Source organism: Burkholderia sp. Bp8963, from assembly GCF_003854275.1.
Lineage (GTDB): Bacteria > Pseudomonadota > Gammaproteobacteria > Burkholderiales > Burkholderiaceae > Burkholderia.
Map to the genome: position 1 here is coordinate 115,343 of NZ_QTQP01000008.1, position 54,950 is coordinate 170,292.

Genomic DNA, 54,950 nt, shown 5'->3' on the forward strand with positions numbered 1-54,950 from the left:
ATGCAGGAAAAAACCGATGCGGTTCTTCACGCCGGCCGCACGCAGCGCGCGGGCGAACGGGATCAGGTGGTAGTCGTGCACCCAGATCACGTCGTCGTCCTGCAGCAACGGCACGAGCTGCTGCGCGAGCCACACGTTCACGCGCGCGTAGCCTTCGAACTCGTGGCGGTCGTACTGGATCAGGTCTGCGCGGTAGTGGAACGCGGGCCACAGCGTCGCGTTCGAGAACCCGCGGTAATACTGCTCGTAGTCGCGCCGCGACAGGCCGATGGTCGCGAACGTGACGGGCCCGTGCTCCTCGACGCGGATCTGCGGCGCGCCGGACGCGACCACCTCGCCACTCCAGCCGAACCACATGCCGCCGGTTTCCTTCAGCGCGTCGTACACGCCGATCGCAAGCCCCCCCGCCGCCGGCTCGCCTTCGGAAATCGGCGCGACGCGGTTCGAAACGATGATCAGACGACTCATGCGGGCTGCGTTCCCGTGCCGAGCCATTGCGCGATCTGCGCGTGCAGCGTATCGACCGAGTCGAGCCGCGTACGCGCGGACGTCTCGCCCGCGCCGACCTTGATCGACAGGCCGCCGCGCGCGTTGACGACCGCGAAGCCCTTCTCGTCGGTCAGGTCGTCGCCGGCGAACACCGGCCTGCGACCGGCGAACGGCGGCTCGTCGAGGAACGCGGCAAGCGCGCGCCCCTTGTCGACGCCCTTCGGCTTGATCTCGAACACCATCTTGCCCGGCTGCAGCACGTACGCATCCGCGTAGTCGGCCACGAGCCGCTCGGTGGCCGCGCGCGCGACCGGCTCGCGCTCGGGCGCGTTACGGAAATGCAGCGCGACCGCCGCACCCTTGATTTCGAGCAGCATCCCCGGATTGCGGTCGACGACGGCCGCGAGCTCGCGCTCGATGCGCAACAGGCGCGCGTCGTTGAAGCCGATACGCTGCGTGTCGCCGTTTGCATCGCGCCGCTCCGCACCGTGCAGGCCCGCGACCGGCAGGTCGGGCATCTTCAGGAACTGGTCGATGCTGTCGATGCCGCGCCCGGACAGGATCGCGACCGCGCCGTGCGAACGACGCCGCAGTTCGTCGAGGAGCGTGAGCAGGGACGGCGGGACGTGAATGCTGTCGGGCGTCGGCGCCAGCTCGACGAGCGTGCCGTCGAAGTCGAAGAAGAACGCGGTATCGGTCAGAGACAGGGAAGCCGGAATGGATTGCATCGATTCGATAGTCCGGGCGGAGGCCCAAAGGCCCACCGCTACGCGTAAGGAATTGTGCGCATCTTACCGCGCCTTGGGCCCGAGATGGTCGAAACTGATGCGCGGCGCACTGTTCGCCGCGTGGCGCGGCATCTGCGACATTTTGCCCCGATCGCATGGCCCGGACAGGTTTCGAACGAACGCTGCTGTGCGAATTGCGCTACATTCGGCGCTGCATTCGCAACTGCCGGCCGCGCGATATACCGCGACACACCCGCGCCGCACCGGCCGTGCGACCGTTCTGTCCGTCCGATCGAGCCCCTGGATGTCGCCTGCCCGTCCCGCGCCGCACCGGCGCCTCTCACGCCTCGTCCGCACCGGCGCGGCCCTCGCCGCCACCGTGGCGCTTGCCGCCTGCACGCGCGGCGAGCCGCCGTGGCGCCTGACCGACGTGACCGGCCACCTGCCCGACCTGTCGTTCACGCTGACAGGCGGCGACGGCAGGCCGGTCGACGCGTCCGCGTACCGCGGCCAGGTCGCGCTCGTCTATTTCGGCTACACGCATTGCCCGGACGTCTGTCCGGAAACGATGGCGCGGCTGATGGAAGTCCTCGCGCAGCTCGGCCCGCAGGCACGCGACGTGCGCATCCTGTTCGTATCGGTCGACCCCGCGCGCGACACGCCGCAGCTGATGCAGTCGTATGTCGCCGCATTCGACGCCGGGCACGCGCGCGGCCTGACCGGCACCGACCGCCAGATCGAGTCGCTCGCGAAACGCTATCGCGTCGCCTACCAGATGGAAAAACGCGACCCGTCCGGCGGCTACGAGGTGACGCACAGCTCGGCCGTCTACATTTTCGATGCCAACGGCCGCGCGCGCCTGCTCGCGACCGACCGCGACAAGCCCGACGCCATCGCCGCCGATGTGCGCCGGATCCTCGACAACGCCCCATCAACCTGATCCACCTGAGCCCCCAAGAAATGACGACGAAACTCAAGACGCTCGCCTTCCTCGCCGCGCTGTCCGTCGGCGCACACGCGTTTGCCGCCGGCGCGATCACCGCGCAGAACGCATGGGTGCGCTGGCTGCCGAACAAGCTGCCCGCGGGCGGCTACGTGACGCTCGTCAACGCGAGCGACAAGCCGGTCGATCTCGTCGACGTCGACAGCCCCGACTACGGAATGGCCATGCTGCACCAGACGGTGTCGAACGGCTCGACGCAGAAGATGGAAATGGTCGACAAGCTGACGATCCCCGCTCGCGGCAAGGTCGACATCGCGCCAGGCGGCTACCACTTCATGCTCGAGGAGCCGAAGCACGCGATCAAGCCGGGCGACACCGTCCGCCTGCGCCTGAAGTTCTCCGACGGCGAAACGCTCGACGCGCCGTTCGCGGTCAAGTCGCCGGCGCAGGCGAAGTAACGCCGCACGATGAACCTCCTGTACTGGCTCGATCCGTGGGAGCCGTCGCCGACCGTGGTGATCGCGGTGCTGGCGGCCGCGGTGCTGTTCGCGCGCGGCGTGAAGAAGGCGAAGGTGTCGCCGCTGCGGCAGTTCTCGTTCTGGCTCGGGCTGACCGCGCTGTACGTCGCGCTGCACACGCGGCTCGACTACTTCTTCGAGCACGAGTTCTTCCTGCACCGCGCGCAGCACCTCGTGCTGCACCACCTCGGGCCGTTCTTCATCGCGCTCGCGTATCCGGGCGCGGCGATCCGCGCGGGCATCCCGTTCCGCTGGCGGCAGCGCTTCGTGCGGCCCGCGCTCGCGTGGGTGCCGGTGCGCGCGACGCTCGACGTCGTGTTCAACCCGGTCGTCGCGGTCGTGCTGTTCGTCGGGCTGATCTATTTCTGGCTGCTGTCGCCGATCCACTTCGTCGCGATGCTCGACTGGCGGCTCTATCGCGTGATGAACTGGAGCATGGTGATCGACGGCCTGCTGTTCTGGTGGCTCGTCGTGGATCCGCGCCCGGCGCCGCCCGCGCGGCTGTCGCCGGGCCGCCGGATCCTGGTCGTCGTCGCGGCGATCCCGCCGCAGCTCGTGCTCGGCGCGCTGATCTTCTTCACGCCGCACGAGCTATATCCGATCTATTCGATCTGCGGACGTGCGTTCACGTGGCTGAGCCCGCTGCGCGACCAGCAGATCGGCGGGCTGCTGCTGTGGATTCCCGGCTCGATGATGAGCGTGATCGGGGCATTGATCGCGCTGCGGCACTGGCTGCGGCTGTCGGCGCGCGGGCGCCTGCTGGACGAACGCGCGGCGAAGCGCGAGGCGCCCGGCCCGGCGGTCGCGCGCACCGTGCCCACCGCGCCCACCGCGCACTGACGCGGCGCGCGCCGCGGCCGCAGCGACGTCATGCGCGCGCGCTGCGCATCCACACGTGCGGGATGCCATCCTCGTCATGCACGTCGGAACTCGGCGCAAAGCCGAATGCGCCGTAGAAGCGCTGCAGATGGGCCTGCGCATGCAGGCTCACCGGAGTCTCGGGCCATTGCGCGCGGATATGCTCGAGCGCGCGCGACAGCAACGCATTGCCGAGGCCCGCGCCGCGGAACGCGGCGGTCGTCAGCACGCGGCCGATCCGGACATCGGGATCCTGCGCGTCGGGCAGCAGCACGCGCAGGTAGCCGGCGAGCCGCCCGGCGTCGTCATAGGCAGCCAGATGCCATGCCGCCTGGTCCGCATCGTCGATATCGCGGTACACGCAGTTCTGTTCGACGACGAACACCGCGCTGCGCGCCTCGAGGATCGTGTAGACCTCGCGCGCCGACAGCGCGTCGAAGGATGTCCAGCGCCACTCGAGCGCATCGGTAGCGGGCGGGTTTGCGGCAGAGACGGGAGCATTCATGTGCGATCCTGATTCGGGGCGCGCCGGCCGGCGCGCGGCAATCGACGATTATGCCCCGAAGCACACGCGACGCGCGACCGCCGTGCCGATGCGGCAACGGGCCCCGCATTGCGCGGAGCCCGTCCGTCACGCCGGCATCCTGCCGAAGCGCCCGCCGTTGAAGTCGTCGATTGCGGCGCGGATTTCCTCTTGCGAGTTCATCACGAACGGCCCGTAACCGACGATCGGCTCGTCGATCGGTTCACCGCTCAGGATCAGCAGCTTCGCGTCGCCATTCGCTTCGATCTCGACGTCACGACCGTCGCGGCTCAACTGCACGAACTGCGCTTCGCGCGCGACCGTTTCGCCGTTCACGAGCACCGTGCCGCTCAGCACGACCACCGCGAGCGTGCGCCCTTCCGCGATCGGAAACCGCGCACGACCGCCGGCCGCGAGCCGCACGTCCCACACGTCGATCGGCGTGTGCGTGCGGGCCGGACCGCGCCGCCCGTCGAGTTCGCCCGCGATGATCCGCGCACGACCTGCATTTTCCGGCAATTCGACCACCGGGATGTCCGCGTTCAGCAGCGTCTGATAGCCGGGCGCCCCCATCTTGTCCGCCGCGGGCAGGTTCACCCACAGCTGCACCATTTCGAGCGGCCCGCCACGCTTCGTGAACGCCTCCGAGTGAAATTCCTCGTGCAGGATCCCGCTCGCAGCCGTCATCCACTGGACGTCGCCGGGGCCGATCACGCCGCCCGCGCCCGTCGAGTCACGATGCGCGACCTCGCCGTCGTAGACGATCGTGACCGTCTCGAACCCGCGGTGCGGATGCTGGCCGACGCCGCGCGGCGCCGCGCCCGACGCCGGCTCGAACGTTGCCGGCCCCGCGTAATCGAGCAGCAGGAACGGGCTCAGATGCGCGCCATGCGACTGATAGCTGAACATCGAGCGCACCGGAAACCCGTCGCCGACCCAATGGCCGCGCGGCGCACTGTACACACCCTCGATCTTCTTCATCTTCCTCTCCGAATTGCGGCGAAACCCGTGTTTCGCATCCTGGAAAGGAATATAGAGTCGGCACGATCGATTTGGTAGACCGCGAAAATCGCACTCAGCGTTCCATTTGGTGAACGATAACCAGCGGGATCTGAACGATCTCTACTCGGGCCCGGCGGTACGCGCGCTGCACGTCGTCGACATGTGCCGTAGACTGCCACATACGCGCATCGCGCAATTTCGACAACCATTCCCGCATTCCTGCCATGTTCACGCTGTCCAACGACCCGCACGCGTCGAAGGCCGACCAATACGCGACGCTCGTCGAGCAGGCCCGCTCGCTCGTCGAGTCGGAACGCGACCTGATCGCCAACGCCGCGAACTTCGCTGCGCTCGTCTATCACTCGCTCGACCGGCTCAACTGGGCCGGCTTCTATTTCTTCGACGGCACCGAGCTCGTGGTCGGCCCGTTCCAGGGCAAGCCCGCGTGCGTGCGCATCGCGCTCGGCAAGGGCGTGTGCGGCACGGCCGCGCAGACGCGCGACACGCAGGTGGTGCGCGACGTGCACGCATTCCCCGGCCACATCGCGTGCGATACGGCGTCCGAATCGGAGATCGTCGTGCCGCTCGTCGCGAACGACGGCACGCTGATCGGCGTATGGGATGTCGACAGCCCGGTTGCCGCGCGCTTCGACGACGACGACCGGCAAGGAATGGAAGCGCTGTGCCGCGTGTTCGTGGAACACGCATGGGAGAAGGCGCGCCGCTGAGCGGTGCGCGACGATCGCGATCGCAGGTGGACGAACGCCGCCGCGATCGCGGCATGATGCCTGGTGAGCAATGGATAAAAGAAAAGCCCCGCTTTTGCGGGGCTTTTTCTCTTCGTACCTGGAGGCGCGAGCCGGAGTCGAACCGGCCTAAACGGCTTTGCAGGCCGCTGCATAACCGCTTTGCTATCGCGCCGTAAGCGGACTGTTCACTCACCATGCCGGCAAGCAACAGATTTTATTGATGACCGTCGGTCCATCAAATAAAAAGGGAAGCTTTGCTTCCCCAGTACCTGGAGCGGGAGACGAGTCTCGAACTCGCGACCTCAACCTTGGCAAGGTTGCGCTCTACCAACTGAGCTACTCCCGCATTGTCCTGCATGTGCAGCGCCTTGCCGTACAACGCGCCGCCAGAAAACCTGGAGCGGGAGACGAGTCTCGAACTCGCGACCTCAACCTTGGCAAGGTTGCGCTCTACCAACTGAGCTACTCCCGCATTGTCCTGCATATGCAGCGCTTTGCCGTACAACACGCCGCCAGAAATCTGGAGCGGGAGACGAGTCTCGAACTCGCGACCTCAACCTTGGCAAGGTTGCGCTCTACCAACTGAGCTACTCCCGCATACCGCCTGACTTCTGCTCCACCGCACTTGCTTTGCAGTGCAGCGGAGAAGCGAGATTATGTCGAAGGCACATTCCGGTGTCAAGCGTTTTTCGCGCCCTTTTTCCAAAAAGGTTCTCGCGCACCCAACGCAGCTCGCATCACACGCGGCTACGCTCGCGAATCTGCGGCCATGCGAGCTTCATGTAGTACAGCATCGACCAGATCGTCAGCACCGCCGCGAGATACATCAGCCACTCGCCCCACACGCGCGTGTCGATCGTCGCGAAGCCGAGCGGCAGCGGCCCGTAGTACAGCAGCATCGGGATCGCGACCATCTGGCATGCCGTCTTGAACTTGCCGAGCTGATTCACCGCGACGCTCTTCGACGCGCCGATCTGTGCCATCCATTCGCGCAGCGCGGAGATCGCGATCTCGCGGCCGACGATCACGAGCGCGATCGCCGCGTCGACCCGCGTGATCTGCACGAGGATCAGCAGCGCAGCCGTCACCATCAGCTTGTCCGCGACCGGATCGAGGAACGCGCCGAACGACGACGTCTGATTCCACTTGCGCGCGAGGTAGCCGTCGAACCAGTCGGTCAGCGCGGCGAGCACGAAGATCAGCGCAGCCGCGAGATTGCGGTGCCCGGGCGCCATCACCGTGTCCGGCAGATAGAACACGCCGACGACGAGCGGGATCAGCACGATCCGCACCCACGTCAGGAAAATCGGAAAATTGAACGGCATGGCATCCGGGACAGTAAAGGATTCGCAATTGTGCCGCGTCGACCGCCCTGCCACAAGCGAAGCGGCCGGCCACGCGGCGCGGGTCAGTGCAGCTGCCGGTAGATCTGTTCGGCGAGCGCGCGCGAGATGCCCTCGACGCTCGCGAGTTCGTCGACACTCGCCGCGACGACGCCACGCAGCCCGCCGAATCGCGCCAGCAGCCGCTGCCGGCGTTTCGCGCCGACCCCTTCGAGCTCTTCGAGCCGCGACGTCTGGCGGGCCTTCGCGCGCTTCGCACGCATGCCGGTGATCGCGAAGCGGTGCGCCTCGTCGCGGATCTGCGCGACGAGCATCAGCGCGGCGCTCTCCTTGCCGAGTTCGAGCGGCGTGCGGCCGTCGGCGAACACGAGCGTCTCGAGCCCGACCTTCCGCCCCTCGCCCTTCGCGACGCCGACCAGCATCGACGTATCGAGACCCAGCTCGGTGAACACCTGCCGCGCGATCTCGACCTGGCCCTTGCCGCCGTCGATCAGCACGATGTTCGGCAGCAGGCTCGCGGCCTCGGCCTTGTGCGTCGATTCGGCGTCGATGCCGGCCGCTTCGTCGGCCGCCGCGGCCTGCGCCGCCTGCTCGACCATCTTCTCGTAGCGGCGTGTCAGCACCTGGCGCATCGCCGCGTAGTCGTCGCCGGGCGTGATGCCGGTGATGTTGTAGCGCCGGTATTCGCCGGACTGCATCTTGTGATGGTGATAGACGACGCACGACGCCTGGGTCGCCTCGCCCATCGTGTGGCTGATGTCGAAGCACTCGATCCGCAACTGCGCGAGATCGTCGCTTTCGAACGCGAGCGTATCGGCCAGCGCACGCGTGCGCGCCTGCTGCGAGCCCTGCTCCGACAGCAGCCGCGCGAGTGCGAGGCTCGCGTTCTGCTCGGCCATCGACAGCCACGCACGCCGCTGCCCCTGCGGCTGCCGCACCAGCGACACCTTGTGGCCGGCCTGCTCGGACAGCAGTTCGAGCAGGTCGCGGCTTGCGGGCGCGTGGCTCACGACGAGCACGGGTGGCACGCGGTTGCCGAGATAGTGCTGCGCGATGAACGCGTCGAGCACCTCGGCCTCGACCGATACCGGCGCACTGCGCATACCGCCCGCTTCATCGACCGCTTCATCGACCGCTTCGGCGGCCGGCTGGTCGGCCGGCTGGTCGGCCAGCGCGTCGCCGGCCGGCTCGGCGGCGTCTTCGAGACCGCCTTCCGCAAGCGTCAGCGCGCTCTCGACGTGCGTCGGGAAGTACGCCTTGTCGCCGAGATGCCGGCCGCCGCGCACCATCGCGAGGTTCACGCACACCCGGCCGCCCTGCGCGACCACCGCGAGGATGTCGACGTCGCTGTCGCTGCCGACCTCGATCGCCTGCTGGTGCAGCACGGTCGCAAGCGAGCTCATCTGGTTGCGCACGGCCGCCGCCTGCTCGAACTTCAGCTCGGCTGCGAAGCCGTGCATCTTCTGTTCGAGCTCCTTCATCACTTCGGACTGCCGGCCGAGCAGGAAACGCGCGGCATTCGACACGTCGCGCGCGTAGTCCTCGTCGGAGATCGCGCCGACGCACGGCGCGGTGCAGCGCCCGATCTGGTGCAGCAGGCACGGCCGCGTGCGGTTGTTGAACACCGAATCCTCGCAGGTGCGCAGCTGGAACACGCGCTGCAGGATCTGGATGCTCTCGCGCACGGCCCACGCGCTCGGGAACGGCCCGAAATACTGGTTCTGCTTGTCGACCGCGCCGCGGTAATACGCCATCCGCGGAAAGCGATGCGCGGTGAGCTTCAGGTACGGGTACGACTTGTCGTCGCGAAACAGGATGTTGTAACGCGGCGCGAGCGCCTTGATCAGGTTGTTCTCGAGCAGCAGCGCTTCCGCTTCCGAACGCGTGACGGTCGTTTCGACACGCGCGATGCGCGTGACCATCATCGCGATGCGCGGCGACAACTGCGTCTTCGTGAAATAGCTCGACACGCGCTTTTTCAGATCGCGCGCCTTGCCGACGTAGAGCACGGTGCCCGCCGTGTCGTAATAGCGGTACACGCCGGGCAGGTGCGGCAATTGCGCGAGGATCTTCTTCGGTTCGAACGAGGCTTCGGGGGCGTCTGGGGATGTCATGCGTGATCCGGGCGCTGCATGGCGCTAAACGGGTCTATTAGAATCGCCAGTTTAGAGCATTCCACCCGCCCGCTTCGATGCCCCGCACCGCCTCCCGTCCCCCAATCCCGTCCCCGTCCACGCCGGACGAGCCGCTCGCCTGCGACATCTTCTGTACCGTCGTCGACAACTTCGGCGACATCGGCGTGTGCTGGCGCCTCGCGCGCCAGCTCGCGCACGAGCATGGCTGGCAGGTGCGCCTGTTCATCGACGACCTGCACACGTTCGCGCGCCTGCTGCCCGGCGTCGAGCCCGACGCGCGGCGGCAGACCGCCGACGGGGTCGTGATCGAACACTGGCACGCCGAGGTCGGCGACGCGCTCGAGATCGCCGACGTCGTGATCGAGGCGTTCGCGTGCGAGCTGCCGGGCGCGTATCTGGCGGCGATGGCGCGCCGCGAGCGCCGGCCCGTGTGGATCAATCTCGAATACCTGAGCGCCGAGGACTGGGTCGCGGATTTCCACCTGCGGCCGTCGCCGCACCCGCGCTACCCGCTCGTCAAGACGTTCTTCTTCCCCGGCCTGTCGGCCGGCACCGGCGGCGTGCTGAAGGAGCGCGACCTCGATGCGCGCCGCGCGGCGTTCGACGCGCACGCGCAAGCCCAGGCCGAATGGTGGTGGCGCGCGACCGGCGGCGCGCCGCCCGCGCCCGGCACGACGGTCGTGAGCCTGTTCGCGTACGAGAATCCCGCCGTCGACGCGCTGCTCGCGCAGTGGCGCGACGGCGCGTCGCCCGTCGTCGCGCTCGTGCCGGAGGGGCGCGTGTCGCCGCACGTCGCGCGCTTTTTCGGGGTTGAGTCCGGGGTTGGGTCATTCGGCGCCGGCGCGCAGGCGCGCGCCGGCAACCTGACCGCGTACGGGCTCGCGTTCGTCCCGCAGGCCGACTACGATCCGTTGCTGTGGGTCAGCGACCTGAATTTCGTGCGCGGCGAGGATTCGTTCGTCCGCGCGCAATGGGCGCGCCGGCCGTTCGTCTGGCACATCTATCCGCAGGCCGACGACGCGCACCTGCCGAAGCTCGATGCTGCGCTTGCGCACGTCGGCGCCGGCCTCGCCGCTGCGCCGCGCGACGCACTCGCGCGCTTCTGGCATGCGTGGAACGGCGCCGGCACGCCTGACTGGGCCGATTTCTGGCAGCACCGCGCGGCGCTGCAGGCGAACGCGGCCGGCTGGGCCGACGCGCTGGCCGCCGTCGGCGATCTCGCTGGAAAGCTGGCGGAATACGCAAAATCTCAGTTAAAATAAGCGGTTATCCGACGGCTGACCACGCAAGCGCTCGCTTTTGGGGCCTCCCGGAACGTACGCTTGCGCCGTCCGCCGTTGCGCAACGCTCAGGCACCCTTTATTTGATTTGATCAGGACAGTTTTTTTATGAAGACCGCACAGGAACTCCGCGTAGGCAACGTCGTGCAGATCGGCAGCGACGCATGGGTCATCTCGAAGACGGAATACAACAAGTCGGGCCGTAACGCCGCTGTCGTCAAGATGAAGATGAAGAACCTGCTGACCAACGCAGGCCAGGAATCGGTCTACAAGGCCGACGACAAGTTCGACGTCGTCGTGCTCGACCGCAAGGAAGTGACGTACTCGTACTTCGCCGACCCGATGTACGTGTTCATGGACGCCGACTACAACCAGTACGAAGTCGAAGCGGAAATGATGGGCGAAGCGCTCAACTACCTCGAAGACGGCATGGCGTGCGAAGTCGTGTTCTACAACGAGAAGGCGATCTCGGTCGAACTGCCGACGGTTCTCGTGCGCGAAATCACCTACACCGAGCCGGCCGTCAAGGGCGACACGTCGTCGGGCAAGGTGCTGAAGAACGCAAAGCTCGCAACCGGTTTCGAACTGCAGGTTCCGCTGTTCTGCAACACCGGCGACAAGATCGAAATCGACACGCGCACGCACGAATACCGCAGCCGCGCATAATCGCCGAGCGATTAATATGTCGAACAAAGCGCCCTTCGGGGCGCTTTTTGTTTGTCCGGGCCCAACAGCACGCCGCCGGCCGGTAGAGAGAAGCACAACAAAATCCACCGGTAAAGATATTCAATTTGTATCATCTGTAACTGTTTTATAGCGACCGAGAAATAATGTACGTCACGCGTGCAGTGGGGCATAAAATCAGTTTTTAATCTGGATATGCGGCTGCGGCATTAATGCCGACGGCCCGCCTCTTTTGACACGACACGCGTCCTCCATGCCACACGCCCTGATTGTCGAAGACGATCCCAATAGTCTGTCCGGACTCACCGCGCTGCTCGCCGCGGACGGCTTCTCGGTCGACACGGCAACGTCGCTCGCCGAAGCGCGCACCGCGCTCGGCCGCTCGATTCCCGATGTCGTCCTCGTCGACCTGAATCTGCCGGACGGCAGCGGGTTCGACCTGCTTCAGCACCTGCCGCAGCAACAGCCGAACGGTTCGCTGCCCGTCATCGTACTGACCGGCAACGCGACCGTCGAAAGCGCGATCGAAGGCCTGCGTCACGGTATCTGGGACTACCTGCTCAAGCCGATCAACATTCCGCGCCTGCGCAGCCTGCTCGCACGCATTCCCCGCCCGTACGAACTGATCGACGAAGTGCAGTCGCTGCGCGCGTCGCTGCGGCATCTCGGCCGCTTCGGCGCGCTGGTCGGCCGCAGCGAGCCGATGCAGCACGTGTACGACATGATCGAGCACAACGCGCGCACCGAGACAGCCGTGCTGTTCTCGGGAGAAGCCGGTACCGGCAAGAAGCTGGCCGCGCGCACGCTGCATGACCTGAGCCGCCGCCGCAAGGGGCCGTTCGTCGCGTTCGACTGCCGCTCGCTCGCGCATGCGGGGCGTCACGGCGCTGCGCTCGACAGCGTGCTGTTCGGCCACGAGCGCGGTGCGTTCGACGGCGCCGAGCGGCGCGAGTCGGGCCTGTTCGAACAGGCCGGCGGCGGCACGCTGTTCCTCGACGAGGTCACCGCACTGCCGCTCGCGCTTCAGGAAGCGCTGCTGCAGGCGCTCGATTCGCAGAACTTCATGCGCATCGGTGGCACGAGCGCGGTTGCGAGCGACTTCCGGCTGATCGCCACCACGCGCCGCCCGGCACGCGAGGCGGTTGCGAACGGCACGCTGCGCGAGGATCTGTGGCTGCGTCTCGACGCGGCATCGATCACGATGCCGCCTCTGCGCGAACGCGACGGCGATGCGCTGTCGATCGCCGACGCGCTGATCGACGATCTGAACCGCGATGCGCGCGCGACCGGCCGCAGCACGACCGACAAGCGTGCGGCACCGGGCTTCGTGCGCGAGTGCCTGTCCTACGAATGGCCGGGCAACGTGCGCGAACTGCAGGAGCGCGTGCGCTTCGCATACGACGCATCCGGCGACTTCATCGATACGCTGCGCGCCGGCGAAGCGAGCTTTTCGGCCGGCGCCGCGCTGAACGGCAGCAGCGTGCAGATCAAGGTCGGCACGCCACTGTCGGACGTCGAAGACCTGCTGATCCGCGCGACGCTCGACGCGGTCGGCGGCACGCGCCATCGCGCGGCGACACTGCTCGGCATCAGCCCGAAAACGCTGTACAACAAGCTGCAGCGGATGAAAGTGGATTGACGGGTGAAAGAACGGCCGGCTGAATTCGGCCGTTTTGCGGCCATTTTGCGGCCGGTGGTTGCGGCCGCAACGACCTGCGCGTCCCTTACGCGAACGCGCTGCTCAACAGCGCCTGTGCGCGCAGATACTCGGGCTGCGCGACCAGCTTGTCCCATTTGACCGGCTTGCCGCGCGCACGCATCCGCTTGATGCGGCGCACCGATTCCGGCGACGGCTGCGCCTTCAGCCCGTTCAGCACGCTTTCGGCGGCGTCCGGCTGGTTGCAGACGAGCACCATGTCGCAGCCGGCGCCGAGCGCGGCCTCGGCCGCCTGCGTGAGCGTGCCGCCCTCGCGCGCCGCTTCCATCGACAGGTCGTCGCTGAAGATCGCGCCCGTGAAGCCGAGCCGGCCGCGCAGGATGTCCTGCAGCCAGACCCGCGAGAAGCCGGCGGGCAGCGCGTCGACCTGCGTGTAGATCACGTGCGCCGGGATCACCGCCGACAGCGACAGGCCGAGCCAGTCATAAGGCGCGACGTCCTGCTTGAGGATCGTGTCGAGCGGCCGGTCGTCGGTCGGCAGCGCGACATGCGAATCGGCTTCCGCAAAACCGTGCCCGGGAAAATGCTTGCCGCAGTTCGCCATCCCCGCGAGCGAGAGCCCGTGGTTGACGCTCTTCGCGAGCATCGTCACGACGCGCGGATCGCGATGGAACGCGCGATCGCCGATCACCTTCGAGTGGCCGTAGTCGAGGTCAAGCACGGGCGTGAAGCTCATGTCGATCCCGCATGCACGCAACTCCGCGGCAAGGATGTAGCCGACCGCCGTCGCGACCTTCGTCGCATGCAGCACGTCCTGGTCCCACAGCTCGCCGAGGCGGCGCATCGCGGGCAGCACCGTGAAGCCGTCGGTGCGAAAGCGCTGCACGCGGCCGCCTTCGTGGTCGACGGCGATCAGCACGTCCTCGCGGATCGCGCGAATCGAGTCGGTCAGCGCGGTCAGCTGCGCGCGGTTCTCGAAATGCCGCGCGAACAGGATCACGCCGCCGGTGTTCGGATGGGCGAGACGGCGCGCATCGTCGCGCGTCAGGGCCGTGCCGACGACGTCGAGCATGACCGGGCCGGGAGTCGTTTTCATCGATTCGGGAGTCCGTCAGGAAGAGATTCGGGAAACCGGCGGAGCCGGGGTCGGCCAGTCGGTCTCGGCGACCACGAACGACACTGCGTAGTCGCGCTCGTCGCTGACCGTCACGCGAGCGGTGATACCGCGCGCAGCGAGCCACTCGGCCAGCTCGCCGGACGCGACGACGTACGGTTCGCCGCTCGGTTGGTTGAGGGTTTGCAGCGCGCGCCACGTCATCGGCCAGTGCATGCCAAGCCCGATCGCCTTCGAGAACGCTTCCTTCGCGGAAAAACGCGTCGCGAGGAACGCGATGCCGCGCGCCTCGGAGCGCGCGCGGCGGGCGCGGAACACGCGCAGCTCGTCGGGCCCCAGTACTTTCTCGGCAAACCGCCCGCCGGTGCGCTCGAGCACCGCCGCGATGCGGCTCACCTGCACGATATCGGTGCCGATGCCGTAGATCGTCATGTCAGCACCCGCCGGGCCGCCCTAGGGGCGGAAAGAGACGCTTTGTGGAAACGGGGGAGCTATGCCCCCCCGAGCGATCGGAGAGAGCGTGGGGGCATTTCATCTTCAACGCGTGCCGTGCAGCGCCGCAACGCGGGCCGCGACCATGATCGCCTTCATCTCGCGCACCGCGTTGTCCCATCCCGCGAAAATCGCATGCGCGACGATCGCATGGCCGATGTTCAGCTCGACGATGCCGTCGATCGCGGCGATCTGCTGCACGTTCGTATAGTGCAGGCCATGCCCCGCGTTCACCTTCAGCCCGAGCTGCGCGCCGGCCTGCACGCCCGCGACGATCCGCTCGTATTCGCGCTGCTGCTCGGCCGCGTCGTGTGCGTCCGCGTAACGGCCCGTGTGCAGTTCGATCACCGGCGCGCCGGCTTCGTGCGCGGCGCGAATCTGCGTCTCGTCCGGATCGATGAACAACGACACGCGTACGCCCGCGTCGGCGAGCTGCCTGCACGCGGCGCTCACGGCCTCGAAGCGGCCCGCGACGTCGAGGCCGCCCTCGGTCGTCAGCTCCTCGCGCTTTTCGGGCACGAGGCACGCGTCGTGCGGCTGCACTTCGCACGCGATGTCGAGCATTTCGGTCGTCACCGCGCATTCGAGGTTCATTCGCGTCTTCAGCAGCGGGCGCAGCTTGCGCACGTCCGCGTCGACGATGTGCCGGCGGTCCTCGCGCAGATGCAGCGTGATCGCGTCGGCGCCGGCCTCTTCGGCCGCGAGCGCCGCGCGGATCGGGTCCGGATAGGTCGTGCCGCGCGCGTTGCGCAGCGTCGCGACGTGGTCGATGTTGACGCCGAGATCGATGGCGGTGGGCGAAGTCAGGAAGAAGCTCATAGATTTTGCAGGTCGATCAGGATCTGGCGCGTCGCGAGCGGCGTGCCACCGAGATAGGTGTTCAGCAGAAAGCGCATCAGCGTCTTGCTTTGCGCGACCGTCTGGGCTCGATGGTAATCGTCCTGCTCCATGTCGAGCAACGTCTGTCCTGTCACCACCGGCCAATGCGACGGCACGTCGTCGTCCGCGTTGCGCACGCCGCGCTCGGGATCGAACACGTAAAGGCGGTCGGCCTCGACCGCGCGGCGCGCGACCGTGCGGTTCAGCGCCATCGCATAGCCGGTCTCGCGCAGCAGCACGCGTTCGAACGAGCGCAGCACCTGCACCGCGGGCTCGCCGTGCGCGAGGCGCGTGAGCGTCACCACGTAGTGATTGAAGAGCGGCGGCTGCGGATCCTCGCGCGCGCAGAACTTCACGAGCAGCTCGTTCGCGTAGAAGCCGCACAGCAGCGCATCGCCGCCGAGCGGCAGCATCCCGCCGACCCATTCGGCGCCCGTCAGCGTGCGCATCTCCGACTTGCCGGACCACGACAGCAGCAGCGGCTGGAACGTCTGCAGCACGCCGCGCAGCGCGGAATGCGGGCGCTTCGCGCCCTTTGCGACGAGCGCGAGCCGGCCGTGATCGCGCGTCAGCACGTCGACGATCAGGCTCGTTTCGCGATAGGGATAGCTGTGCAGCACGAACGCCGGCTGCTCGGCGACACGAAAATCGGACGTGCGCGAGGTCGCACGCCGCGCCTTGCGCGGCGGTGCGGGGGGCGCGGCAGGCGGCGCGTCGTCCGCGCCGGGCGCCGCCGCGTCTTCGGTCGACGTCAGTGCGTCATTCGCACCGTCATTCGTACCCATAGGCACGAAGCCCCGCTTCGTTGTCGGCCCAGCCGCTCCTCACCTTGACGAAGGTCTCGAGATAGACGGGGCCGTCGAACAGCTTTTCCATGTCCATCCGCGCCTCGGTGCTGATCTGCTTGAGTTTCTCGCCCTTCTTGCCGATCACCATCGCCTTGTGCGAATCGCGCTCGACGAGGATCGTCGCGAAGATGCGCTTCAGGCGCCCTTCCTCCTCGAACTTGTCGATGATGACGGTGCTCGTGTACGGCAGTTCGTCGCCGGTCCAGCGGAACACCTTCTCGCGCAGGATCTCGGCCGCGAGAAAGCGCGAGCTGCGGTCGGTCAGTTCGTCCTCGCCGTAGATCGGCTCGCCCTCCGGCAGGTACGGCTTGATCGTCTCCAGCAGGCGCTTGATATCTTCCGGCTGCCTGGCCGCCAGCGGCACGAGTTCGGCGAATTCGCGCAGCGCGCTCATCTTCTGCATGAACGGGAACAGCGTCGCCTTGTCGGTCACGCGGTCGATCTTGTTCGCGATCAGCAGCGTCGGCGTGCCGGGCGGGATCAGGTCGAGCACCTTCTGGTCGTCGGGCCCGAAGCGGCCGGCCTCGATCACGAACAGGATCAGGTCGACCGACGTCAGCGTTGACGTGACCGCGCGGTTCAGCGAGCGGTTCAGCGCGGTGCTGTGGCGGGTCTGGAAGCCCGGCGTGTCGACGAACACGAATTGCGCGTCGTCGAACGTGTTGATGCCGGTGATGCGGTGGCGGGTCGTCTGCGCCTTGCGCGACGTGATGCTGATCTTCTGGCCGACGAGCGCGTTCATCAGCGTCGACTTGCCGACGTTCGGACGGCCCACGATCGCGATCATGCCGCAGCGGAAACCAGTAGGAGCGGTAGCGTTCATATCGATTGGGAAACAGGTTCGGAACCGGCCGCGCGGTGCGCGGCACGATCGATGGGCAATGTGTCAGTGGTCGGCATCGGCCACGGGCGCCTGGGCAGCGGCGAGGCTCGGTCCGCCAGGCGACGCGTCCGGTCCGGCTTCCGCGTCGCGCACGCGCAGCGTCGCGCGCTCCGCGGCCGCTCGCGGCGCGGCGTCGGCCGCCGGCTTGTCGGTCCGCGGCGCGGCGTCGGTGTGATCGGCTGCGTTGTCGGTGCCGCCCGACCCGGTATCGGGCTGGCCTGCAGGCTTGTCGGTGGCTTTCGGTGCGGCGTCGGTCCGGTCACCGGCCTTGTCCGCCACCGGCTTCGCGGCCCGCTCGGCCTTTTCCGCGCCATGTTCGACGTGCGCAGCGCGGATCGCGGCCACCGAGGCCGGAACAGCCCGCTCGCCCTGCTCCGCCACGTCGCCCGCGGCCGGCACAGCCTTCGCTTCGGCGCGTGCCGCGGCGCGCTCCTTGCGCTCGGGCGAGCGCAGATCGAGCGCTTCCTGCACGCCTTTCACGCCGGGCACGATTTCCGGCTCGACATGCTTGGCCGCACGCGCGTTTTTCGAACGCTTCGGCTTCGCGGCCGGCATCGGCGCAGCCGCCATCACCTCGTCGAGCGCCTTCTTCGCCGCGGCCTGCTCGGCCGCGCGGCGGCTTGCGCCGGAACCGGACACCTTGACGTCCAGCTTCGGCACCGTGCATTCGACCTCGAACTGCTGATTGTGCGCCGCACCATGCGTCGCGACGACCGTGTAGGTCGGCAGCGCGATCTTGTGCCCCTGCAGGTACTCCTGCAGCAGCGTCTTCGCATCCTTGCCGAGCGTGCGCGGATCGATGTGGTCGAGAATCGGCACGTAAAGCCGCTTGATGACCCCTTGGGCGGCTTCGAAGCCGCCATCGAGGAACACGGCCCCGATGATGGCTTCGAACGCGTCCGCGAGGATCGACGGCCGGCGGAAGCCGCCACTGCGCAACTCGCCTTCGCCGAGCCGCAGCCCATCGGAAATATTCAGGGCCTGAGCGATTTCGTACAGGGACTGCTGCTTGACGAGGTTGGCGCGCACGCGCGACAGGTCGCCTTCGTCCAGCTTGCTGAAACGCTGGAACAAAAGGGCGGCCACCGCGCAATTCAGAACGGAGTCGCCGAGAAACTCGAGCCGTTCGTTATGCGTGGCACTGTGACTGCGATGGGTCAAAGCCTGGCGCAACAATTCCGCATTGCGAAATTCGTAGCGCAGCCGGCTTTCCAACTGGGATAGGGGCATGTGCAGGAGTATAACGCGGGCGCCGGTCGTGCCGAAACGACGCGACCGGCCCCGAAAAGGCGTGACGTGGCGGTGTTACCGCCGGTTCTTAAAGTAGTTCGGCAATACGCTTCGCGGCCCGTGCGTTGCGTATTGCGTGCGAGTCGAGCGGGATCAGTTGAACGAGCCGATGCGCTTCAGGTCGCTGAAGTTCATCCAGATGAAGAACGCGCGGCCGACGATGTTCTTGTCCGGCACGAAACCCCAGTAGCGGCTGTCCGCACTGTTGTCGCGGTTGTCGCCCATCATGAAGTAGTGGCCGGCCGGCACCTTGCAGATCACGCCGCGGCTGTTGTACGTGCAATTGTCGCGATACGGATAGTCGTACGCGCCCATCACGAATGGCGGCACGGCGGAGTTGTTGAGGATCACGTTCGTGCGGCCGCCGATTGACTCCTCGAACTGCTTCGCGTAATTCTGGCGCTCGTCGTCGAAGTAGTCGGCAAGCGGCGTCTCGCCAACCGGCTTGCCGTTGATCGTCAACTGCTTGTCCTGGTACGCGATCGTGTCGCCCGGCAGGCCGATCACGCGCTTGATGTAGTCGACCGACTCATCCTTCGGATAGCGGAACACGACCACGTCGCCACGCTCGAGCGGGCGGCCCTGCGTGATCTTCGCGTTCGTGATCGGCATGCGCAGGCCGTAGTCGAACTTGTTGACGAGGATGAAGTCGCCGACGAGCAGCGTCGGCACCATCGAGCCCGACGGGATCTTGAACGGCTCGACGATGAACGAACGCACGACGAACACCGCGAGGATCACCGGGAAGAAGCTTGCGGTGTACTCGAGCCACCACGGCTGGCGCAGCTTCTCGTCGCGCAGCTTCGAACGGGTCTGCGCCGCGTTCTCGTCGGCGAAACGCTTGTCGACGCGCGACTGCTGGCGGTCGAACTCCTTGACCGCCTCGTCCGCCGCCCGCCGACGCCGCGGCAGGAACACCAATTTGTCCAAAACCCACGCCACGCCCGTCAGTGCGACGAGCACAAAAAGAATCAGCGCAAAATTCATAAAAGGATCAGTCCTGTTATTTGTCTTCGACGCGCAAGATCGCGAGGAACGCCTCCTGCGGGATCTCGACCGAACCCACCTGCTTCATCCGCTTCTTGCCTTCCTTCTGCTTCTCGAGCAGCTTCTTCTTCCGCGTGATGTCGCCGCCGTAGCACTTCGCCAGCACGTTCTTGCGCAGCGCCTTGATGTTCTCGCGCGCGATGATGTGCGCGCCGATCGCGGCCTGGATCGCGACGTCGTACATCTGGCGCGGGATGATCTCGCGCATCTTCGCGGCCACTTCGCGGCCGCGGTACTGCGACTGCGAACGGTGCACGATGATCGACAGCGCGTCGACCTTGTCGCCGTTGATCAGCATGTCGACCTTCACGACGTCCGACGTGCGGTATTCCTTGAACTCGTAGTCCATCGACGCATAGCCGCGCGACACCGACTTCAGGCGATCGAAGAAGTCGAGCACGATCTCGGCCATCGGGATCTCGTACGTGAGCTGCACCTGGCGGCCGTGGTACTGCATGTTGATCTGCGAGCCGCGCTTCTGCTCGCACAGCGTGATCACCGAGCCGACGTAGTCCTGCGGCATGTACAGGTTCACGGTGACGATCGGCTCGCGGATCTCGCCGATCTTCGCAGGCTCGGGCATCTTCGCCGGGTTCTCGACCCGGATCGTCGAACCGTCGCTCTGCACGACCTCGTAGACCACGGTCGGCGCGGTCGTGATGAGGTCCATGTCGAACTCGCGCTCGAGCCGCTCCTGCACGATTTCCATGTGCAGCAGGCCGAGGAAGCCGCAGCGGAAGCCGAAGCCGAGCGCCTGCGACACTTCCGGCTCGTACTGCAGCGACGCGTCGTTGAGCTTCAGCTTTTCCAGCGACTCGCGCAGCGCGTCGTACTGGTTCGCCTCGACCGGGTACAGGCCCGCGAACACCTGCGGCTTCACTTCCTTGAAGCCCGGCAGCGGCTCGGCGGCCGACTTGGTCACGTGCGTGACGGTATCGCCGACCTTCGCGGCGGTCAGTTCCTTGATGCCGGCGATGATGAAACCCACCTGCCCGGCCGACAGCGATTCGAGGTTGCGCGACTTCGGCGTGAACACGCCGACGTGCTCGACCGGGTACTGCGCGCCGGTCGCCATCAGCTTGATCTTTTCCTTCGGACGCAGCGTGCCGTTGACGATGCGCACGAGCATCACGACGCCGACGTAGTTGTCGAACCACGAGTCGATGATCAGCGCCTGCAGCGGCGCGTCCGGATCGCCCTTCGGCGGCGGCACCTTCGCGATCAGCGATTCGAGCACGTCCTCGACGCCGAGGCCCGTCTTCGCGCTGCAGCGCGTCGCGTCCATCGCGTCGATGCCGATCACGTCCTCGATCTCGGCGATCGCGTTCTCGGGGTTCGCGGCCGGCAGGTCGATCTTGTTCAGCACCGGCACGACTTCCACGCCCAGCTCGATCGCCGTGTAGCAGTTCGCGACGGTCTGCGCCTCGACGCCCTGGCTCGCGTCGACGACGAGCAGCGCGCCCTCGCACGCCGACAGCGAACGGCTGACTTCGTACGAGAAGTCGACGTGCCCCGGCGTGTCGATCAGGTTCAGGTTGTACACCTTGCCGTCGCGCGCACGATACGACAGCGCAGCAGTCTGCGCCTTGATCGTGATGCCGCGCTCGCGCTCGATATCCATCGAGTCGAGCACCTGCGCTTCCATTTCACGGTCGGCGAGCCCGCCGCATACCTGGATGATGCGATCCGCGAGTGTCGACTTGCCATGGTCGATGTGCGCGATGATCGAGAAATTGCGAATATGATCCATTCAGTGCCGATCAAGCGAAAAAGGCGCGCTCGACGACCGCGGAGCACGCCTTGTAAGTCGGTGAAAAAACGGCTTATTTTAGCCGAAAAGCCCTTTGCCGGGCGGCATTTTGGCGGACGTCCGCCACCGGGCCTCAGCGCCGCGCGGTGAGCGCATTCCGCACCCGGGTCTCGTCGAAGCGGTGGCGGCACACTTCGGCGCCATCCAGCAGCAGCACGGGCACGTCCTCGTCATAGCGCGCGACGAGGGCCGCATCCGCGTCGATATCGACATAATCGACCGCCACGCCGAATTCGGCCGCCACCGGCGCCAGTGCGTCGCGCATGTCGTCGCACAGGTGGCACCAGCCGCGGCCGTAGAGCGTGAACACCGGCGCCCGCATCACTTCTGGCGCGGACGGACCGGGATGAACTGCGTGTTGTCGCCGCGCCGCACGAGCACCGCGACCGCCTTTTGCGGGTCGAGCTGCGCGGTGACGTCGGCGAACTGCTTCGCGCTCGTGATGTCGGTGTCGCCGATGCGCAGCACGACGTCGCCGCGCTGCAGGCCCGCACGCGCTGCCGGGCCGTCGACGTTGTCGACCTGCACGCCGTTCTTCAGCTTCAGCGATTTCAGCTGGTCGGCCGGAATGTCGCTGACCGCGAGGCCGAGCGCGTTGCTCTGGCGCGGTTTCTGCGGCACCTTCTTGGCCGTGTCGGCCTTCGCCGTCGTATCGGTCGGCGTTTCGGCGATCACGATCGGCAGATCGCGCGACTGACCCTTGCGCCACACGGTGATCGCCGCCTTCGCGCCCGGCTTCATGTCGCCGACCATGCGCGGCAGGTCCGACGCCGTCTCGACCGGACGGCCGTTGAACTTCAGGATGATGTCGCCCGGCTGCACGCCCGCCTTGTCGGCCGGTCCGCCCGGCTCGACGCTGCTGACGAGCGCGCCTTCCGCCTTCGGCAGGCCGATCGAGTCGGCCACGTCCTTCGTCACCTCGCCGATCGCGACCGCGATCCGGCCGCGCGTCACCTTGCCCGACGCCTTCAGCTGCTCGGCCACGCGCATCGCCTCGTCGATCGGGATCGCGAACGAAATGCCCATGAAACCGCCGGTGCGGCTGTAGATCTGCGAGTTGATGCCGATCACCTCGCCCTGCATGTTGATCAGCGGGCCGCCCGAGTTGCCGGGGTTCACGGCCACGTCGGTCTGAATGAACGGCAGGTAGTCGCCCGTGTTGCGCCCCTTCGCGCTGACGATGCCGGCCGTGACGGTGTTGTCGAGGCCGAACGGCGAGCCGATCGCGACGACCCACTCGCCGACGCGCACCTTGTTCGAATCGCCGATCGCGACGACCGGCAGGCTCGACGCCTGGATCTTGACGACCGCGACGTCGGTGCGATCGTCGACACCGATCAGCTTCGCCTTGAACTCGCGCTTGTCGGTCAGCGTCACGTAGATCGTGTCGGCATCGTCGACGACGTGCGCATTGGTCATCACGTAGCCGTCGGCCGACAGGATGAAGCCTGAGCCGACGCCGCGGTTCTGCTCGGTGTCGGGCGGATTGTCAGGCGCCGGTGCGTTCTTCGGGTTGCCAGGCGCCTGCGGCAGCGGAATGCCGAAGAAGCGCCGGAAGAATTCCGACATGTCGCCGTTGTCGAAGCCCGGCGGAAATGCGCCGCGCGGGCCGGCCGTCGGCACGTTCGCCGTCGTCCGGATGTTCACGACGGCCGGCCCCACCTTTTCGACGAGATCCGCGAAATCGGGCAGGCTCGCCCCGGGAGCCGCGGCCGCGGTATGCGGCACGAGTGGCAGGCAAGCCGCCACCGCCGCAACGGCCAGCCATTTGCGCAGCGTGAGTTTCATCATGTCGGAAACGGAAGCGTTACTTGGAAGCCTTATATTCTATGGCAGACGCGAACTGCTGCAACGTGGCCGGCGGCACTTCGCCGAGCACGGTGATCCAGTAGTCGCCGCGGCGCTTGACGAGCACGTGCGTCGCGCCCGTGCTGCCCGCGCCTTCCTTGCGCGTGTTCTTGTCGGCAGGTTCGATGAAAACGGAGATCGTCGCAAGCCCGTCGGTGAAGACGGCCTGGTCGACCGGAATCGGCGGGTCGCCTGCGTCGCGCGCGGCCATCGGGCGCCGCACCTCGCGGATCTTCTGGAAGCCGGCAACGCTCGGCGCGAGCTGCCAGCCCTGCGCCTCCATGTCGACCGGCGACACCGGCGGACGTACCACCGTCCAGCCGCTCAGGTTCTTCATGCCCGCCGCGATCGCGTTCTTGTCGCCGGCGCCCGCACCGCCCAGCTGCAGTTGCGAGAACGCGATCTGCTCGAGCACGTGGTCGCTCGCGTCGAGCGTCTGCGAGCGCAGCAGCAGGCCCGTGCGAGCGTCGGCCCACAGCTTGTAGGTGAAGCGGTACGCATCCTTCGGCACCAGTTCGACGACCTGCGCGTCAAGCCCCGCCACGCGGTCCTTGCCGAGCAGCTTCGCGTCGTAGACCGACATCACGTGCTCGCCGCTCGCGCCGAGCAGCGCAGGAAACGAATCGCGGGCCTGGCGGCGCTCGACGACGCACAGCTTGCGCTCGGGTACGAACGTGTAAAGCTCGTCGTTATGCCGCAGCAGCTTGCGCGGCTTGCCGTCGAGGCTCTCGATCCGCTCGAATTCGCCGTCGCGGGACGCGTAATGCACGATCCGCGACGATTGCACGAACCCGCCGCGCTGGTAGACGAACGTACCTTCGTAACTCTGCTGCTGCGCCGCCTGCTGGATGCGGTCGAGCCACTCCGCGGCACCCTTGCGGGTCGCGACAGGATCGTCCGGCTGCTGGGCGTTGGCTTGAAGGGATTGAACGGACAACAGAGCGGCTGCGCAAAGCAGGAGGGCCGGCAGCCGCATCCATCCGTAGATGGCTTGATTCAACCGCAAAGTCCGCATCGGATTTATTGGCCTGGCGTCGTGGTCACGGCAGCGCGGATCAGCGGCATCGAACCCGTGACGACGGGCTGCTGCGCGAATTGCTGGTGCGCTTCAAGGTATTGATCGAGACTCGCGTCGCGAATGATGTTGGCGTCGGCCAGCCCCGGCTGCGACGGCGCCTGCGCGACCGTCACGCGCTGCAGGTTGCCTTGCTGCTGCGCGGATACCGATGCGACCTGGACGCCCGGCGCGCTGGCCGTCTGCATCTGCGGGACGACGATCCACGTCAGCGTGGCAGCCGCGGCCGCCACGGCGAACGCCGGCACGACGCGCCGGCGCAGCGACAGCAGCTTGCGGGTGACCGGCGCGGCGGCCGGCGCGAGCAGATGCGGCTCGGCCTCGAGGCAGGCCGACATGCGTGCGGTGAACGACGCGCTCAGCACCGGCGACAGCGCCAGCTCGTCCGAGCGCAGCGCATCACCGATCAGGTGATAATGGGCCCACGCAGCGCGATCCGCGCGATCGAACCCAGCCAGAAACTGCCCGTGATCCGAGCCGTCGAACGTTTCGCCGTCGACCAGAGCGGAAAGGCGTTCGCTGCGCGAGCACGCCTGCGACTGCGTATTGACCGACCCCATGATGCTCCCCATCTTGCACACCCCGTCGTGAATGCACGACTCTATCCGTAACTAGACCCCGACCCGCTCCGTTCCCCGAAGCGCTTACCAGCGCTTGCCTTCGGGGGTATCGAGTAGCGGACGCAATTTTGCAGCGATTGCCTCGCGAGCCCGGAAAATCCGCGAGCGGACCGTCCCGATCGGGCAGCCCATCATTTCCGCGATTTCCTCGTAGCTCAGCCCTTCGATCTCGCGCAGCGTGATTGCCTGGCGCAGCTCTTCGGGCAAGAGGGCCATTGCAGCGTTGACCGTCTCCGCAATCTGCTTGCTCATCAACATCGACTCAGGCGTGTTGATATCCCTTAGTTGGTCTGCGTCGGAGAAAGTTTCCGCTTCCTCGGCATCCGCCTCGGTCGAGGTCGGCGCCCGGCGGCCTTGCGTCGCAAGGTAGTTCTTCGCCGTATTCACGGCAATCCGGTACAACCACGTGTAGAACGCCGACTCGCCGCGGAATTGCGGCAGCGCGCGGTAGGCCTTGATGAACGCGTCCTGGGCCACATCCTCGACCTCGGCGGGATCCCGCACGAGGCGCGATATCAGCCGAATGATCTTGCGGTGGTATTTGGAGACCAGGAGTTCGAACGCCGCCTTGTCGCCTTTCTGTACGCGCTCGACCAGAACCTGATCGATTTCTTTTTCACTCACCTGACAAATCCGTTAACTAGGGATGCAACGCGGAGCAATATTGTAGCGTTCCCGCGCCGGGTGCTGGTTACGGTCCGTAACCGCACCGCCGTCATGCACCGCCGTCATGCACGACCCGCCGCGCCCGCAGTCCGCGCGAGCACGGACAGCGCGCTGAACGACGCCGCATCGAGCGCGTCGGCCGGAATCAGCAGCGTGCGCGCCCAGCGTCCGTTCGGCCCCTTCGACCCGTCGGGCCCGACCGACAGCACGAGCAGCAGGCTGCTCCAGTGCGCATGGCCCGTCACGCGGCCGCGCGCGAGCAACCGCCCGGTGCGGCCAAACGCCGCAACCTCCCCGAGTGCGTCGATCCGCAGCTCCGCCGGCAGCCGCCGCGCACAGGCGCGCGCCGCGCCATAGGCCAGCAGCACCGCCACCGCGATCGCGCCAGCGGCACCGGCCGCCACGCCGGCCCGCGGCGCGAGGAACAGATGCACCGCGCACGCAGCCGACGCGACGAAAACGGCGAGCACCAGATACGACACGGCCGAGGCCCGCAGCGTGATCCGCTGCGGGCACCCGGCCGGATTAACGAACGGACTCGTCAAGCGATCCCGCGTCAGACGCGCTTGAACACCAGCGTGCCGTTGGTACCGCCGAAGCCGAAGTTGTTCTTCACGGCCACGTCGATCTTCATGTCACGCGCGGTGTTCGCGCAGTAATCGAGATCGCACTCGGGGTCCTGGTTGAAGATGTTGATGGTCGGCGGCGACACGTTGTTGTGCAGCGCCAGCACCGTGAACACCGACTCGAGGCCGCCCGCGCCGCCCAGCAGGTGGCCCGTCATCGACTTCGTCGAGTTCACGACGAGCTTGTACGCGTGCTCGCCGAATGCCGCCTTCACCGCGTCGGACTCGTTCTTGTCGCCCAGCGGCGTCGACGTGCCATGCGCGTTCAGGTACTGCACTTCGTCCGGGTTCACGCCGGCGTCGCGCAGCGCCGCGACCATGCAGCGGCGCGGGCCGTCCATGTTCGGCGCGGTCATGTGGTACGCGTCGCCCGTCATGCCGAAGCCCGAGACTTCCGCATAGATCGTCGCGCCGCGCGCCTTCGCCGCTTCGTACTCTTCGAGCACCATCACGCCCGCGCCCTCGCCCAGCACGAAGCCGTCACGGTCCTTGTCCCACGGACGGGACGCAGTGGCCGGATCGTCGTTGCGGGTCGACAGCGCGCGCGCCGCCGCGAAACCGCCGATGCCGAGCGGCGACACCGTCGATTCCGCGCCGCCCGCAACCATCACGTCGGCGTCGCCGGCCTGGATCAGGCGCGCGGCGAGGCCGATGCTGTGCAGGCCGGTCGTGCAGGCCGTGACGGCCGCGAGGTTCGGGCCCTTCAGGCCGAACATGATGCTCAGGTGGCCCGAGATCATGTTGATGATCGAACCCGGCACGAAGAACGGCGAGATCCGGCGCGCGCCGCGCTCCGTATACGTCGCGTGCGTGTCTTCGATCATCGGCAGGCCGCCGATGCCGGATCCGACCATCACGCCGATGCGTTCCGCATTGGCTTCGGTCACTTCCAGCCCGCTGTCCTTGAATGCCTGGATGCCGGCGGCGATGCCGTAATGGATGAAGGTATCCATGTTGCGCGCTTCCTTCGCCGGGATGTACTCCTCGGCGCTGAAGCCCTTCACCTCGCCGGCGAAATGCACGGCCAGGTTCGACGCATCGAATTTGGTGACGGTGGCGATGCCGGACTTGCCGGCGACGAGATTGGCCCAGCCGTCGGCAACATTATTGCCAACAGGCGAAATCAGCCCCAGGCCTGTAACGACAACACGACGGCGGCTCACGGTAACCTCTTTTCCATTGGATGACAAAAACAAAAGCCACAGTGGCCACAGGAACCAGCCCTGCGAGCCCTGTGGCTGTTAGCCCGTCCGGCGAAGATGCCGGCAGGATGGCGCGTCAAATGCGGCCAGGCGAAAAGCGCGGACGGCGCTTACGCCTTGACGTTTGCGCGAGCGTAATCGATCGCTTGCTGAACCGTCGTGATCTTCTCTGCTTCTTCGTCCGGGATTTCCATGCCGAACTCGTCTTCCAGCGCCATCACCAGTTCAACCGTGTCGAGCGAGTCGGCGCCCAGGTCGTTCACGAACGAAGCTTCGTTCTTGATCTCGGCTTCCGCGACGCCCAGTTGTTCAGCGACGATTTTCTTGACACGTTGTTCGATATTGTCCATTACCCCTCCGAGGGAAAGTTCAAATTTACAAGTGCGCGCATTTTATCAGGTTTGCTGCCGCCAAAAACGCGCGTTGGCTTGATGGTCGATCAAGCGCCGAATCCGCCAGAAACCGGATACGGCGCGGATGGTAAACGAAAATGCTTACGACATGTACATGCCGCCGTTCACGTGCAGCGTCGTGCCGGTGATATAACCGGCCTGCGGCGATGCGAGGAACGCGACGGCATGGGCGATGTCTTCCGGGCTGCCGAGGCGGCCGAGCGGAATCTGGGACTTGAGCGCGGTCTGCTGCTCTTCCGGCAGCGTCTTCGTCATGTCGGTGTCGATGAAGCCCGGCGCGACGCAGTTGACCGTGATGCCGCGGCTGCCGATTTCGCGTGCGAGCGCGCGGGTCATGCCGGCGACGCCGGCCTTCGCGGCCGCGTAGTTCGCCTGGCCCGGGTTGCCGGCCGAGCCGACCACCGACGTGATGTTGATGATGCGGCCGCCGCGCGCCTTCATCATCGGGCGCAGCACCGCGCGCGACAGGCGGAACACCGACTTCAGGTTGGTGTCGATCACCGCGTCCCAGTCCTCGTCCTTCATGCGCATCGCGAGCTGGTCCTGCGTGATGCCCGCGTTGTTGACGAGCACGTGCAGCGCACCGAATTCCTTGACCGTTGCGTCGATCAGCGCCTCGGCAGCCGCCGCGTCGTTGACGTTCAGCACCGCGCCGCGGCCCGCAACGCCCGCTTCCGCGAACGCTGCCGAGATGGCGGCCGCGCCCGATTCGCTCGTCGCCGTGCCGATCACCGTCGCGCCCTGGCGCGCCAGCTCGAGCGCGATCGCCCGGCCGATGCCGCGCGACGCGCCGGTCACGATCGCAACCTGTTTATCGAGAGTCTTTTCCATGAATCGAAAGTCCGTTTCTTCGGGAAAGGCGCCGCGTCAGGCGGTCGCCAGCTTGAGCGCTTCGTCGAGCGACGCCGGATCGAACACCGACGCACCCGTCAGGTTGCCGTCGATGCGCTTCGTGAGGCCTGCGAGCACCTTGCCGGGGCCGCATTCGATCACGTGCGTGACGCCCGTGCCGGCGATGTGCTGCACGCATTCGACCCAGCGCACGGGGCCTGCCGCCTGGCGCACCAGCGCGTCCTTGATCGCGGCAGGATCGCTGACCACCGCAACGTCGATGTTGTTGACCACCGGAATCTGCGGCGCTTTCACGTCGACGTTCGCGAGGTAGTCGCGCAACTGGTCCGACGCCGGCTTCAGCAGCGACGAGTGGAACGGCGCCGACACCGGCAGCGGCAGCGCGCGCTTCGCGCCCTTCGCCTTCGCGATCTCGCAGGCCTTCTCGACGGCCGCCTTGTTGCCGGCGATCACGACCTGCGCCGGCGCGTTGAAGTTGACCGCCTCAACCACGCCCGCTTCCGCGGCTTCGGCGCATACTGCGCGCACCGTGTCGTCGTCGAGGCCGAGGATCGCGGCCATGCCGCCCTGGCCGACCGGCACCGCGGTCTGCATCGCCTGCGCGCGGAAGCGCACGAGCGGCACCGCGTCCTTGAACGCGATCGCGCCAGCGGCGACGAGCGCCGTGTATTCGCCGAGGCTGTGGCCGGCGACGATCGACGGCGCCGGGCCGCCCGCCTGCTGCCACGCGCGATAGCACGCGTACGCGGCCGTCAGCATCACGGGCTGGGTGTTGGTGGTGAGATTCAGTTCTTCAGCCGGACCCTCGGCGATCAGCTTGCCGAGATCCTGGTTGAGCGCATCGGACGCTTCCTGGAGCGTTTCGCGCACGACAGCCAGATCGGCGAATGCATTGAGCATGCCGACCGACTGCGAGCCCTGCCCCGGAAAAACGAACGCAAATTTCATATCGTCCCCAATTGAATCGATTCGGACGGCGCGCACGAACGGCGCGCCGGTTGGGAGCGCGCGCAGCAGCAGTCGCGCGCAGGGATCAGAAGCGGAAGACCGACGCGCCCCACGTGAAGCCGCCGCCGACGCCCTCGATCAGCACATGCTGGCCGCGCTTGATGCGGCCGTCGCGCACCGCGACGTCGAGCGCGAGCGGGATCGACGCGGCCGACGTGTTGCCGTGCTCGGCGACCGTCACGACCATGCGCTCCTGCGGCAGGCCGAGCTTGCGGCAGGTACTCGTCATGATGCGGATGTTGGCCTGGTGCGGGATCAGCCAGTCGATCTGCTCGGGTGCGAGGTTCGCCTTCGCGAGCGCCTCGACCGCGACCTTCTCGAGCACGTTGACCGCGAGCTTGAACACGGCCTGGCCATCCATCTGAAGGAATGCGCTGCCTTCGATCACGCCGCGATTGACGTTGCCCGGCGTGCACAGGATGTTCGAGTAGCTGCCGTCCGCGTGCAGCGCGCTGCCGAGCACGCCCGGCTCTTCGGATGCGGACAGGATCACCGCGCCCGCGCCGTCGCCGAACAGCACGCAGGTCGTGCGGTCGGTGAAGTCGAGAATGCGCGAGAACGTCTCCGCGCCGACGATCAGCGCCGTGCGGTGCTGGCCGCTGCGGATGAAGCTGTCGGCCGTCGCCACCGCATACGCGAACCCGGAGCACACGGCCTGCACGTCAAACGCGGCGCCGCCGTTCTTGATGCCGAGCTTGTTCTGCAGCAGGCACGCGGTACTCGGGAACACGAAATCGGGGGTCGAAGTCGCGACGATGATCAGGTCGATCGACTGCGGATCGATATCGGCCGCCTCGATCGCACGGCGCGACGCTTCGAGTGCGAGGTCGCTCGTCGTGACGTCCGGTGCGGCGAAGTGACGTGCATGGATGCCCGTGCGCGCAACGATCCACTCGTCGCTCGTCTCGATGCCGTCCTTCGCGAGACGATCGGCCAGCTGCTGGTTCGTGACGCGGTCGGGCGGCAGGAAGCTGCCCGTGCCGAGCACGCGGGAATAGAGAGTCGATTGGGCCATTTATGCCTTAGAGGATAGCGCAGCGGAAGGCTCGGCGTGCTGGCCAGCGGCGGGACTCGCCTGGCCCGCGCCACTCGCGTCGTGCCCGGCGTCGCCGAGCGATCCGGAATTATCCGCCATCGCGCTCGCGAGGCGCTCCAGGACGCCATTTTTGACGGCATCATACCCGCGTTTGATCGCCCACTCAAACGCGTAGGCGTCTGCGGAACCGTGGCTCTTGATCACGAGGCTCTTCAGGCCCAGCAGCGCCGCGCCGTTGTACTGGCGGTGGTCGACGCGCTTCTTGAAGCGCAGCAGAACCGGCAGCGCGAGAAAGGCCATCAGCTTCGACAGCAGCGAGCGGCCGAACTCCTCGCGGATGATGTCGGACAGCATCTGCGCGAGCCCTTCGGACGTCTTCAGCGCGACGTTGCCGACGAAGCCGTCGCAGACGATCACGTCGACGGTGCCCTTGTAGATGTCGTTGCCTTCGACGTTACCGCGGAAATTGAGCGTGCTGGCGCGCAGCAGTTCGCCCGCGCGCTTGATCGTCTCGTTGCCCTTGATGACTTCCTCGCCGATGTTCAGGAGGCCGATCGTCGGCCGCTCCTTGCCTTCGAGCGCGGCCACGAGCGCGTGCCCCATCTCTGCGAACTGCAGCAGGTGCTGCGGCTCGCAATCGACGTTCGCGCCGAGGTCCAGCATCATCGTGTAGCCGGTCGGATTCGGCAGCGCGAACGCGATCGCGGGCCGCTCGATGCCGGGCAGCGTCTTCAGCACGTAACGGGAAACGGCCATCAGCGCGCCGGTGTTGCCGGCGGAGATGCAGGCCTGGGCCTCGCCTTCCTTCACGTGATTGAGGGCGACGCGCATCGAAGAATCCTTCTTCTTGCGCAACGCCACTTCGACAGGATCGTCCATCGCCACGACTTCGGTGGCGGGCACGATGGTCAGCGCAGGGTCGTCGAGCGCCTTGCACTTCTTGAGTTGCGCACGGATCGCACTCTCGATGCCCACGAGCATCAGGTGCGCATCGGGATGTGCGCGAACGAACTTGACTGCCGCGGGAACGGTCACGGACGGGCCGTGGTCGCCTCCCATGCAATCGATTGTGAGCTTTACTGTCATGGAATGCGACGAATTTCAGGCACAAAAAAGCGGCAGTTGAATGCCGCCTTTTTGTCGAGCCAGGAAAGTGTCAAGCGAACCAGTTGTCACGCGAACGGCTAGCGTAGCGCGCAACGCGTGACTTGACGCTTAGTCGTTCTTCGTCTTGACGACTTTCTTGCCGCGATAGTAGCCGTTCGGGCTGACGTGGTGGCGCAGATGCACTTCACCCGTGCTCGGCTCGACTGCCAGCGGCGCTGCCGTCAGGAAATCGTGCGAACGATGCATGCCGCGCTTCGACGGCGACTTCTTGTTTTGCTGGACTGCCATGACTAACTCCTAAAAATTTTCCGGATTCTAACACAGCCCGATCCGGCGCTTAACTACCCTGGCCCACGGCCCTTACGCCTTCCCGCGCCACACTGCTCAGTGTTTCTTGTTGCCGTCCCCGCCCTTCTTCAGCGCTTCGAGCGCCGCGAACGGATTCGGCTGTTTGCCTTCGTCCCCGTCTTCTTCGGGCTCGCCGCCCGATTCCTCCGAGGGACCGCTCGCACCCGACACGAGGCTTTCATGAACCGCCGGGCAAACCTCGTGCTTTGGCACGAGCGGCAGCGAAAGCAGCAACTCCTCCTCGATCAGGTCGACGAGATCGAAATGGCGGGAGCCCACGATCACATCGGCTTCATCGTCGTCGAGCGGAAATTCTTCAGCTTCTTCTTCGGTTGCGACGATCCGGTACGTCATGTCGACGTCGAACGCCTGTTCGCACGGGGTCATGCAGCGCTGGCACGTCAGCCACGCTTGACCATGCAGCGCGAGGCGCAGATACGGCTGCTGCCCTTCGGCGCCGTCGTCCTGCAACTCCTTCTGGACGAACCCTTCCGCCTGCCACGTAAACACCGTGTCGCGATCTGGCGCGTCTGCCGGCACTTCGTTTAACATGCGCGGCAACTGCGAAAGGTGCACCGCACCCGACGCCTGCCGGCCGCTACGAGCGAATTCGAACAGGTCGATCGCGTGCGGATCGAGCGAAACCGCAGGTTTGCCAGAAGAGGGATTCATGTGCGCTCCTGCTAATCGATCCGGCTCGGCGCCGTGAACTTCCGAAGACTCGGCGGGCGCCCTACAGGAACCTGCCGATGAAAAGCGCAAAAGCATAACCGTTTTATCTTTTACAGTCAATCACTTAAGATGGCGCCCGCGCGGCGCCTCGCGACCACCGATCCAACCGACCATGCCGGACACCCTTTGCCGCCCACCGCGGCTCATTCTCGCCTCCAGTTCCCGTTACCGGCGCACGCTGCTCGAGCGCCTCGGCGTGCCGTTCGACGTCGTGTCGCCCGACGTCGACGAAACGCCGCTCTCCGGCGAAACGCCTGCCGCGACTGCGTTGCGCCTGTCCGGCGCGAAGGCGCGCGCCGTCGCCGCGACGATCGATGCGCCTGACGGCGTGCTCGTGATCGGCTCCGACCAGGTCGCGACCTTCGACGGCCTGCAGATCGGCAAGCCCGGCACCCACGAGCGCGCGCTCGCGCAGCTCGTCGCGATGCAGGGGCGCGACGTCGAGTTCCACAGCGCGCTCTGCCTGTACGACAGCCGGACCGACGAAACGCAGACCGAGGACATCGTGACGCGCGTGCGCTTCCGCACGCTGCCGGAGGCCGAACTCGACGCGTACCTGCGCGCGGAAACGCCGTACGACGTCGCGGGCAGCGCGAAATCCGAGGGGCTCGGCATCGCGCTGCTCGACGCAATCGACTCGGATGACCCGACCGCACTCGTCGGCCTGCCGCTGATCGCGCTGACGCGGATGCTGCGCACCGCCGGCTACCCGCTCCTCAGCGCCCGTGGCGCCCGCGGAGGCCGCGCATGACGGCCGGCACGCTCTATCTGGTGCCGAATACGCTCGGCGACGGCGACGCGTCGATGCTGGCCGCGGTCCTGCCCGCCGCCGTGCAGGCGCGCGCCGGCACGCTCGGCTACTACATCGGCGAAAACGCGAAAACCACGCGCGCGTTCCTGAAGAAGATCGGCACGACACGGCCGATCCAGGAGATCGAGATCCGCGAGCTGAACGTGAACACGCCGGCCGGCGAGATCGACAGGCTGCTCGCGCCGATCCTGGCCGGCGCGGACGCCGGGCTCGTGTCCGAGGCCGGCTGCCCGGCCGTCGCCGATCCTGGCGCGCTGCTGGTACGCCGCGCGCACGAGCGCGGCGTGAAGGTCGTGCCGCTCGTCGGGCCGAGTTCGATCCTGCTCGCGCTGATGGCGTCCGGGCTGAACGGCCAGAGCTTCGCGTTCAACGGCTACCTGCCGGTCGACGCGGGCGCGCGCGCGAAACGGCTGCGCGAGCTCGAGCAGCTGTCGCGCAAGGCCCGCCAGACGCAGATCTTCATCGAGACGCCGTACCGCAATCACGCGATGCTCGACACGCTCGTCGCGACCTGCGCGCCGTCGACGCTGATCTGCGTCGCGGCCGACCTGACGCTCGCGACCGAGACGATCGCGAGCCGCACCGTGGCCGATTGGAAAAAGGCGCCTGTGCCGGATCTGCACAAGCGCCCTGCGATCTTCCTGCTGCTCGCGAACTGACGGCGGAACCTGCGCTTGGCGCTTGGCCGCGCCGGGGCGCAACGCGCCGCCCGGCGCGGAAACCGCGCCGTTCGTTGATATCTAGCGCAGGCTGAGCTGCGCGCTTGCGGCCAGCGCCTTCATCGCGGCATTGCCGGCGGCCGCGCCGAACTTGCGCGCGACGCGGTTCGTCAGGCTCTCCTTCACCGTGTAGTCGACGAGGTCGGGCGCCTTCAGCACATCGCGCGCGACCGTGTCGGTCGTGCCGAAGCCGTCCGCGAGCCCGAGCTCGACGCCCTTCTCGCCGGTCCAGAACAGGCCCGAGAACATGTCCGGCGTTTCGCGCAGGCGCGCGCCGCGGCCGTCCTTCACGGCCTTGATGAACTGCGCGTGAACCTGGTCGAGCAGTGCCTGCGCGTGCGCATCCATCTTCGGCGTCTCCGGCGAGAACGGGTCGTAGAAGCCCTTGTTTTCGCCCGACGTGTGCAGGCGCCGCTCGACGCCGAGCTTGTTCATCAGGCCGGTAAAGCCGAAACCGTCCATCAGCACGCCAATCGAACCGATGATGCTCGCCTTGTCGACATAGATTCTGTCGGCCGCCGACGCAATGTAATAGCCGCCCGACGCGCACATGTCGGTCACGACCACGTAGAGCGGCTTGCTCGGGTACTTCGCGCGCAGGCGCTTGATCTCGTTGTAGACCATCCCCGCCTGCACGGGGCTGCCGCCCGGGCTGTTGATCTGCAGCACGACGCCGGCCGTGCCGTCGTCGTCGAACGCGGCATTGAGCGCCGTGTTGATGTCGTCGGCGTTCGCGTTGACACCGGCTGCGATCTCGCCGTCGACCGTCACGAGCGCCGTGTGCCGGCCGCTCGTCGAGAACTTCGAATCGCTCGAGAAATCGATCAGCGCAAACGCGAGCAGCAGGAACACGCCGAGGAACGCGAATCGGAAGAAAATCTTCCAGCGCCGCGCCGCGCGCTGCTCCCTGATCGCGGCGAGCGCGATCCGCTCGAGCGCCGCGCGCTCCCAGTTCGGCTCACGGCCGTCGGAGCGGGAGGAGGAATCGGCAGGGGTCGGTTGGTCGGCCATGCTGGGTTGTCTGGTTGTCGTCAGTCGGAAGCGGCAGGACGCAGATCAGCGTCGGGCAGCCAGAATACCGCGCGACCGTCCGGTGTGTCGCGCTCGTCGACCTCCACCGGGCGCAAGCGGGCGCCGCGGCACGGGCCGCCGACGCATTTGCCGGTGTCCGGCGCATAGACCGCCCCATGCGTCGCGCACATCAGATACAGGCCGGACGACTCGAAGAACTGTCCCTCGACCCAGTCCAGCTCCATCGGCACATGCGCGCAGCGGTTCAGGTAGCCGTACGCGCGCCCGTCATAGCGGACGAAGAACACGACGACCGGTTCGCCGCGCAGCAGCGCGTCGACGCGCACGCCCGCGCCGCAGTCGGCCAGCGCGTCCGACGCGCATACGCGGATCGGGTCCGGAGCGGGAACCGCGCTCATGCGTGCTCGCGCAGCCAGCCGGCCAGCGCCTCGACGTCCGGCGCGACGAAGCGCGGCGCCAGCGCGGCGAGCGCATCGGCCGAATGCGCGCCGTACGCGACACCAATCCCGGCGGCGCCCGCGCTCGCGGCCATCTGCAGGTCGTGCGTCGTGTCGCCGATCATCACGGTGCGCGCCAGATCCTGCCCCAATTCACGCGTCAGCTCCTGCAGCATCGCCGGATGCGGCTTCGAGAACGTCTCGTCCGCGCAGCGCGTCGCGTCGAACAGGCTCGTCAGCTTCGCCTGGTCGAGCGCACGGTTCAGCCCGACCCGCCCCTTGCCCGTCGCGACCGCGAGCAGATAGCCCGTGTCACGCAGCTCGGCGAGCAGCTCGCGCACGCCGGCGAACAGTTCGATGCGCTGGTCCTTGATCAGGTAGTGATACCGGTAGCGCTCGGCGAGGCGTGGATAGTCGGACGGATCGAGGGTCGGAGCGGTAATCTGCAGCGCATCGCGCAGCCCGAGGCCGATCACGTAGCGGGCCGCCTCCTCGGACGGCGTCGGCAGGCCGAGATCGCGGCATGCGGCCTGGATGCTGTAGGCGATGTGCGCCGTCGAATCCATCAGCGTGCCGTCCCAGTCGAAGACGATCAGATCAAATTGCTGTCGTGCCATGCGTTTCAAGCGGTATCGCGCAATGCGCTCAGTTGGTCGAGAAAGCGCCGGCATTCGTCCGGCAGCGGCGCGTCGAACTGCAGCGCTTCGCCGGTCAGCGGATGCGCGAGCCGCAGCCGGTGCGCATGCAGGAACATCCGCTTCAGCGACGGCTGCGCGTTCGCGCGCGCAAGCGCCTTGTTCAGTGCGAAATCGCCGTACTTGGCGTCGCCGACGATCGGCAGGCCGAGATGCGCGAGGTGCACGCGAATCTGATGGGTCCGACCCGTTTTAAGTTCCGCCTCGACAAACGCGTACTCGGGCCAGCGCTCGACGAGGTTGAAAATGGTGTGCGATGGCAGCCCGTCGTCCTGCACGCGCACGCGCCGCTCCCCTTCCGGGGTCGAATACTTGAACAGCGGCACCTTGACCGCGCGGCGGCGGCCCCAGTCGGCCTGCCACTCGCCGTGCCCGCATGCGTAGTAGCGCTTGTCCATCTTGTTCTCGCGGATCTGCTCGTGCAGGCCGACCAGCGCGGTGCGCTTCTTCGCGAGCATCAGGATGCCGGACGTCTCGCGGTCGAGGCGGTGCACGAGCTCGAGGAATTTCGCGCGCGGGCGCGCCTGGCGCAACTGCTCGATCACGCCGAACGCGACGCCGCTGCCGCCGTGCACCGCGATGCCGGCCGGCTTGTTGATGACGAGCATCGCATCGTCCTCGAACAGCACCTCGAAATGCGCGGGCGGCACGCGTGGCGCGTCGGCGCGCGCGAGGTCGGCCGCGGCCACGCGCACCGGCGGCACCCGCACGACGTCGCCGAACGCAAGCCGGTACTGCGCGTCGATCCGGCCCTTGTTGACGCGGACTTCCCCGCTGCGCAGAATCCGGTAAATATGGCTTTTCGGCACGCCTTTACAGACGCGCAACAGGAAGTTGTCGATCCGCTGACCAGCGGCGTTTTCGTCGATCTCGATGATCGAGACCTGGCCACTTGTGACCGAATTCTGGGATATTTTGCCTAACTCATTCATACTGAATATAATTTTGCCCAGCCTGACGTAGCGGGCGGCCTGACCGGCCGGCCTGGACGGATTGGGTGAGGCGCAAGCGCAAACCGTCATTTTACTTGCGCCGGGGGTTCGCTGCTCGCCCCGAACCAAGAGAAGCAGCAAGTTGCACGCACGGCGCCGGCCGCCGGCAAGGATCGCGCCCACAGGCGGATTCGGTCGGCAAGGCGCCGCGGTAACGGAAAGTTGGTTGAAAAGAATTTAATTGGCAGACGGGCGGCGCGCATCGCGCCCGTACCGGCTGCCGGTTGCGAAAAACGGCGTTGCGCCCGATTTGGCCCCGCGAAGCGTGCGGGGACTGGCGACGTCAAACCAAGGAAGAACACCCCAGGCGGGAAAGTCGGGCTGGATTCGATACTCCCCGCTGCGGCCCAAGCCGCAGCATCTGCCGCCCGTTGGCGCGCGCGACTTACTGCGACGCGCCCCGCGGCAGTGCCCGGTCTCAGGCTTAGCGCGCTTATGCAGCGTGCGGTGTGTGGACGCTTGCTTTGAAGCCGTGTTCGCAGGTGCCCTCTGGCCGCCGGCCCCGTCGTTCGGGCCCAAGCGCCTCTTCAGGCAATTCTCCCCGCCATCGTTCCCGCTCCAGCGTGCTTGTGACAACACAACAAGGCGCGGCCTGCCGTCGTTCCCGTCCCTGCGGCTGACAACCGCGAGGCGTCGGCAGCAGAGCCGCCTGGAGTCGTTCATGAAACGCATGCTGTTCAATGCGACGCAGCAGGAGGAGCTGCGCGTCGCCATCGTCGATGGGCAAAAACTCATCGACATCGACATCGAAACCGCCGGACGCGAACAGCGCAAAGGCAATATCTACAAAGGCATCATTACCCGTATCGAGCCGTCGCTCGAAGCCTGCTTCGTCAACTACGGCGAAGACCGCCACGGCTTCCTGCCGTTCAAGGAAGTCGCGCGCCAGTACTTCAAGGAAGGCGTCGACATGCGCTCCGCGCGCATCCAGGACGCGCTGCGCGAAGGCCAGGAGCTGATCGTCCAGGTCGAGAAGGAAGAGCGCGGCAACAAGGGCGCGGCCCTCACGACGTTCATCTCGCTCGCCGGCCGCTACCTCGTGCTGATGCCGAACAACCCGCGCGGCGGCGGCGTGTCGCGCCGCATCGAGGGCGACGAGCGTCAGGAGCTGCGCGAAACGATGGCGCAGCTGCAGATTCCGGACGGCATGAGCATGATCGCCCGCACCGCGGGCATCGGCCGCAGCGCCGAAGAACTGCAGTGGGACCTGAACTACCTGCTGCAGCTGTGGCGCGCGATCGAAGCCGCGTCGCAGAGCGGCCGCTCCGGCGAGCCGATGCTGATCTACCTGGAATCGAGCCTCGTGATCCGCGCGATCCGGGACTATTTCCAGCCGGACATCGGCGAAATCCTGATCGACACGACCGAGATCCACGATCAGGCCCGTGCGTTCATGGACATCGTGATGCCGGACAACGTGTCGAAGGTGAAGCGCTACCACGACGACGTGCCCCTCTTTTCCCGCTTCCAGATCGAGCACCAGATCGAGACGGCGTACTCGCGCACGGTGCCGCTGCCGTCGGGCGGCGCGATCGTGATCGACCACACCGAGGCGCTCGTCGCGATCGACGTGAACTCGGCGCGCGCGACCAAGGGCGCGGACATCGAGGAAACGGCGACCCGCACGAACCTCGAAGCGGCCGACGAAGTCGCCCGCCAGCTGCGCCTGCGCGACCTCGGCGGCCTGATCGTGATCGATTTCATCGACATGGAGTCGGCGAAGAGCCAGCGCGAAGTCGAGCAGCGCCTGAAGGACGCGCTCAAGCATGACCGTGCCCGCGTGCAGATGGGGAAGATCTCCCGCTTCGGCCTGATGGAACTGTCGCGCCAGCGGCTGCGCCCGGCGCTGTCGGAAGGCAGCCACGTGACCTGCCCGCGCTGCAACGGCACGGGCCACATCCGCGACACCGAATCGTCCGCGCTGCAAGTGCTGCGGATCATTCAGGAAGAGGCGATGAAGGAAAACACCGCGGCGATCCACTGCCAGGTGCCGGTCGAGGTGACCGCCTTCCTGCTCAACGAAAAGCGTCAGGAAATCAACAAGATCGAGTCGCGCTTCAAGGTCGGTATCGTGCTGATCCCGAACAAGCACCTCGATACGCCGCACTACAAGCTCGAGCGCCTGCGTCACGACGACGCACGCCTCGACGATCCGCGCGCATCGTGGAAGATGGCCGAGGAAGCTGCCCGCGAGATGGAGTCGGAAACCGGCTACAGCAAGCGCGCCGCCGAAGTGAAGCCGAAGCAGGAAGCCGCGGTCAAGGGCATCACGCCCGAGCGCCCGGCTCCGAGCCCGGCACCGCAGCGCACCGCCGAACCCGCACCGGCACCGGCCCCGGCGCCGGCGGCTGCCGCCCCGGCAAGCAGCGGCTTCATCGGCTGGCTGAAGGGTCTGTTCGGCATGCAGCCGGCGGCACCCGCGCCAGCACCGGCCCCGGCACCCGTGCAGGAACAGGCTGCGGCCCGTCCGGCCCGCGAGCGTGGCGAAAAGACCGAGCAGCGCGGCGAACGCGGCGCCGACCGCAATCGCAACCGTCGTGGCGGCGCGCAGCAGCCGCAAGGCGGCCGCGATCAAGCCGCCGCCGGTCGTGGCCAGCCGCAGCGTGCGGAACGCGAAGGCAAGGAAGCCCGCGAACCGCGTGAAGGCCGTGAGGGGCGCGAAGGCCGTGAGGCCCGTGAAGGTCGCGAAGGTCGTGAGGCTCGTGAAGGTCGTGAGGCCCGTGAAGGCCGCGGCCAACGCGAGCCGCGCGAAGCCCGCGAGGGCCGCGAAGCTCGCGAGCCGCGCGAACAGCGCGAACCGCGTGAGCCGCGCGAGCGCGTCGAGCAGCCGGAGGCCGTCGAAGCGGCCGGCCGCGGCGAGCGCCAGGAACGCGGCGAACGTCGCGAGCGCGGTGAACGCCGCAAGCCGACCCAGCACGCAGCCACGCTCGAGACCGTGAACCGTGGTGAAAGCCATGCGGAACCGGTAGACGAACAGGCCGCCGCCGCGCTTCCGGGCGCCGACGTGATGGCTGACGCCGAAGCCGGCGCGCGTGACGGTGAGGAACGCCGCCGCCGCCGCCGCGGCCGCCGCGGCGGTCGTCGCGAGCGCGAGGAAGACGGCACGCTCGTCGCCCACGCAGAGGAAGGCGCCGAAGGCGAAGCCGTCGCCGAGCCGGCAGACGAGCCGGTGACGCACGCGGCACCGGTCGCACAAGCCGAGCCGGCGCACACGTCCGCACCGGCAGCCGTGGCTGCTGTCGCGGCAGCTGGCGCTGTCATCGCGGAAACCGCCGCAGCGCACGCCGATCCGGTCCAGCCGGCCGCCGCCGACGAACAACCGGCAGCGGCACGCGTCGACGAAGCCCCGGCGGTCGCCGTGGCAGCGCCCGCGGTTGCAGCCCAGCCGGTCGAGACGGTCGTTTCAGCACCGGTCGCCGAGGTCGAAGCCGGCCCGGCCCCGGTCGCCGTTTCGCCGACCGACGCGTTTGAGGTACCGCAAGCCGCCGCGCCTGTCGAAGCCCCGCAACCGGCTCCTGTCGTGGAAGCCTCGCCGGCCGTCGAAGCCGCGCCGGCACCGGCCGCCGAACCGACTCCGGTCGAACCGGCACCGGTCGCAGCCGCCGAAGCTGCACCGGCAGTCGTCGAGCAGGTGCAACCGGCCGCCACGGCGCCGGCTGCGGCCAGCCTCGAGTCGGTGCTCGCACAGGCCGGCCTCGTCTGGGTGAACACGGACGCCGACAAGTTCCGCGCCGCCCAGGACGCCGCCGCGCAGCTGCCGCGCCCGGTCCGCGCGCCGCGTGAACGCAAGGCGCTGCCGCCCGTCGACACGACGCCGATGCAGCAGGTGGAAACGACGCACCACTGATCGCGTCCGCCGCCACGAAAAAGCCCGCTTTGGAGCCCGCTCCGGCGGGCTTTTTCACGTCCGCGCTGCGGGTTTTCGCCCCGGGCCCGGGGCTGACGCTTGCAGCTAGAATAGAGGTCTGGCTCGCACTTCTTTCAACATGTCCCGACGCATCATCCCCCTCGCCGACGTCAGCGGCATGCCGGACATCTCCGGCGCCGCGCATACCCCTGACGGCCTGTTGCACGACACGCTCGCGCGGCCGCTGCGCGATCTGCGCATCTCGGTGACGGATCGCTGCAATTTCCGCTGCGTGTACTGCATGCCGCGCGCGGTCTTCGACAAGGACTATCCGTTCCTCCCGCACAGCGCGCTGCTGACGCTCGAGGAAATCGAGCGGGTCGCGCGGCTGTTCGTCGCACACGGCGTCGAGAAGATCCGGATCACCGGCGGCGAGCCGCTGCTGCGCAAGAACCTCGAATTCCTGATCGAGCGCCTCGCGCGCCTGACGACACACGCCGGCCGCCCGCTCGACCTCACGCTGACGACCAACGGCTCGCTGCTCGCTCGCAAGGCGCGCGCGCTGAAGGACGCCGGCCTCACACGCGTGACGGTCAGCCTCGACGCGCTCGACGATGCGCTGTTCAAGCGCATGAACGACGCCGATTTCGCGAGCGCCGACGTGCTCGACGGCATCTTCGCCGCGCAGGCCGTCGGCCTCGAGCCGATCAAGGTCAACATGGTCGTGAAGCGCGGCACGAACGACAGCGAGATCCTGCCGATGGCGGCGCGCTTCCGCGGCACGGGCGTCGTCCTGCGTTTCATCGAATACATGGACGTCGGCACGTCGAACGGCTGGAACATGACCGAAGTGCTGCCATCCGCCGACGTCGTCGCGCGCATCGCCGAACATTTCCCGCTCGTCCCGCTCGAGGCCCACACGGCGGCCGAGACCGCGCAGCGCTGGGGCTATGCGGACGGTAGCGGCGAGATCGGCGTGATTTCCAGCGTCACGCAGGCATTTTGCGGCGAGTGCACGCGGGCGCGGCTGTCGACCGAGGGCAAGCTGTACCTGTGCCTGTTCGCATCGACCGGCCACGACCTGCGCGCGCTGGTACGCGGCGGCGCGAGCGATGCCGAGATCGCGACCGCGATCGCGCGGATCTGGCAGGCCCGCACCGACCGCTATTCGCAGCTGCGCGGCAGCGCGACGCCCGATGCAGCCCCCGAAGGCGCCGGTAAGCGCGTCGAGATGTCGTACATCGGCGGCTAAGCCCGACGCGCAATGCCCGCTCCCACCTCCCCGTCGATTGCCGGCCTGCTGCTTGCGGGCGGTCGCGCGACGCGCATGGACGGCGCCGACAAGGGCCTGCAGGTGCTCGACGGCACGCCGCTCGCGCTCCACGTGCTGCGCCGGCTCGCGCCGCAGGTCGACGAGACGCTGATCAGCGCGAACCGCCACCTGGACCGCTATGTGGAACTCGGCGCGCCGTTCGGCGCACGGGTGGTGGCGGACGCGACACGCGACTTCCCCGGCCCGCTCGCGGGCCTGCTCGCCGGCATGCGCGCCGCACGCGCGCCGCTCGTCGTCTGCGCCCCCTGCGATTCGCCGTTCCTGCCCGACGATCTCGTCGCGCAGCTGCATGCAGCGCTCGTCGAGCAGCAAGCGGACATCGCGATGGCCGTCACCGTCGACTCGCAGCAGGAACGCTCGCCCCAGCCGACCTTCGCGCTGCTGCGCACCGCGCTCGCCGACGATCTCGCGGCACGGCTCGACGCCGGCGACCGCAAGGTCCGTGCGTGGTACGCACGCCACAAGACGGTCGAAGTCGAGTTTCATGACGAGCGTGCGTTTTACAATGCCAACTCCTGGCAGGAACTCGCCGCGCTCGCCCGTCGCTGACGGCACCGGCCCTGTTCCCGCGCGCCACCTGCCGCACGCGACCCCGCGCTGATGCGCCACCCTCGCCCTGCCGGCCACGAACCCCGGCCACAAACCCGATAAGCCTCGCGGCGCAGTCCGACTCATGACCACGCATTCCTCGCCTGCTTCCCGACCCGCCGCCGACGATCCTGCGCCGTTGTCGCTCGCCGACGCGCAAGCGCTCGCGTGCGGTTGCGCGGCACCGGTCGACACATGCGACACGGTGTCGCTGCGCGACGCGCTCGACCGCGTGCTTGCGGCCGACGTCGTTGCGCCGTTCGACATCCCCGCGTACGACAACTCGGCGATGGACGGTTACGCGTTCAATGGCGATGAATGCGCGCACGCGTCGCCCGACGGCGAAGTGACGCTCGCGATCGCAGGCGCGGCGTTTGCGGGCCGGCCGTTCGACGGCGCGGTGCCCGCACGCGCCTGCATCCGCATCATGACGGGCGCGCCGCTGCCTGCCGGGTGCGACACGGTGATTCCGCAGGAGCGCGTGACCGTGCAGGACGGCGCGATGCGTTTCGCCGCGCACGACATCTCGCGCGGCGCGAACTGCCGCAAGGCCGGCGAGGATCTCGCCGTTGGCGCGTGCGCGCTCGCGGCGGGCCGGATCCTGCGCCCGGCGGACCTCGGGCTGCTCGCGTCGTTCGGCATCGCCGACGTCACGGTGCGCCGCCGCCTGCGCGTTGCCGTGTTCTCGACCGGCGACGAACTGCGTATGCCTGGCGCGCCGCTCGACCGCGGCACGCTGTACGACAGCAATCGCGGCATGCTGGTCGCGATGCTCGAACGCCTGAATGTCGAACCGGTCGATCTCGGCATCGTCCGCGACGATCCGGCTGCGCTCGAAGCAGCGTTGCGCGACGCGGTCGCCGCGCAGGTCGATGCGGTGATCACGTCGGGCGGTGTATCGGTCGGCGAGGCCGATTTCACGCGCGACGTGATGGCGCGGCTCGGCGACGTCACGTTCGCGAGCCTCGCGCTCAGGCCCGGACGGCCGCTTGCCTGCGGCACGCTGGCGCCGCCGTCCGCTGGCAGCCGTGGCGCGCTGTTCTTCGGCCTGCCCGGCAATCCGGTCGCGTCCGCGGTGACGTTCCATGCGATCGTGCGTCCCGCACTGCTCGCGATGGCCGGCGCGCACACGCCGCCGCCCGCGCTGTATCGCGCGTTCAGCACGCAGCCGCTGAAAAAACGTCCCGGCCGCGCCGAATACCTGCGCGGGATCGCGACGCGCGCCGCCGACGGCAGCTGGCACGTCACGCCGGCCGGCTCGCAGAGTTCCGCGTCGCTGAGCGGGCTCGCCGCCGCCAACTGCTTCATCGTCCTGGGCCACGACACGGGTGCGGTCGACGCCGGTGCACCGGTCGACATTTTGCCGTTCGACGGCCAGATCTGAATTTCACTATTGGTAAATCTCTACGGGGGCAATCCGCACATGAAAAAACAAATTTCGTCGATCGCCGCGGGACAGACCGCCAAGGCGCTGATCCTCGTGTACCTGACGTTCAGCGTGCCGATCGTGCTGCTCGGCATCCTCGTCGCGTACATCCGCTACGGGATGGTCGAGCTGAGCACGATCCTGAGCGCGCTGCTGCTGAACGCGATCATCGGTTTCGTGCTGCTGTGGATCGCCTGCCACGCGTACAACTGGGTCGCATCGCGCTTCGGCGGCATCGAGATCGTGCTGTCCGACCCGCCGGAGGAAGCATGAGCGGCACGCCGCTGATCCGCGCGGCCGAAGCCCGCGACGTCGGCCCGATCCTCGCGCTGATGCGCGAACTGGCCGAATTCGAGAAGCTCACGCACCTGTTCGTCGCGACCGACGACGATCTCGCCGATGCGCTGTTCAGCCCGCGCCCGGCCGCAGAGGCGCTCGTCGCCGAACGCGACGGCGCGCTCGTCGGCTACGCGCTGTTCTTCCACAACTATTCGACGTTTCTCGGCCGCCGCGGCCTGTATCTCGAGGATCTCTACGTGCAGCCGGCGCAGCGCGGCACGGGCCTCGGCACCGCGATGCTCCGGCGGCTCGCGGCACTCGCCGTCGAGCGCCGCTGTGGACGCTTCGAATGGTCGGTGCTCGACTGGAACCAGCCGGCGATCGACTTCTACGAAAAGATGGGCGCGACCGTGCTGCCGGACTGGCGCATCGTACGCGTGACCGGCGACGCGCTGGACGCGCTCGCCAAGGCCATCCAGTAATCGCGGCAGCATGCACGCTGCCGGGAAACGAAAACGGGCGCGATCAGCGCCCGTTTTCATTGCAGCCCGCCCTGCACCGGGAATGCCGGTCAGGCTTCGTCGGCTTCGGCGCTGTCTGCGGCGTCTGCACCGTCCGCGCCCAGCAGACCGGCCGCCGTGTCGCCCGGCAGCGCCTCGACCTGCTTGAGTTTGCGGTTCATCACGCGCGTGCGTTGTTCGGCGGCCTCGATCGAACGCGTGACCGTCTCCAGTTGCGACTTCGTGCGCGCGAGCACGTCGCCGAACTTGCCGAATTCCGTCTTTACCGCCCCGAGCACCTGCCAGACCTCGCTCGAGCGCTTCTCGATCGCCAGCGTGCGGAAACCCATCTGCAGGCTGTTCAGCAGCGCGGTGAGCGTCGTCGGCCCCGCCACCGTCACGCGGTAGTCGCGCTGCAGCAGGTCGGTCAGGCCCGGGCGGCGCAGGATCTCCGCATATAGCCCCTCGGTCGGCAGGAACAGCAGCGCAAAATCGGTCGTATGCGGCGGCGCCACGTACTTCTCGGCGATCGTGCGCGCTTCCGCCCGCACGCGCGCCTCGAGCGCGCGCGCCGCCTCTTCGACCGCCACTGCGTCGGCACGCTCCTGCGCGTCGATCAGCCGCTCGTAATCCTCGCGCGGAAATTTCGCGTCGATCGGCAGCCAGACCGGCGGCGTGTCGCGCATGCCGGCTTCGCGTCCCGGCAGGCGGATCGCGAACTCGACGCGCTCGCTGCTCTTCGGCACCGTCGCAACGTTCTTCGCGTACTGGTCGGGCGTCAGCATCTGCTCGAGCAACGCCTCGAGCTGGACCTCACCCCAGGTGCCGCGCGTCTTCACGTTGGTCAGCACTTTCTTCAGATCGCCGACCCCCGCCGCGAGCGTCTGCATCTCGCCGAGCCCGCGATGCACCTGCTCGAGCCGGTCGGACACCAGCTTGAACGACTCGCCGAGCCGCTGCTCGAGCGTCGCATGCAGCTTCTCGTCGACGGTGCGCCGCATCTCCTCGAGCTTCGCCGCGTTGTTCGTCTCGATTTCCTTCAGGCGCTGCTCGAGCGTCGCGCGCACCTCGCCGATACGGCGATCGTTCGCCTCGGTGAGCTGCGTGAGCTGCCGGTTCAGCGTGTCGCCGAACATCCGCAGCGCCGCGCTCTGCTCTTCGCGCGCCTGCTGCGCCTGACGCTGCAGGCTTTCGCGCATCGCGTCGAACTGCTGCGCGTTGCCCGCGACGAGCTTCGCAAGCTGCTGCGCAAAACCGTCGATCTGGTTGTTCTGCACGGTCGCGACACTCGCGAGTTGCGCCGCGAGCGTCTGCTGCAACTGCGCGAAACTGCCCGCCATTTCGGTGCGCGAGCCGCGCGAACCCTCGACGATCTCGCCGCGCAGCTCGCGTTCGAGCCGCTCGAGCGCGCGCGCATGTTCGTGCGCGACGTCGTCGATCTGCTCGCCGAGCAGCGCCGTGTCGTCGTGGCGGCCACCGCCGCGCACGATCGCAACGATCGCCACCACCAGCGCGACGGCCAGCACGACGACCGCCGCCAGCAACAACGCCATCGTCATGCGCGCGCCTTCCCGATCACGTCGGGGTTGATCGGATTCGGCGGACGCCCCGCGCGCGGGCCCTCGCCGAGCGCGGCGATCAGGTTGTCGGCGGCGAGATCCGCCATCGCGCGGCGCGTCTTCTCGGTCGCGCTCGCGATATGCGGCGTCAACACGACGTTCGGCACTTCGAGCAGTGCCGGATGCACGCTCGGCTCGCCCTCGAACACGTCGAGGCCCGCCGCCGCAATCTTCCGGTCGCGCAACGCGGCGGCCAGCGCCGCATCGTCGACGATCCCGCCGCGCGCGATGTTGGTCAGCGTCGCGGTGGGCTTCATCAGCGCAAGCTCGGCCGCGCCGATCGTGTGGTGGTTTTCCTTCGTGTACGGCAGCACCAGCACGACGTGGTCGGCACGCGCCAGCAGCGCCTCCTTCGATACGTATTCGGCATTCAGCTCCGCCTCGATCTCCGCCGCGACGCGCGACCGGTTGTGATAGATCACCTGCATGCCGAAGCCCTTCGCGCGGCGCGCGAGCGCCTGCCCGATGCGGCCCATCCCGATGACGCCCAGCGTCGAACCGTAGATGTCGCTGCCGAGGAAGCCGTCATACGCCCACTTCTGCCAGTGGCCGGCACGCAGCCAGTGCTCGGATTCGGCGATGCGCCGCGCGGCCGCCATCATCAGCGCCCAGCCGAAATCGGCGGTGGATTCGTTCAGTACGTCGGGCGTGTTGGTGCCGAGCACGTTCGCCGCATTGAACGCGGCCATGTCGAAGTTGTTGTAGCCGACCGCCATATTCGACACGACGCGCAGGCGCGGCGCCGCCGCGAGTTCGGCCGCGCCGACCGGATCGCCCGCCGTCAGCGCGCCGTCCTTGTCGGCCAGGCGCGCGGCGAGCACGTCGGGCGCGAGCGCGTCACCATTGTTCCAGTCGACTTCGAAATACTGCTCGAGCCGTTCGATCACGTCCGGGAAGATCGGACGCGCGACCAGGATCTTCTGCATCGCCATCTCCGCATGTCGCCGGCAGCTCGTCGCGTACATCGCGCGACGAACTGCCCGCTCATTGTTGAAAACCGTCAGCTTACGCCGTGAAGAACAACCACGTCGCGAGCAGGAACACGGGTACCAGCACGACGAGCGCCCAGCCGAGATACGCGAAGAAGCTCGGCATCTTCACGCCGCGCGATTCGGCGATCGCCTTCACCATGAAGTTCGGCGCGTTGCCGATATAGCTGTTCGCGCCCATGAACACCGCGCCCGCGGAAATCGCGGCGAGCGTCGTCGCACCCGTCGTCATCAGCGACTGCGCGTCGCCGCCCGCGAGGTTGAAGAACACGAGATAGGTCGGCGCGTTGTCGAGGAACGACGACAACAGGCCCGTCGCCCAGAAGTACATCGCATCGATCGGCTTGCCGTCCGGGCCGGTGACGAGATGGACGATCTGCGCGAACGCACCGTCCGCGCCCGCGCGCAGGATCACGATCACCGGCGCGATCGTCACGAAGATCCCCGCGAACAGCTTCGCGACTTCCTCGATCGGCGCCCAGTTGAATGCGTTGCCTTCGCGCGCGGAACGCGGCGTCAGCGCGAGCGACGCGAGCGTCACACCGACGAGCGCGATGTCGCGCACGAGGTTCTGCAGCGCGACGTGCGTGCCCCACACGTCGAACATCACACCGGGCTTCCAGATCCCGCTCATCAGCACGAGGCCGACCACCGCCGCGAGCAGCGCGAAGTTGACCTTGCCGTCGATCGACAGCGCGTCGCTGCCTGGCGTCGGATCGACGGCAGCCGGCCGCTCTTCGCCGCCCTTTCGGTAGAAATACGTATCGAGCGCGAAGAACACCGTGAGCAGCACCGCGCAGATGAACAGCATCGGCGGCGCGAGATGCGTCGTCGTCCAGAAGAAGCTCACGCCGTTCAAAAAGCCGAGGAACAGCGGCGGATCGCCGAGCGGCGACAGCGAACCGCCCGCGTTCGCGACGAGGAAGATGAAGAAGATCACGACGTGCACGACGTGCTTGCGGTTATCGTTTGCCCGCAACAGCGGCCGGATCAGCAGCATCGCCGCGCCGGTCGTGCCCATCACGCTCGCGAGCAGCGTGCCGAGCGCGAGGAGCGCGGTGTTGAGCTTCGGCGTGCCGTGCAGGTTGCCGTTCACGCAGATGCCGCCCGCGACCGTGTAGAGCGCTGTGAGCAGCACGATGAACGGGATGTATTCGTCGAGCAGCGCGTGCACGAGCGTGCCGAACGCGGTGCCCGCGCCGAACACGGCGGCGAACGGCACCAGGAACGCGATGGCCCACGCGGCCGCGATCTTGCCGAAATGGTGATGCCAGAACACCGGCGCGAAGAGCGGGAACAGCGCGATGGACAGCAGGATCCCGGCGAACGGGATGCCCCAGAGCGCAGACAACGTGGCGCCGTCGAGCGTCGCGGCCGATGCGAGCGCGGGAGCCGCGCCAAGCGCAGCCCCCGACGCCATGCCCGCCCAGGCGGCATGTCGTTTCATGCAGAACTTCCTTTTGAATTGCGGTGGGTTTGACGGGCGCGTCACGCGCCCCGTACGACGATCACGTGGACGCGGTACGGGCCGTGCGCGCCCAGCACGATGGTTTGCTCGATGTCGCCCGTGCGCGACGGACCGGACACGAAGTTGACCGCGCGCGGCAATTCGCCGCGCTCCGCGCGAATCAGCGCGAATGCGTCTTCATGACCGGCGACGATCCGCGACGCAGGGACGATCGCGATATGCGTTTCCGGCAGCAGGCCGGCCGACGCATACGTATCGGGACCCGACAGCAGAACCAGCGAGCCGGTTTCCGCCGTCGCGCAAAAACAGCCGGTCAGGCCGACGAGATCGCCATCGGCCGGCTTGCGGCATTCGACGGCAAGGCCTGCGCCTGCCCAGTCGAGATCGGCGAGCGTGCGCCACGCGATGGCCTGCATCGGCAGGCCGTGCGCGGTCAGGTAGCGGGCGGCAGCGGCCGGCGCGGCGGCGAGCGAGTCGACTTCGTCGACGGTCGTCGCAAGCTTCGTCGCTTCTTCGATGAACGCCGCGACGAGGTCGGCCGGCATCGGCGGACGCGGGCCTTGCGGATGACGGGCGAGGTAGTCGTCGACACCTTCGCGCTCCGCCGCGTCCGGTTCGGGCCCGCGACCCTGCGCTGCGCGGATGCGTGCGAGGATCTGGCGACGGGCAGCGGAAGTGTCCATGAACGGTCCTCGTGACGTTGGCGTGCGATACCGTCGGATTATACCGGCCGCCCCACCCGCATCGCACCTTCGGCCGAACGGCCGACGCTCATTGCGACGCGTCGTCGTCGACCGGCTGCGCGATGCCGAACACCTGGCGCAGGTACGTGAGATACGCCTTGTCGTCGCACATGCTCTTGCCCGGCGAATCCGACAGCTTCGCGACCGGCTGGCCGTTGCAGCGGACCATCTTGATCACGATCTGCAGCGGCACGTAGCCGAGGTCGTTGGTCAGATTGGTGCCGACGCCGAACGCGAGCTTGCAGCGTCCGCGGAACCGTTCGTACAGCTGCATGACCTTCGGGATGTCGAGCGCGTCGGAGAAAACGAGCACCTTGGTGCGCGGGTCGCAGCGGTTCGCCTCGTAATGGCGGATCATCCGCTCGCCCCACTCGAACGGATCGCCCGAGTCGTGCCGTGCGCCGTCGAACAGCTTGCAGAAGTACATGTCGAAGTCGTTCAGGAACGCGTCCATGCCGTAGACGTCCGACAGCGCGATACCGAGGTCGCCGCGGTATTCCTTCGCCCACATCTCGAAGCCGTAGGTCTGCGAATCGCGCAGCCGTGGGCCGAGCGCCTGACATGCCTGCAGGTATTCGTGCGCCATCGTGCCGAGCGGCGTGAGGCCGTGCTTCATCGCGTAGTACACGTTGCTCGTGCCCGCGAACTGCGGGCCGAGCCCGTCGCGCAGCGTGTGCGCGACCTCCTCGTGCCAGACCTTCGAGAAACGCCGGCGCGTGCCGTAGTCGGCGATCTTGCAATCGGCGAACTCGGGCTTCGCGCCGAGTAGCTTGATCTTCTCGCACAGCCGCCCGCGCCCTTCGCGGTAGTCGGGCTCGCGCTGCGTGTTGCGGAAATAGACCTCGTTGACGATCGCGAGCACCGGGATCTCGAACAGGATCGTGTGCAGCCACGGCCCGCGGATCTCGATGTCGATCTCGCCGTTGCCCTTCGGCGACGGCGTGATCGAGATGTACTTCTCGTTCAGGTGGAACAGCGCGAGGAAATCGACGAAGTCGCTCTTGATGAAGCGCATCCGGCGCAGGTAGTCGAGTTCGTCGTCGGTGAAGCGCAGCGCGCACAGGCCGCGCACCTCGTCGCGAATCTCGTCGATGTACGGCACGAGATCGACGCCGGGCGTGCGGCACTTGAAACGGTATTCGACGTTTGCGGCCGGGAAGTGATGCAGGACGACCTGCATCATCGTGAACTTGTAGAGATCCGTGTCGAGCAGCGAAGTGATGATCATGATGACGGCACCGCCAATATCGGGACCGGCTCCGGCGCACCGCGCGCCGCCCGGCCTGTCGGCCATGTTACCCGAATGCGGGCCGGACCATCGCGAAACCGCACCGCCCTGCACGGCGCCCCAGCCAGGCGCCCCCCCATAAACTAATCACGAAACGGTATAAGCCGGAAAGCCGACCACGCCATGCGGGTTTTGTGCATCAGTTACAATGCCGCTTTTGGCGCATACGCCACCCCATATATACCGCCAAGCAGGAGCGTTTTAATGACTCACGTTGTGACCGAAGGCTGCATCAAGTGCAAATACACGGATTGCGTGGATGTGTGCCCGGTGGATTGCTTCCGTGAAGGTCCCAACTTCCTCGCGATCGATCCCGACGAGTGCATCGACTGCGCCGTGTGCGTGGCCGAGTGCCCGACCAACGCGATCTACGCGGAAGAAGACGTCCCGGGCGACCAGCAGCAGTTCACCGCGCTGAACGCCGAGCTGGCGAAGAACTGGCCGTCGATCACGAAGACGAAGCCGGCACCGGCCGACGCGGACGAGTGGAAGGACGTGCAGGACAAGCTGCATCTGCTCGAGCGCTGATCGCACGACGCCCGCCCGAAAAAATTTTTGAGCGGAATGCGTTAAAAGTGTTGACACACTAACCAACACTCCATACAATCTCGTTTCTCTGCTGTTTGTTCCCCGATAGCTCAGTCGGTAGAGCGCCGGACTGTTAATCCGTAGGTCCCTGGTTCGAGCCCAGGTCGGGGAGCCAAAAATGCAAAGGCCCGTTGAAAGTGGACGGGTTTTTTGTTGGTAGCGCAAACGCAGATGTACCGATTTATTCCCCGATAGCTCAGTCGGTAGAGCGCCGGACTGTTAATCCGTAGGTCCCTGGTTCGAGCCCAGGTCGGGGAGCCAAATAGCGAAAGGCCCGTCATTCGACGGGCCTTTTGTTTTTTCCGGCGCTGCAATGCCAACACCCATTCCATTGCCGATGCCGATGGCGCGTCCCGCGCGCATGCTAGAGTCTCTGTCCCGCAATCGCCTCAGCCTCAGCCGATGAAGACCCGCCTTTCCGCCGTCGTGCCCTCCGCCCTTCTCGTCGCAACGTTCGCCGCCGCGCCGCTCGCGCATGCGGAGGAAGTCGGCAGCGTCAACACCAATTTCCGCGTGACGGGCTCCGACCGCGTGGTCGTCGAGGCATACGACGATCCGCTCGTCCAGGGCGTGACCTGCTACGTGTCGCGCGCGCGCACCGGCGGGATCAAGGGCTCGCTCGGCCTCGCCGAGGACCCGAGCGAAGCGTCGATCGCGTGCCGGCAGGTCGGCCCGATCAGCTTCACGGGGCCGCTCAAGCAGCAGACCGATGTGTTCAGCGAGCGGATGTCATTCATCTTCAAGACGCTGCACGTCGTGCGGGTCGTCGACAAGAAGCGCAACACGCTCGTCTATCTGACCTACAGCGACCGGGTCGTCAGCGGCAGCCCGAAGAACAGCGTGACCGCGGTGCCCGTCCCGGCCGCCACGCCGATCCCCGTCAAGTAAGCGAGCCGGATTCGCGCAGGGCTACACTATCGGTTCGCCCGCTCCCGCGCCCGCCATGTCCGCCGCCCGCCTTCGAGATACCGTCCGCTACTGGCGCACTGCGCTGCTGCCCGACGCCGATCTCGTCACGGCCACCTATCGCGACCACACGTTCGCGCCCCACTGGCACGACGCGTACACGATCCCCGTCATCGAGGCGGGCGCCGAGCGCTACACGTATCGCGGCAGCGGCTACGTCGCCGAGACCGGCACCGTACCCGTGATCAACCCCGGCGAAGTGCACACCGGCTCGCGCGCGGCCGACGACGGCTGGCGCTACCGGGTCAGCTACGTGCCGGTCGATTTCATCCGGTCGCTCGCGAGCGCGATCGCCGGCCGCCCTCAGGACGCCCCCTGGTTTCCGCCGGACGTGATCCGCGACCTCGATCTCGCGGCACGGATCTCGCACGCCTACCGTCTGATGGAAGCGGGCAGCGAACACGCGGCCGCGTCGCACGGACACGGGCTGCAGTCGGCCGACCAGGCCGGCGCTGCCGCATCGCGCATCTACGATCCGCTCGCGGCCGAAACGGCAATGCTCGACGCGTTCTCGACGCTGATCGTGCGCCATGCCGACACGCATCCGCGCCCGGCGCTGCTCATCGCGGACGAACCGCGCGTCGAAGCGATGCGCGAGCAACTCGCCGCGGACCTGACGCGCGCGGTGACGCTGGACGAAGTCGCGCGCGCGGCGGGCCTGTCGCCATTCCACGCGGCACGCCTCTTCACCCGCACGACCGGCATGCCGCCGCACGCGTGGCGCAACCAGCTGCGCCTGCAGCGGGCGCTCGCGCCGCTGCGCGCGGGCGTGGCCGTCGCCGACGTCGCGGCGGACAGCGGCTTCGTCGACCAGAGCCATTTCACCCGACATTTCAAACGGATGTTCGGCGTGCCGCCCGGACGCTGGCAGACTCGCTGATGCGCTGATGCGCCGGCCCGGCAGCGCAAGAACGTACAAGCCGGCCGCGCGCCGGCCCACTATCCTCCAGAGCATGGAGGCGCTACGTTGAACGATTCCCCAACCTCATCCCCCCGCCGGCCGCTGAACGAGTGGCTCGACGGCGCGCGCGACACGATCCCGATGCTGGTCGGCGCGGCGCCGTTCGGCGTGATCTACGGCACGCTCGTCAGCGGCGGCCCGCTCGCCGGCTGGCACGGCGCGCTGATGTCGCTGACCGTGTTCGCGGGTTCCGCGCAATTTATCGCGCTCGGGCTCGTCGCGGGCGGCGCGAGCTTCGCGGTCGTGCTCGCGACGACGCTGATCGTCAACCTGCGCCACCTGCTGTACAGCGCGACGCTCGCGCCATACGTCGCGCATCTGCCGCTGCGGTGGCGCGCAACGCTCGGCGCACTGTTGACCGACGAGGTGTTCGCAGTCGCGTACGCACACTATCGGCACTTCCCGCCGGGCGCGATCGGCCCGCACTACTTCTTCGGCTGCGGGCTCGCAATGTACGTGAACTGGCAGATCTGGACGATCGCCGGCCTGTGGTTCGGCGCGGCGTTTCCGGGCCTCCAGTCGCTCGGCCTCGATTTCGCGATGGCAGCGACCTTCATCGCGATCGTGGTGCCGCAGCTCGGCACGTTGCGTTACTTCGCGGCGGCCGCGACGGCCGGCACGCTCGCGTATTACTGGCAGGGCTGGCCGTACAAGCTCGGCCTGCTCGGCGCGGTCGCGGCGGGGGTCGTCGTCGGCGTCGCACTCACGCTGCTGCAGGACCGTGCGCGCGCCGGCTCGCACACGGAGGCCGCATCGTGAGCTACGCGCTGCTGATCCTCGGCATGGCCGCCATTACGTACGCGATCCGCTCGACGCTGTTCCTGTTTGGCGAACGCCTGACGTTTCCGCCGCTCGTGCGTACTG

Annotated in this window: 57 protein-coding genes and 6 tRNA genes (2 of these 63 running past the window's edge); 22 read left to right on the top strand and 41 right to left on the bottom strand. The window is 67.2% G+C overall.

The genetic code is table 11. The features are described 5' to 3' along the window. Positions 1-468 carry the beginning of an alpha,alpha-trehalose-phosphate synthase (UDP-forming) gene (gene otsA / locus DID96_RS09105; protein ID WP_124599030.1) on the bottom strand. Its footprint begins 912 nt before the window's first position, so only the first 468 of its 1,380 coding nucleotides appear in the window; its start codon is at positions 466-468; the stop codon falls past the left edge of the window. Continuing rightward, positions 465-1,217 (bottom strand): trehalose-phosphatase, encoded by a 753-nt coding sequence (otsB, locus tag DID96_RS09110; protein ID WP_124599031.1) that lies wholly within the window; start codon positions 1,215-1,217, stop codon positions 465-467. Before otsB ends, otsA begins: the two co-directional genes overlap by 4 nt. Positions 1,218-1,521: 304 nt before the next feature. Here otsB and DID96_RS09115 point away from each other — a divergent pair, with 304 nt between their 5' ends. From DID96_RS09115 to DID96_RS09125, 3 genes are read left to right on the top strand one after another with little or no spacing between them, the layout of a single operon-like run. Then, a complete protein-coding gene (locus DID96_RS09115; RefSeq protein ID WP_124599032.1) occupies positions 1,522-2,157 on the top strand; it encodes an SCO family protein in 636 nt (211 codons plus the stop codon). 20 nt (positions 2,158-2,177) lie between these two features. Continuing rightward, the gene (locus DID96_RS09120) at positions 2,178-2,618 is read left to right on the top strand and encodes a copper chaperone PCu(A)C (RefSeq protein ID WP_124599033.1); all 441 of its coding nucleotides are present in this window, start codon (positions 2,178-2,180) and stop codon (positions 2,616-2,618) included. A gap of 9 nt (positions 2,619-2,627) precedes the next feature. After that, on the top strand, positions 2,628-3,518 hold the full coding sequence (locus tag DID96_RS09125; RefSeq protein WP_124599034.1) for a cytochrome c oxidase assembly protein: 891 nt from the start codon (positions 2,628-2,630) through the stop codon (positions 3,516-3,518). A gap of 28 nt (positions 3,519-3,546) precedes the next feature. Here DID96_RS09125 and DID96_RS09130 read toward each other — a convergent pair whose 3' ends face one another. Together DID96_RS09130 and DID96_RS09135 are read right to left on the bottom strand one after the other, a co-directional pair. After that, complete coding sequence (locus DID96_RS09130; protein WP_124599035.1) at positions 3,547-4,041, bottom strand: GNAT family N-acetyltransferase; 495 nt, start codon at positions 4,039-4,041, stop codon at positions 3,547-3,549. A gap of 126 nt (positions 4,042-4,167) precedes the next feature. Then, the gene (locus DID96_RS09135; RefSeq protein ID WP_124599036.1) at positions 4,168-5,040 is read right to left on the bottom strand and encodes a pirin family protein; all 873 of its coding nucleotides are present in this window, start codon (positions 5,038-5,040) and stop codon (positions 4,168-4,170) included. 245 nt (positions 5,041-5,285) lie between these two features. On the opposite strand from DID96_RS09135, the gene DID96_RS09140 reads away from it, so the two are divergent. Continuing rightward, positions 5,286-5,789 (top strand): GAF domain-containing protein, encoded by a 504-nt coding sequence (locus DID96_RS09140; protein WP_124599037.1) that lies wholly within the window; start codon positions 5,286-5,288, stop codon positions 5,787-5,789. A 119-nt stretch (positions 5,790-5,908) separates the two neighbouring features. Here DID96_RS09140 and DID96_RS09145 read toward each other — a convergent pair. The 6 genes from DID96_RS09145 to uvrC all read right to left on the bottom strand — a co-directional run bounded on the left by DID96_RS09145 (position 5,909) and on the right by uvrC (position 9,267). After that, positions 5,909-5,982 (bottom strand) — tRNA-Cys (locus DID96_RS09145). Between the two features lie 98 nt (positions 5,983-6,080). Beyond that, positions 6,081-6,156 (bottom strand) — tRNA-Gly (locus DID96_RS09150). Positions 6,157-6,206: 50 nt separating this feature from the next. Beyond that, positions 6,207-6,282 (bottom strand) — tRNA-Gly (locus tag DID96_RS09155). Between the two features lie 49 nt (positions 6,283-6,331). After that, a tRNA-Gly gene (locus DID96_RS09160) sits at positions 6,332-6,407 on the bottom strand. 140 nt (positions 6,408-6,547) lie between these two features. Further along, positions 6,548-7,135 carry a CDP-diacylglycerol--glycerol-3-phosphate 3-phosphatidyltransferase gene (pgsA, locus tag DID96_RS09165; protein WP_124599038.1) on the bottom strand — a complete coding sequence of 196 codons (588 nt, stop codon included), beginning with the start codon at positions 7,133-7,135 and terminating at the stop codon, positions 6,548-6,550. Positions 7,136-7,218: 83 nt separating this feature from the next. Next, positions 7,219-9,267, bottom strand: a complete 2,049-nt coding sequence (gene uvrC, locus DID96_RS09170) for an excinuclease ABC subunit UvrC (RefSeq protein WP_124599039.1) — start codon at positions 9,265-9,267, stop codon at positions 7,219-7,221. Positions 9,268-9,344: 77 nt separating this feature from the next. Between uvrC and earP the strand changes: the two genes are divergently transcribed. The 3 genes from earP (at position 9,345) to DID96_RS09185 (ending at position 12,891) form a co-directional block, all read left to right on the top strand. After that, complete coding sequence (earP, locus tag DID96_RS09175; RefSeq protein WP_124599040.1) at positions 9,345-10,550, top strand: elongation factor P maturation arginine rhamnosyltransferase EarP; 1,206 nt, start codon at positions 9,345-9,347, stop codon at positions 10,548-10,550. A gap of 126 nt (positions 10,551-10,676) precedes the next feature. Further along, positions 10,677-11,234, top strand: a complete 558-nt coding sequence (gene efp / locus DID96_RS09180) for an elongation factor P (protein ID WP_124599041.1) — start codon at positions 10,677-10,679, stop codon at positions 11,232-11,234. A 271-nt stretch (positions 11,235-11,505) separates the two neighbouring features. Next, on the top strand, positions 11,506-12,891 hold the full coding sequence (locus tag DID96_RS09185) for a sigma-54 dependent transcriptional regulator (protein ID WP_124599042.1): 1,386 nt from the start codon (positions 11,506-11,508) through the stop codon (positions 12,889-12,891). A gap of 85 nt (positions 12,892-12,976) precedes the next feature. Here DID96_RS09185 and nagZ read toward each other — a convergent pair whose 3' ends face one another. The 22 genes from nagZ to DID96_RS09295 form a co-directional block, all read right to left on the bottom strand. Further along, positions 12,977-14,005 carry a beta-N-acetylhexosaminidase gene (gene nagZ / locus DID96_RS09190; RefSeq protein ID WP_124599043.1) on the bottom strand — a complete coding sequence of 343 codons (1,029 nt, stop codon included), beginning with the start codon at positions 14,003-14,005 and terminating at the stop codon, positions 12,977-12,979. 15 nt (positions 14,006-14,020) lie between these two features. Next, on the bottom strand, positions 14,021-14,455 hold the full coding sequence (gene acpS / locus DID96_RS09195) for a holo-ACP synthase (RefSeq protein ID WP_124599044.1): 435 nt from the start codon (positions 14,453-14,455) through the stop codon (positions 14,021-14,023). 105 nt (positions 14,456-14,560) lie between these two features. Then, positions 14,561-15,334: a pyridoxine 5'-phosphate synthase gene (pdxJ, locus tag DID96_RS09200; RefSeq protein WP_124599045.1), complete on the bottom strand. Its 774-nt coding sequence runs from the start codon at positions 15,332-15,334 to the stop codon at positions 14,561-14,563. Next, a complete protein-coding gene (recO, locus tag DID96_RS09205) occupies positions 15,331-16,179 on the bottom strand; it encodes a DNA repair protein RecO (protein ID WP_124599046.1) in 849 nt (282 codons plus the stop codon). The genes pdxJ and recO overlap by 4 nt, the downstream gene beginning before the upstream one ends. Continuing rightward, entirely contained in the window at positions 16,166-17,065 is a 900-nt protein-coding gene (era, locus tag DID96_RS09210; RefSeq protein ID WP_124599047.1) for a GTPase Era, read from the bottom strand. Before era ends, recO begins: the two co-directional genes overlap by 14 nt. Positions 17,066-17,128: 63 nt before the next feature. After that, a complete protein-coding gene (rnc, locus tag DID96_RS09215; RefSeq protein ID WP_124599048.1) occupies positions 17,129-18,355 on the bottom strand; it encodes a ribonuclease III in 1,227 nt (408 codons plus the stop codon). 153 nt (positions 18,356-18,508) lie between these two features. Beyond that, the gene (gene lepB, locus DID96_RS09220; RefSeq protein WP_124599049.1) at positions 18,509-19,402 is read right to left on the bottom strand and encodes a signal peptidase I; all 894 of its coding nucleotides are present in this window, start codon (positions 19,400-19,402) and stop codon (positions 18,509-18,511) included. A gap of 16 nt (positions 19,403-19,418) precedes the next feature. After that, entirely contained in the window at positions 19,419-21,212 is a 1,794-nt protein-coding gene (gene lepA, locus DID96_RS09225) for a translation elongation factor 4 (RefSeq protein WP_124599050.1), read from the bottom strand. A 133-nt stretch (positions 21,213-21,345) separates the two neighbouring features. Beyond that, positions 21,346-21,594, bottom strand: a complete 249-nt coding sequence (locus DID96_RS09230; protein ID WP_124599051.1) for a glutaredoxin family protein — start codon at positions 21,592-21,594, stop codon at positions 21,346-21,348. After that, on the bottom strand, positions 21,594-23,063 hold the full coding sequence (locus DID96_RS09235) for a DegQ family serine endoprotease (protein ID WP_124599052.1): 1,470 nt from the start codon (positions 23,061-23,063) through the stop codon (positions 21,594-21,596). Before DID96_RS09235 ends, DID96_RS09230 begins: the two co-directional genes overlap by 1 nt. 16 nt (positions 23,064-23,079) lie before the next feature. After that, complete coding sequence (locus tag DID96_RS09240; protein WP_124599053.1) at positions 23,080-24,135, bottom strand: MucB/RseB C-terminal domain-containing protein; 1,056 nt, start codon at positions 24,133-24,135, stop codon at positions 23,080-23,082. 5 nt (positions 24,136-24,140) lie between these two features. Beyond that, positions 24,141-24,755, bottom strand: a complete 615-nt coding sequence (locus tag DID96_RS09245; RefSeq protein WP_124599054.1) for a sigma-E factor negative regulatory protein — start codon at positions 24,753-24,755, stop codon at positions 24,141-24,143. Between the two features lie 84 nt (positions 24,756-24,839). Beyond that, complete coding sequence (gene rpoE, locus DID96_RS09250; RefSeq protein WP_124599055.1) at positions 24,840-25,439, bottom strand: RNA polymerase sigma factor RpoE; 600 nt, start codon at positions 25,437-25,439, stop codon at positions 24,840-24,842. 104 nt (positions 25,440-25,543) lie between these two features. Then, on the bottom strand, positions 25,544-26,026 hold the full coding sequence (locus DID96_RS09255; protein ID WP_124599056.1) for a hypothetical protein: 483 nt from the start codon (positions 26,024-26,026) through the stop codon (positions 25,544-25,546). 11 nt (positions 26,027-26,037) lie between these two features. Then, positions 26,038-27,270, bottom strand: coding sequence for a beta-ketoacyl-ACP synthase II (gene fabF / locus DID96_RS09260; protein WP_124599057.1), 1,233 nt, complete (start codon positions 27,268-27,270; stop codon positions 26,038-26,040). Positions 27,271-27,419: 149 nt separating this feature from the next. After that, entirely contained in the window at positions 27,420-27,659 is a 240-nt protein-coding gene (acpP, locus tag DID96_RS09265; RefSeq protein WP_004197638.1) for an acyl carrier protein, read from the bottom strand. Between the two features lie 144 nt (positions 27,660-27,803). Beyond that, on the bottom strand, positions 27,804-28,553 hold the full coding sequence (fabG, locus tag DID96_RS09270) for a 3-oxoacyl-ACP reductase FabG (protein WP_124599058.1): 750 nt from the start codon (positions 28,551-28,553) through the stop codon (positions 27,804-27,806). A 36-nt stretch (positions 28,554-28,589) separates the two neighbouring features. Continuing rightward, positions 28,590-29,522 (bottom strand): ACP S-malonyltransferase, encoded by a 933-nt coding sequence (gene fabD / locus DID96_RS09275; protein WP_124599059.1) that lies wholly within the window; start codon positions 29,520-29,522, stop codon positions 28,590-28,592. Positions 29,523-29,607: 85 nt separating this feature from the next. Further along, positions 29,608-30,597: a beta-ketoacyl-ACP synthase III gene (locus DID96_RS09280; RefSeq protein WP_124599060.1), complete on the bottom strand. Its 990-nt coding sequence runs from the start codon at positions 30,595-30,597 to the stop codon at positions 29,608-29,610. Further along, positions 30,598-31,704 (bottom strand): phosphate acyltransferase PlsX, encoded by a 1,107-nt coding sequence (gene plsX / locus DID96_RS09285; RefSeq protein ID WP_124599061.1) that lies wholly within the window; start codon positions 31,702-31,704, stop codon positions 30,598-30,600. It lies immediately after the preceding gene. Between the two features lie 129 nt (positions 31,705-31,833). Next, the gene (rpmF, locus tag DID96_RS09290) at positions 31,834-32,013 is read right to left on the bottom strand and encodes a 50S ribosomal protein L32 (protein ID WP_006051932.1); all 180 of its coding nucleotides are present in this window, start codon (positions 32,011-32,013) and stop codon (positions 31,834-31,836) included. A gap of 96 nt (positions 32,014-32,109) precedes the next feature. Further along, positions 32,110-32,745 (bottom strand): DUF177 domain-containing protein, encoded by a 636-nt coding sequence (locus DID96_RS09295; RefSeq protein WP_124599119.1) that lies wholly within the window; start codon positions 32,743-32,745, stop codon positions 32,110-32,112. 172 nt (positions 32,746-32,917) lie between these two features. On the opposite strand from DID96_RS09295, the gene DID96_RS09300 reads away from it, so the two are divergent. Together DID96_RS09300 and DID96_RS09305 are read left to right on the top strand one after the other, a co-directional pair. Continuing rightward, positions 32,918-33,556 carry a Maf-like protein gene (locus DID96_RS09300; RefSeq protein ID WP_124599062.1) on the top strand — a complete coding sequence of 213 codons (639 nt, stop codon included), beginning with the start codon at positions 32,918-32,920 and terminating at the stop codon, positions 33,554-33,556. Beyond that, on the top strand, positions 33,553-34,275 hold the full coding sequence (locus DID96_RS09305; RefSeq protein WP_124599063.1) for an SAM-dependent methyltransferase: 723 nt from the start codon (positions 33,553-33,555) through the stop codon (positions 34,273-34,275). Before DID96_RS09300 ends, DID96_RS09305 begins: the two co-directional genes overlap by 4 nt. Before the next feature lie 81 nt (positions 34,276-34,356). Here DID96_RS09305 and DID96_RS09310 read toward each other — a convergent pair whose 3' ends face one another. The 4 genes from DID96_RS09310 to DID96_RS09325 are packed head-to-tail and all read right to left on the bottom strand — an operon-like array spanning position 34,357 to position 37,431. Further along, the gene (locus DID96_RS09310; protein WP_124599064.1) at positions 34,357-35,346 is read right to left on the bottom strand and encodes a S49 family peptidase; all 990 of its coding nucleotides are present in this window, start codon (positions 35,344-35,346) and stop codon (positions 34,357-34,359) included. Positions 35,347-35,366: 20 nt separating this feature from the next. Then, complete coding sequence (locus tag DID96_RS09315) at positions 35,367-35,765, bottom strand: Rieske 2Fe-2S domain-containing protein (protein WP_124599065.1); 399 nt, start codon at positions 35,763-35,765, stop codon at positions 35,367-35,369. Then, positions 35,762-36,421 carry an HAD-IA family hydrolase gene (locus tag DID96_RS09320; RefSeq protein ID WP_124599066.1) on the bottom strand — a complete coding sequence of 220 codons (660 nt, stop codon included), beginning with the start codon at positions 36,419-36,421 and terminating at the stop codon, positions 35,762-35,764. Before DID96_RS09320 ends, DID96_RS09315 begins: the two co-directional genes overlap by 4 nt. Before the next feature lie 5 nt (positions 36,422-36,426). Beyond that, positions 36,427-37,431, bottom strand: coding sequence for an RluA family pseudouridine synthase (locus DID96_RS09325; RefSeq protein WP_124599067.1), 1,005 nt, complete (start codon positions 37,429-37,431; stop codon positions 36,427-36,429). A gap of 721 nt (positions 37,432-38,152) precedes the next feature. Here DID96_RS09325 and DID96_RS09335 point away from each other — a divergent pair. The 6 genes from DID96_RS09335 (at position 38,153) to DID96_RS09360 (ending at position 45,446) form a co-directional block, all read left to right on the top strand. Continuing rightward, positions 38,153-41,338 (top strand): Rne/Rng family ribonuclease, encoded by a 3,186-nt coding sequence (locus tag DID96_RS09335; protein ID WP_124599068.1) that lies wholly within the window; start codon positions 38,153-38,155, stop codon positions 41,336-41,338. A gap of 139 nt (positions 41,339-41,477) precedes the next feature. Further along, entirely contained in the window at positions 41,478-42,590 is a 1,113-nt protein-coding gene (gene moaA / locus DID96_RS09340) for a GTP 3',8-cyclase MoaA (protein WP_124599069.1), read from the top strand. A gap of 12 nt (positions 42,591-42,602) precedes the next feature. Further along, positions 42,603-43,220 carry a molybdenum cofactor guanylyltransferase MobA gene (mobA, locus tag DID96_RS09345; RefSeq protein WP_124599070.1) on the top strand — a complete coding sequence of 206 codons (618 nt, stop codon included), beginning with the start codon at positions 42,603-42,605 and terminating at the stop codon, positions 43,218-43,220. Between the two features lie 124 nt (positions 43,221-43,344). Continuing rightward, complete coding sequence (gene glp / locus DID96_RS09350) at positions 43,345-44,643, top strand: gephyrin-like molybdotransferase Glp (RefSeq protein ID WP_124599071.1); 1,299 nt, start codon at positions 43,345-43,347, stop codon at positions 44,641-44,643. Between the two features lie 39 nt (positions 44,644-44,682). Continuing rightward, positions 44,683-44,958 (top strand): hypothetical protein, encoded by a 276-nt coding sequence (locus DID96_RS09355; RefSeq protein WP_124599072.1) that lies wholly within the window; start codon positions 44,683-44,685, stop codon positions 44,956-44,958. Continuing rightward, entirely contained in the window at positions 44,955-45,446 is a 492-nt protein-coding gene (locus tag DID96_RS09360; protein WP_124599073.1) for a GNAT family N-acetyltransferase, read from the top strand. The genes DID96_RS09355 and DID96_RS09360 overlap by 4 nt, the downstream gene beginning before the upstream one ends. A gap of 89 nt (positions 45,447-45,535) precedes the next feature. Here DID96_RS09360 and rmuC read toward each other — a convergent pair whose 3' ends face one another. The 5 genes from rmuC to pncB form a co-directional block, all read right to left on the bottom strand. Then, positions 45,536-47,023, bottom strand: coding sequence for a DNA recombination protein RmuC (rmuC, locus tag DID96_RS09365; protein ID WP_124599074.1), 1,488 nt, complete (start codon positions 47,021-47,023; stop codon positions 45,536-45,538). Beyond that, positions 47,020-48,009: a D-glycerate dehydrogenase gene (locus DID96_RS09370; RefSeq protein WP_124599075.1), complete on the bottom strand. Its 990-nt coding sequence runs from the start codon at positions 48,007-48,009 to the stop codon at positions 47,020-47,022. The genes rmuC and DID96_RS09370 overlap by 4 nt, the downstream gene beginning before the upstream one ends. Before the next feature lie 79 nt (positions 48,010-48,088). Beyond that, the gene (locus DID96_RS09375) at positions 48,089-49,519 is read right to left on the bottom strand and encodes a sodium:proton antiporter (RefSeq protein ID WP_124599076.1); all 1,431 of its coding nucleotides are present in this window, start codon (positions 49,517-49,519) and stop codon (positions 48,089-48,091) included. Positions 49,520-49,560: 41 nt separating this feature from the next. Then, complete coding sequence (locus tag DID96_RS09380) at positions 49,561-50,223, bottom strand: lactate utilization protein C (RefSeq protein WP_124599077.1); 663 nt, start codon at positions 50,221-50,223, stop codon at positions 49,561-49,563. Positions 50,224-50,311: 88 nt separating this feature from the next. Then, positions 50,312-51,511, bottom strand: a complete 1,200-nt coding sequence (gene pncB, locus DID96_RS09385; RefSeq protein ID WP_124599078.1) for a nicotinate phosphoribosyltransferase — start codon at positions 51,509-51,511, stop codon at positions 50,312-50,314. A gap of 264 nt (positions 51,512-51,775) precedes the next feature. On the opposite strand from pncB, the gene fdxA reads away from it, so the two are divergent. The 7 genes from fdxA to DID96_RS09425 form a co-directional block, all read left to right on the top strand. After that, on the top strand, positions 51,776-52,099 hold the full coding sequence (gene fdxA, locus DID96_RS09395) for a ferredoxin FdxA (protein WP_009688972.1): 324 nt from the start codon (positions 51,776-51,778) through the stop codon (positions 52,097-52,099). Positions 52,100-52,198: 99 nt separating this feature from the next. After that, positions 52,199-52,274, top strand: a tRNA-Asn gene (locus tag DID96_RS09400). Positions 52,275-52,344: 70 nt separating this feature from the next. Then, a tRNA-Asn gene (locus DID96_RS09405) sits at positions 52,345-52,420 on the top strand. A gap of 141 nt (positions 52,421-52,561) precedes the next feature. After that, entirely contained in the window at positions 52,562-53,047 is a 486-nt protein-coding gene (locus tag DID96_RS09410; RefSeq protein WP_124599079.1) for a CreA family protein, read from the top strand. Positions 53,048-53,102: 55 nt separating this feature from the next. Then, positions 53,103-54,005, top strand: coding sequence for an AraC family transcriptional regulator (locus DID96_RS09415; protein ID WP_124599080.1), 903 nt, complete (start codon positions 53,103-53,105; stop codon positions 54,003-54,005). Positions 54,006-54,092: 87 nt separating this feature from the next. Next, positions 54,093-54,845 (top strand): AzlC family ABC transporter permease, encoded by a 753-nt coding sequence (locus DID96_RS09420; protein WP_124599081.1) that lies wholly within the window; start codon positions 54,093-54,095, stop codon positions 54,843-54,845. Beyond that, positions 54,842-54,950: the start of an AzlD domain-containing protein gene (locus tag DID96_RS09425; RefSeq protein ID WP_124599082.1), read on the top strand. It continues 233 nt past the right edge of the window; the window shows 109 of its 342 coding nt (coding positions 1-109); its start codon is at positions 54,842-54,844; its stop codon lies beyond the right edge, outside the window. The genes DID96_RS09420 and DID96_RS09425 overlap by 4 nt, the downstream gene beginning before the upstream one ends.

Coding starts and splice junctions, on each gene's coding strand:
- otsB (WP_124599031.1), bottom strand. CDS start 1,217: ATGCAATCCATTCCGGCTTCCCTGTCTCTGACCGATACCGCGTTCTTC.
- DID96_RS09115 (WP_124599032.1), top strand. CDS start 1,522: ATGTCGCCTGCCCGTCCCGCGCCGCACCGGCGCCTCTCACGCCTCGTC.
- DID96_RS09120 (WP_124599033.1), top strand. CDS start 2,178: ATGACGACGAAACTCAAGACGCTCGCCTTCCTCGCCGCGCTGTCCGTC.
- DID96_RS09125 (WP_124599034.1), top strand. CDS start 2,628: ATGAACCTCCTGTACTGGCTCGATCCGTGGGAGCCGTCGCCGACCGTG.
- DID96_RS09130 (WP_124599035.1), bottom strand. CDS start 4,041: ATGAATGCTCCCGTCTCTGCCGCAAACCCGCCCGCTACCGATGCGCTC.
- DID96_RS09135 (WP_124599036.1), bottom strand. CDS start 5,040: ATGAAGAAGATCGAGGGTGTGTACAGTGCGCCGCGCGGCCATTGGGTC.
- DID96_RS09140 (WP_124599037.1), top strand. CDS start 5,286: ATGTTCACGCTGTCCAACGACCCGCACGCGTCGAAGGCCGACCAATAC.
- pgsA (WP_124599038.1), bottom strand. CDS start 7,135: ATGCCGTTCAATTTTCCGATTTTCCTGACGTGGGTGCGGATCGTGCTG.
- uvrC (WP_124599039.1), bottom strand. CDS start 9,267: ATGACATCCCCAGACGCCCCCGAAGCCTCGTTCGAACCGAAGAAGATC.
- earP (WP_124599040.1), top strand. CDS start 9,345: ATGCCCCGCACCGCCTCCCGTCCCCCAATCCCGTCCCCGTCCACGCCG.
- efp (WP_124599041.1), top strand. CDS start 10,677: ATGAAGACCGCACAGGAACTCCGCGTAGGCAACGTCGTGCAGATCGGC.
- DID96_RS09185 (WP_124599042.1), top strand. CDS start 11,506: ATGCCACACGCCCTGATTGTCGAAGACGATCCCAATAGTCTGTCCGGA.
- nagZ (WP_124599043.1), bottom strand. CDS start 14,005: ATGAAAACGACTCCCGGCCCGGTCATGCTCGACGTCGTCGGCACGGCC.
- acpS (WP_124599044.1), bottom strand. CDS start 14,455: ATGACGATCTACGGCATCGGCACCGATATCGTGCAGGTGAGCCGCATC.
- pdxJ (WP_124599045.1), bottom strand. CDS start 15,334: ATGAGCTTCTTCCTGACTTCGCCCACCGCCATCGATCTCGGCGTCAAC.
- recO (WP_124599046.1), bottom strand. CDS start 16,179: ATGGGTACGAATGACGGTGCGAATGACGCACTGACGTCGACCGAAGAC.
- era (WP_124599047.1), bottom strand. CDS start 17,065: ATGAACGCTACCGCTCCTACTGGTTTCCGCTGCGGCATGATCGCGATC.
- rnc (WP_124599048.1), bottom strand. CDS start 18,355: ATGCCCCTATCCCAGTTGGAAAGCCGGCTGCGCTACGAATTTCGCAAT.
- lepB (WP_124599049.1), bottom strand. CDS start 19,402: ATGAATTTTGCGCTGATTCTTTTTGTGCTCGTCGCACTGACGGGCGTG.
- lepA (WP_124599050.1), bottom strand. CDS start 21,212: ATGGATCATATTCGCAATTTCTCGATCATCGCGCACATCGACCATGGC.
- DID96_RS09230 (WP_124599051.1), bottom strand. CDS start 21,594: ATGCGGGCGCCGGTGTTCACGCTCTACGGCCGCGGCTGGTGCCACCTG.
- DID96_RS09235 (WP_124599052.1), bottom strand. CDS start 23,063: ATGATGAAACTCACGCTGCGCAAATGGCTGGCCGTTGCGGCGGTGGCG.
- DID96_RS09240 (WP_124599053.1), bottom strand. CDS start 24,135: ATGCGGACTTTGCGGTTGAATCAAGCCATCTACGGATGGATGCGGCTG.
- DID96_RS09245 (WP_124599054.1), bottom strand. CDS start 24,755: ATGGGGTCGGTCAATACGCAGTCGCAGGCGTGCTCGCGCAGCGAACGC.
- acpP (WP_004197638.1), bottom strand. CDS start 27,659: ATGGACAATATCGAACAACGTGTCAAGAAAATCGTCGCTGAACAACTG.
- fabG (WP_124599058.1), bottom strand. CDS start 28,553: ATGGAAAAGACTCTCGATAAACAGGTTGCGATCGTGACCGGCGCGTCG.
- fabD (WP_124599059.1), bottom strand. CDS start 29,522: ATGAAATTTGCGTTCGTTTTTCCGGGGCAGGGCTCGCAGTCGGTCGGC.
- DID96_RS09280 (WP_124599060.1), bottom strand. CDS start 30,597: ATGGCCCAATCGACTCTCTATTCCCGCGTGCTCGGCACGGGCAGCTTC.
- plsX (WP_124599061.1), bottom strand. CDS start 31,704: ATGACAGTAAAGCTCACAATCGATTGCATGGGAGGCGACCACGGCCCG.
- rpmF (WP_006051932.1), bottom strand. CDS start 32,013: ATGGCAGTCCAGCAAAACAAGAAGTCGCCGTCGAAGCGCGGCATGCAT.
- DID96_RS09295 (WP_124599119.1), bottom strand. CDS start 32,745: ATGAATCCCTCTTCTGGCAAACCTGCGGTTTCGCTCGATCCGCACGCG.
- DID96_RS09300 (WP_124599062.1), top strand. CDS start 32,918: ATGCCGGACACCCTTTGCCGCCCACCGCGGCTCATTCTCGCCTCCAGT.
- DID96_RS09305 (WP_124599063.1), top strand. CDS start 33,553: ATGACGGCCGGCACGCTCTATCTGGTGCCGAATACGCTCGGCGACGGC.
- DID96_RS09310 (WP_124599064.1), bottom strand. CDS start 35,346: ATGGCCGACCAACCGACCCCTGCCGATTCCTCCTCCCGCTCCGACGGC.
- DID96_RS09315 (WP_124599065.1), bottom strand. CDS start 35,765: ATGAGCGCGGTTCCCGCTCCGGACCCGATCCGCGTATGCGCGTCGGAC.
- DID96_RS09320 (WP_124599066.1), bottom strand. CDS start 36,421: ATGGCACGACAGCAATTTGATCTGATCGTCTTCGACTGGGACGGCACG.
- DID96_RS09325 (WP_124599067.1), bottom strand. CDS start 37,431: ATGAATGAGTTAGGCAAAATATCCCAGAATTCGGTCACAAGTGGCCAG.
- DID96_RS09335 (WP_124599068.1), top strand. CDS start 38,153: ATGAAACGCATGCTGTTCAATGCGACGCAGCAGGAGGAGCTGCGCGTC.
- moaA (WP_124599069.1), top strand. CDS start 41,478: ATGTCCCGACGCATCATCCCCCTCGCCGACGTCAGCGGCATGCCGGAC.
- mobA (WP_124599070.1), top strand. CDS start 42,603: ATGCCCGCTCCCACCTCCCCGTCGATTGCCGGCCTGCTGCTTGCGGGC.
- glp (WP_124599071.1), top strand. CDS start 43,345: ATGACCACGCATTCCTCGCCTGCTTCCCGACCCGCCGCCGACGATCCT.
- DID96_RS09355 (WP_124599072.1), top strand. CDS start 44,683: ATGAAAAAACAAATTTCGTCGATCGCCGCGGGACAGACCGCCAAGGCG.
- DID96_RS09360 (WP_124599073.1), top strand. CDS start 44,955: ATGAGCGGCACGCCGCTGATCCGCGCGGCCGAAGCCCGCGACGTCGGC.
- rmuC (WP_124599074.1), bottom strand. CDS start 47,023: ATGACGATGGCGTTGTTGCTGGCGGCGGTCGTCGTGCTGGCCGTCGCG.
- DID96_RS09370 (WP_124599075.1), bottom strand. CDS start 48,009: ATGCAGAAGATCCTGGTCGCGCGTCCGATCTTCCCGGACGTGATCGAA.
- DID96_RS09375 (WP_124599076.1), bottom strand. CDS start 49,519: ATGAAACGACATGCCGCCTGGGCGGGCATGGCGTCGGGGGCTGCGCTT.
- DID96_RS09380 (WP_124599077.1), bottom strand. CDS start 50,223: ATGGACACTTCCGCTGCCCGTCGCCAGATCCTCGCACGCATCCGCGCA.
- pncB (WP_124599078.1), bottom strand. CDS start 51,511: ATGATCATCACTTCGCTGCTCGACACGGATCTCTACAAGTTCACGATG.
- fdxA (WP_009688972.1), top strand. CDS start 51,776: ATGACTCACGTTGTGACCGAAGGCTGCATCAAGTGCAAATACACGGAT.
- DID96_RS09410 (WP_124599079.1), top strand. CDS start 52,562: ATGAAGACCCGCCTTTCCGCCGTCGTGCCCTCCGCCCTTCTCGTCGCA.
- DID96_RS09415 (WP_124599080.1), top strand. CDS start 53,103: ATGTCCGCCGCCCGCCTTCGAGATACCGTCCGCTACTGGCGCACTGCG.